This is a genomic window from Modestobacter sp. VKM Ac-2985, from assembly GCF_026967925.1.
Classification (GTDB): Bacteria; Actinomycetota; Actinomycetes; order Mycobacteriales; family Geodermatophilaceae; genus Modestobacter.
In genome coordinates this window covers 1,669,440-1,727,110 of record NZ_JAPVBI010000001.1, presented here as the reverse complement: position 1 = coordinate 1,727,110, position 57,671 = coordinate 1,669,440, and the positions used below count along the sequence as shown (strand labels likewise).

Annotated in this window: 51 protein-coding genes (1 of these 51 only partly in view); 6 read left to right on the top strand and 45 right to left on the bottom strand. The window is 74.7% G+C overall.

What is annotated here, in order from left to right; all coding sequences use genetic code 11:
* The 13 genes from gltB to O2V61_RS08155 all read right to left on the bottom strand — a co-directional run.
* A protein-coding gene (gene gltB / locus O2V61_RS08215) for a glutamate synthase large subunit (RefSeq protein WP_269182808.1) crosses the window boundary here: on the bottom strand, positions 1-26 show its 5' portion. The gene continues 4,651 nt to the left of window position 1, outside the view; 26 of the gene's 4,677 nt are visible here — the first part of the coding sequence; the start codon lies at positions 24-26; its stop codon lies off the left edge, out of view.
* Between the two features lie 397 nt (positions 27-423).
* Complete coding sequence (gene lgt / locus O2V61_RS08210) at positions 424-1,512, bottom strand: prolipoprotein diacylglyceryl transferase (RefSeq protein WP_269182807.1); 1,089 nt, start codon at positions 1,510-1,512, stop codon at positions 424-426.
* A complete protein-coding gene (trpA, locus tag O2V61_RS08205) occupies positions 1,509-2,312 on the bottom strand; it encodes a tryptophan synthase subunit alpha (RefSeq protein WP_269182806.1) in 804 nt (267 codons plus the stop codon). Before trpA ends, lgt begins: the two co-directional genes overlap by 4 nt.
* Positions 2,309-3,703, bottom strand: a complete 1,395-nt coding sequence (gene trpB / locus O2V61_RS08200; RefSeq protein ID WP_269182805.1) for a tryptophan synthase subunit beta — start codon at positions 3,701-3,703, stop codon at positions 2,309-2,311. Before trpB ends, trpA begins: the two co-directional genes overlap by 4 nt.
* A 73-nt stretch (positions 3,704-3,776) precedes the next feature.
* Positions 3,777-4,586, bottom strand: coding sequence for an indole-3-glycerol phosphate synthase TrpC (gene trpC, locus O2V61_RS08195; RefSeq protein WP_269182804.1), 810 nt, complete (start codon positions 4,584-4,586; stop codon positions 3,777-3,779).
* A 133-nt stretch (positions 4,587-4,719) separates the two neighbouring features.
* On the bottom strand, positions 4,720-5,379 hold the full coding sequence (locus O2V61_RS08190) for a TIGR02234 family membrane protein (RefSeq protein WP_269182803.1): 660 nt from the start codon (positions 5,377-5,379) through the stop codon (positions 4,720-4,722).
* Positions 5,376-6,881, bottom strand: a complete 1,506-nt coding sequence (locus O2V61_RS08185) for an anthranilate synthase component I (RefSeq protein ID WP_269182802.1) — start codon at positions 6,879-6,881, stop codon at positions 5,376-5,378. Before O2V61_RS08185 ends, O2V61_RS08190 begins: the two co-directional genes overlap by 4 nt.
* On the bottom strand, positions 6,878-7,252 hold the full coding sequence (hisI, locus tag O2V61_RS08180) for a phosphoribosyl-AMP cyclohydrolase (RefSeq protein WP_269182801.1): 375 nt from the start codon (positions 7,250-7,252) through the stop codon (positions 6,878-6,880). The genes O2V61_RS08185 and hisI overlap by 4 nt, the downstream gene beginning before the upstream one ends.
* 80 nt (positions 7,253-7,332) lie before the next feature.
* On the bottom strand, positions 7,333-7,749 hold the full coding sequence (locus O2V61_RS08175; RefSeq protein WP_269182800.1) for a hypothetical protein: 417 nt from the start codon (positions 7,747-7,749) through the stop codon (positions 7,333-7,335).
* 329 nt (positions 7,750-8,078) lie between these two features.
* Positions 8,079-9,734, bottom strand: coding sequence for an FAD-binding dehydrogenase (locus O2V61_RS08170; protein WP_269182799.1), 1,656 nt, complete (start codon positions 9,732-9,734; stop codon positions 8,079-8,081).
* Between the two features lie 123 nt (positions 9,735-9,857).
* Positions 9,858-10,283, bottom strand: coding sequence for a hypothetical protein (locus O2V61_RS08165; RefSeq protein WP_269182798.1), 426 nt, complete (start codon positions 10,281-10,283; stop codon positions 9,858-9,860).
* Between the two features lie 99 nt (positions 10,284-10,382).
* A complete protein-coding gene (locus tag O2V61_RS08160; RefSeq protein ID WP_269182797.1) occupies positions 10,383-12,191 on the bottom strand; it encodes an ABC transporter ATP-binding protein in 1,809 nt (602 codons plus the stop codon).
* Positions 12,188-13,936, bottom strand: a complete 1,749-nt coding sequence (locus O2V61_RS08155) for an ABC transporter ATP-binding protein (RefSeq protein WP_269182796.1) — start codon at positions 13,934-13,936, stop codon at positions 12,188-12,190. Before O2V61_RS08155 ends, O2V61_RS08160 begins: the two co-directional genes overlap by 4 nt.
* 241 nt (positions 13,937-14,177) lie before the next feature.
* On the opposite strand from O2V61_RS08155, the gene O2V61_RS08150 reads away from it, so the two are divergent.
* Positions 14,178-14,807 carry a TIGR03085 family metal-binding protein gene (locus tag O2V61_RS08150; RefSeq protein ID WP_269182795.1) on the top strand — a complete coding sequence of 210 codons (630 nt, stop codon included), beginning with the start codon at positions 14,178-14,180 and terminating at the stop codon, positions 14,805-14,807.
* A 15-nt stretch (positions 14,808-14,822) separates the two neighbouring features.
* Here the strand turns inward: O2V61_RS08150 and hisF are convergent, their stop codons facing one another.
* From hisF to O2V61_RS08130, 4 genes are all read right to left on the bottom strand, one after another.
* Entirely contained in the window at positions 14,823-15,617 is a 795-nt protein-coding gene (hisF, locus tag O2V61_RS08145; protein ID WP_269182794.1) for an imidazole glycerol phosphate synthase subunit HisF, read from the bottom strand.
* The gene (locus O2V61_RS08140; protein ID WP_269182793.1) at positions 15,614-16,003 is read right to left on the bottom strand and encodes a RidA family protein; all 390 of its coding nucleotides are present in this window, start codon (positions 16,001-16,003) and stop codon (positions 15,614-15,616) included. The genes hisF and O2V61_RS08140 overlap by 4 nt, the downstream gene beginning before the upstream one ends.
* Positions 16,000-16,731: a bifunctional 1-(5-phosphoribosyl)-5-((5-phosphoribosylamino)methylideneamino)imidazole-4-carboxamide isomerase/phosphoribosylanthranilate isomerase PriA gene (gene priA / locus O2V61_RS08135; protein WP_269182792.1), complete on the bottom strand. Its 732-nt coding sequence runs from the start codon at positions 16,729-16,731 to the stop codon at positions 16,000-16,002. Before priA ends, O2V61_RS08140 begins: the two co-directional genes overlap by 4 nt.
* 67 nt (positions 16,732-16,798) lie before the next feature.
* Positions 16,799-17,218, bottom strand: a complete 420-nt coding sequence (locus tag O2V61_RS08130) for a phage holin family protein (protein WP_269182791.1) — start codon at positions 17,216-17,218, stop codon at positions 16,799-16,801.
* Positions 17,219-17,346: 128 nt separating this feature from the next.
* On the opposite strand from O2V61_RS08130, the gene O2V61_RS08125 reads away from it, so the two are divergent.
* Together O2V61_RS08125 and O2V61_RS08120 are read left to right on the top strand one after the other, a co-directional pair.
* Entirely contained in the window at positions 17,347-17,946 is a 600-nt protein-coding gene (locus O2V61_RS08125) for a nitroreductase family protein (protein ID WP_269182790.1), read from the top strand.
* 16 nt (positions 17,947-17,962) lie between these two features.
* On the top strand, positions 17,963-18,730 hold the full coding sequence (locus tag O2V61_RS08120; protein WP_269171706.1) for an SDR family NAD(P)-dependent oxidoreductase: 768 nt from the start codon (positions 17,963-17,965) through the stop codon (positions 18,728-18,730).
* 205 nt (positions 18,731-18,935) lie between these two features.
* Here O2V61_RS08120 and hisH read toward each other — a convergent pair whose 3' ends face one another.
* The 5 genes from hisH to hisD all read right to left on the bottom strand — a co-directional run bounded on the left by hisH (position 18,936) and on the right by hisD (position 22,848).
* Positions 18,936-19,574: an imidazole glycerol phosphate synthase subunit HisH gene (gene hisH, locus O2V61_RS08115; protein ID WP_269182789.1), complete on the bottom strand. Its 639-nt coding sequence runs from the start codon at positions 19,572-19,574 to the stop codon at positions 18,936-18,938.
* Positions 19,575-19,639: 65 nt separating this feature from the next.
* Positions 19,640-19,816 (bottom strand): hypothetical protein, encoded by a 177-nt coding sequence (locus O2V61_RS08110; RefSeq protein ID WP_269182788.1) that lies wholly within the window; start codon positions 19,814-19,816, stop codon positions 19,640-19,642.
* A gap of 4 nt (positions 19,817-19,820) precedes the next feature.
* Entirely contained in the window at positions 19,821-20,417 is a 597-nt protein-coding gene (gene hisB / locus O2V61_RS08105) for an imidazoleglycerol-phosphate dehydratase HisB (RefSeq protein ID WP_269182787.1), read from the bottom strand.
* Positions 20,414-21,526 (bottom strand): histidinol-phosphate transaminase, encoded by a 1,113-nt coding sequence (locus O2V61_RS08100; RefSeq protein ID WP_269183001.1) that lies wholly within the window; start codon positions 21,524-21,526, stop codon positions 20,414-20,416. Before O2V61_RS08100 ends, hisB begins: the two co-directional genes overlap by 4 nt.
* 5 nt (positions 21,527-21,531) lie before the next feature.
* The gene (gene hisD, locus O2V61_RS08095; RefSeq protein ID WP_269182786.1) at positions 21,532-22,848 is read right to left on the bottom strand and encodes a histidinol dehydrogenase; all 1,317 of its coding nucleotides are present in this window, start codon (positions 22,846-22,848) and stop codon (positions 21,532-21,534) included.
* 80 nt (positions 22,849-22,928) lie between these two features.
* Here hisD and O2V61_RS08090 point away from each other — a divergent pair, with 80 nt between their 5' ends.
* A complete protein-coding gene (locus O2V61_RS08090) occupies positions 22,929-23,852 on the top strand; it encodes an LON peptidase substrate-binding domain-containing protein (protein ID WP_269182785.1) in 924 nt (307 codons plus the stop codon).
* A 29-nt stretch (positions 23,853-23,881) separates the two neighbouring features.
* Here the strand turns inward: O2V61_RS08090 and O2V61_RS08085 are convergent, their stop codons facing one another.
* The 5 genes from O2V61_RS08085 to lspA all read right to left on the bottom strand — a co-directional run bounded on the left by O2V61_RS08085 (position 23,882) and on the right by lspA (position 30,924).
* Complete coding sequence (locus O2V61_RS08085) at positions 23,882-24,628, bottom strand: DUF2567 domain-containing protein (RefSeq protein ID WP_269182784.1); 747 nt, start codon at positions 24,626-24,628, stop codon at positions 23,882-23,884.
* A 109-nt stretch (positions 24,629-24,737) separates the two neighbouring features.
* Positions 24,738-28,292 (bottom strand): DNA polymerase III subunit alpha, encoded by a 3,555-nt coding sequence (gene dnaE, locus O2V61_RS08080; protein ID WP_269182783.1) that lies wholly within the window; start codon positions 28,290-28,292, stop codon positions 24,738-24,740.
* A gap of 221 nt (positions 28,293-28,513) precedes the next feature.
* Entirely contained in the window at positions 28,514-29,311 is a 798-nt protein-coding gene (locus tag O2V61_RS08075) for a CPBP family intramembrane glutamic endopeptidase (RefSeq protein WP_269182782.1), read from the bottom strand.
* 12 nt (positions 29,312-29,323) lie between these two features.
* Entirely contained in the window at positions 29,324-30,289 is a 966-nt protein-coding gene (locus tag O2V61_RS08070) for an RluA family pseudouridine synthase (protein WP_269182781.1), read from the bottom strand.
* Positions 30,290-30,345: 56 nt separating this feature from the next.
* On the bottom strand, positions 30,346-30,924 hold the full coding sequence (lspA, locus tag O2V61_RS08065) for a signal peptidase II (protein WP_269182780.1): 579 nt from the start codon (positions 30,922-30,924) through the stop codon (positions 30,346-30,348).
* Between the two features lie 324 nt (positions 30,925-31,248).
* Between lspA and mqo the strand changes: the two genes are divergently transcribed.
* Positions 31,249-32,733: a malate dehydrogenase (quinone) gene (gene mqo, locus O2V61_RS08060; RefSeq protein WP_442929168.1), complete on the top strand. Its 1,485-nt coding sequence runs from the start codon at positions 31,249-31,251 to the stop codon at positions 32,731-32,733.
* Positions 32,734-32,916: 183 nt separating this feature from the next.
* On the opposite strand, the gene O2V61_RS08055 is transcribed toward mqo, so the two are convergent.
* Entirely contained in the window at positions 32,917-34,428 is a 1,512-nt protein-coding gene (locus tag O2V61_RS08055; RefSeq protein WP_269182778.1) for a potassium/proton antiporter, read from the bottom strand.
* A 108-nt stretch (positions 34,429-34,536) separates the two neighbouring features.
* Between O2V61_RS08055 and ileS the strand changes: the two genes are divergently transcribed.
* A complete protein-coding gene (ileS, locus tag O2V61_RS08050; protein WP_269182777.1) occupies positions 34,537-37,680 on the top strand; it encodes an isoleucine--tRNA ligase in 3,144 nt (1,047 codons plus the stop codon).
* Between the two features lie 149 nt (positions 37,681-37,829).
* On the opposite strand, the gene wag31 is transcribed toward ileS, so the two are convergent.
* From wag31 to rsmH, 17 genes are all read right to left on the bottom strand, one after another.
* Positions 37,830-38,567: a DivIVA-like cell division protein Wag31 gene (gene wag31 / locus O2V61_RS08045; protein WP_269182776.1), complete on the bottom strand. Its 738-nt coding sequence runs from the start codon at positions 38,565-38,567 to the stop codon at positions 37,830-37,832.
* Between the two features lie 97 nt (positions 38,568-38,664).
* Complete coding sequence (locus O2V61_RS08040; RefSeq protein WP_269182775.1) at positions 38,665-38,943, bottom strand: YggT family protein; 279 nt, start codon at positions 38,941-38,943, stop codon at positions 38,665-38,667.
* Between the two features lie 72 nt (positions 38,944-39,015).
* A complete protein-coding gene (locus tag O2V61_RS08035) occupies positions 39,016-39,837 on the bottom strand; it encodes a cell division protein SepF (protein WP_269182774.1) in 822 nt (273 codons plus the stop codon).
* A gap of 143 nt (positions 39,838-39,980) precedes the next feature.
* Positions 39,981-40,721 (bottom strand): YggS family pyridoxal phosphate-dependent enzyme, encoded by a 741-nt coding sequence (locus O2V61_RS08030; protein WP_269182773.1) that lies wholly within the window; start codon positions 40,719-40,721, stop codon positions 39,981-39,983.
* Positions 40,722-40,832: 111 nt separating this feature from the next.
* Entirely contained in the window at positions 40,833-41,537 is a 705-nt protein-coding gene (pgeF, locus tag O2V61_RS08025; protein WP_269182772.1) for a peptidoglycan editing factor PgeF, read from the bottom strand.
* Between the two features lie 43 nt (positions 41,538-41,580).
* Positions 41,581-42,882 carry a cell division protein FtsZ gene (ftsZ, locus tag O2V61_RS08020; protein WP_269182771.1) on the bottom strand — a complete coding sequence of 434 codons (1,302 nt, stop codon included), beginning with the start codon at positions 42,880-42,882 and terminating at the stop codon, positions 41,581-41,583.
* Between the two features lie 319 nt (positions 42,883-43,201).
* Complete coding sequence (locus O2V61_RS08015) at positions 43,202-44,017, bottom strand: cell division protein FtsQ/DivIB (RefSeq protein WP_269182770.1); 816 nt, start codon at positions 44,015-44,017, stop codon at positions 43,202-43,204.
* A complete protein-coding gene (gene murC, locus O2V61_RS08010) occupies positions 44,014-45,465 on the bottom strand; it encodes a UDP-N-acetylmuramate--L-alanine ligase (RefSeq protein WP_269182769.1) in 1,452 nt (483 codons plus the stop codon). The genes O2V61_RS08015 and murC overlap by 4 nt, the downstream gene beginning before the upstream one ends.
* Complete coding sequence (gene murG, locus O2V61_RS08005; RefSeq protein WP_269182768.1) at positions 45,462-46,655, bottom strand: undecaprenyldiphospho-muramoylpentapeptide beta-N-acetylglucosaminyltransferase; 1,194 nt, start codon at positions 46,653-46,655, stop codon at positions 45,462-45,464. Before murG ends, murC begins: the two co-directional genes overlap by 4 nt.
* Positions 46,652-48,313, bottom strand: coding sequence for a putative lipid II flippase FtsW (ftsW, locus tag O2V61_RS08000; RefSeq protein ID WP_269182767.1), 1,662 nt, complete (start codon positions 48,311-48,313; stop codon positions 46,652-46,654). Before ftsW ends, murG begins: the two co-directional genes overlap by 4 nt.
* A gap of 7 nt (positions 48,314-48,320) precedes the next feature.
* A complete protein-coding gene (gene murD, locus O2V61_RS07995) occupies positions 48,321-49,748 on the bottom strand; it encodes a UDP-N-acetylmuramoyl-L-alanine--D-glutamate ligase (protein ID WP_269182766.1) in 1,428 nt (475 codons plus the stop codon).
* Positions 49,749-49,750: 2 nt separating this feature from the next.
* Positions 49,751-50,830 (bottom strand): phospho-N-acetylmuramoyl-pentapeptide-transferase, encoded by a 1,080-nt coding sequence (gene mraY, locus O2V61_RS07990; RefSeq protein WP_269182765.1) that lies wholly within the window; start codon positions 50,828-50,830, stop codon positions 49,751-49,753.
* Complete coding sequence (locus O2V61_RS07985) at positions 50,827-52,248, bottom strand: UDP-N-acetylmuramoyl-tripeptide--D-alanyl-D-alanine ligase (RefSeq protein ID WP_269183000.1); 1,422 nt, start codon at positions 52,246-52,248, stop codon at positions 50,827-50,829. The genes mraY and O2V61_RS07985 overlap by 4 nt, the downstream gene beginning before the upstream one ends.
* Positions 52,249-52,330: 82 nt before the next feature.
* Complete coding sequence (locus O2V61_RS07980) at positions 52,331-53,887, bottom strand: UDP-N-acetylmuramoyl-L-alanyl-D-glutamate--2,6-diaminopimelate ligase (RefSeq protein ID WP_269182764.1); 1,557 nt, start codon at positions 53,885-53,887, stop codon at positions 52,331-52,333.
* Positions 53,888-53,981: 94 nt separating this feature from the next.
* Entirely contained in the window at positions 53,982-55,844 is a 1,863-nt protein-coding gene (locus O2V61_RS07975) for a peptidoglycan D,D-transpeptidase FtsI family protein (protein WP_269182763.1), read from the bottom strand.
* Between the two features lie 3 nt (positions 55,845-55,847).
* Entirely contained in the window at positions 55,848-56,666 is an 819-nt protein-coding gene (locus tag O2V61_RS07970) for a hypothetical protein (RefSeq protein ID WP_269182762.1), read from the bottom strand.
* Positions 56,663-57,640, bottom strand: coding sequence for a 16S rRNA (cytosine(1402)-N(4))-methyltransferase RsmH (rsmH, locus tag O2V61_RS07965; RefSeq protein WP_269182761.1), 978 nt, complete (start codon positions 57,638-57,640; stop codon positions 56,663-56,665). Before rsmH ends, O2V61_RS07970 begins: the two co-directional genes overlap by 4 nt.
* Positions 57,641-57,671 lie beyond the last annotated feature (31 nt).

The following is a 57,671-nucleotide window of genomic DNA, read 5'->3' as shown; positions in this document are numbered from 1 at the left end:
GCAGAGGGGGCGGCGAGGTCAGACATGTCACTCCCGTCGTCGGCTGGCCGCGGCGCCGCTCTCCGCCCGGGGTCCGGTCGGCGGGTGGCGCTGGTGCGGGGGGTCGCAGACCCCGCCGGGTGGTCAGAGCGGGTGGGTGGAGCACGGAGGACCGGGGAGGGTCCGACGGGTGGGGCAGCGGAGGCCGGCGGACACGGTACGTCGAGCCGGTATCACGGACCCGCACACCCGCGGGGGCGGGTGGCCGCGGGACGGTCGTGCACGGGGCAGCGCTGGCCCGGTCCGACGTCGCCGACCGGCCCAGGATCACTGGTCGGCCGAGTTCGAGCGTACACAGCGGGGACACCTGCGCGACATGTCGACCAGGTGTCGGGAACATCTCGTCCAGCAGCGCGGACGGCGCCCCGATTCGCCGTCCCGGGGTCAGCCCTCTCCGGGTGCGCCGCCCTCGTCGGTGCGCGCACCGGTCCGGTCCTGACCTGCGCGGTCGGTGACCGTCTCCCCCGCGACCGTGCCGCCTGCCGACGTCCGCCCGGCGGCCGTGCCGCCCGAGGCCGTGGCGCCCGAGGCCGGCGTGCCCGCAGCCGTGGCCGTGGTGTCCGCCGTGGGTGACGACGCCTCGCCCGGGGCTCCCTCGCGGGCCACCTCCGCCCCGCGGGTGATCACCTCGCGCGGCCGGCCGCGGTTGACGATCAGGTAGGCGACGGCCAGCAGGCCGACGACGACCGAGGTGAACACGTTCAGCCGGAGCCCGAGGAACTGCTCGGCGGTGTCGATGCGGAGCATCTCGATCCACACCCGGCCGGCGCAGTAGGCGGCCACGTACAGCGCGAAGGCCCGCCCGTGGGAGAGCTGGAAGCGGCGGTCGGCCCAGATCACCAGCGCGGCGACGCCGACGTTCCACAGCAGCTCGTAGAGGAACGTGGGGTGGAAGGTGCCCAGCACCAGTGGCTCGCCGTCGGGACCGGTGAGCGCCTGACCGGCGGAGGCGTTCCAGCGGTAGATGGTCAGCGCCCACGGCAGGTCGGTGGCGCTGCCGTAGAGCTCGTTGTTGAACCAGTTGCCCAGTCGCCCCACGGCCTGGGCGAGCACGATGCCCGGGGCGATGGCGTCGGCCCAGGCCGGCAGCGGGATGCCCCGCCGGCGACAGCCGATCCACGCACCGACCCCGCCGAGGGCGATGGCGCCCCAGATCCCGAGGCCGCCCTCCCAGATGGCGAAGGCCCGGAGCGGGTCGCCGTCCTCTCCGAAGTAGGGCTGCGGGGTGGTGATCACGTGGTAGATCCGGCCGCCGACGATGCCGAAGGGCACCGCCCAGACGGAGATGTCCAGGACGTCGCCGGGGGCACCACCGCGGGCCACCCAGCGGCGTTCCCCCAGCCAGGCGGCCAGCACGATGCCGGCGATGATGCAGAGCGCGTAGGCGCGCAGCGGGAACGGCCCGATCTCCCAGACCCCCTGGGTGGGGCTGGGGATCGCGGCGAGGACGGCGGCGTCCGCCAGCACGGTCATGCCTGCACCTTCGCACGCCGGACGCCCTCGGCGAGCTCGACGGACAGCGAACGCACGCCGTCGGCGCCGTGGCCGTCGAGCAGCCGCCGCACGTACGCCGAGCCGACGATCACACCGTCGGCGAACCCGGCGACCTCGGCCGCCTGATCGCCGGTGGAGACCCCCAGGCCGACGCAGACCGGCGGCTCGCCGGCGGCGGCGCGGGTGCGGGCCACCAGCCGTTCCGCGGCGTCCCCGACGGAGGCCCGGCTGCCGGTGACGCCCATCGTGGAGGCCGCGTAGACGAAACCGCGGCAGGCGGCGACGGTGGCGGCCAGCCGCGCGTCGGTGGACGACGGGGCGACCAGGAAGACCCGGTCCAGGCCGACCCGGTCGCTGGCGGCGAGCCAGGCACCGGCCTCGTCCGGGATGAGGTCGGGGGTGATGGCACCGGCGCCACCGGCGGCGGCCAGGTCGTCGGCGAACCGGTCGACCCCGTAGCGTTCGATGGGGTTCCAGTAGCTCATCACCACCGGCACCGCACCGGCGTCGGCGACCGCCGTGACGGCGCGGAGCACCTCGGCCATGCCGACCCCGGCCCGGACAGCGACGTCCACGGCCTCCTGGATGACCGGCCCGTCCATCCCGGGGTCGGAGTACGGGACCCCGATCTCCACGACGTCGGCGCCGCCCTCCACCGCCGCGACCATGGCCGCGATCGAGCTGTCGACGTCGGGGTAGCCGACCGGGAGGTAGGCGATGAGCGCTGCTCGTCCCTCGGCACGGGCGGCGCCGATCACCTCGGCGAGGGCGCTGCTCATGCCTGCTCCCCCGCGTCCTGCCCGGCGACGGCCTCGTCGTTGCTCACTGCACCCTGCGTGGTGCGCTGGTCGGTGTCCATGCCGGGCCCGGGCTCGGCGCCCCGGCCGGCCTCGACGGCCCGCTCGTCGGAGTCGGTGGGCGCCGTCTGGTCCGCCAGGTCGAACCAGGCGCTGGCGGTCTCGACGTCCTTGTCCCCGCGGCCGGAGAGGTTCACCAGCAGCAGCGCGTCGGGGCCGAGCTCCCGGCCGACGACCATGGCACCGGCCAGGGCGTGCGCCGACTCGATCGCCGGGATGATCCCCTCGGTGCGGCACAGCAGCGCGAACGCCTCCATCGCCTCGGCGTCGGTGACCGGCCGGTACTCGGCCCGGCCGATGTCGTGCAGGAAGGCGTGCTCGGGGCCGACCCCGGGGTAGTCGAGACCGGCGGAGATGGAGTGCGACTCGACGGTCTGCCCGTTGTCGTCCTGCAGCAGGTAGGAGCGCGCGCCGTGCAGCACCCCGGGGTCGCCGCCGGTGATGGTGGCCGCGTGCCGGCCGGTGTCCACGCCGTCCCCACCGGCCTCCAGGCCGACCAGCCGGACGGCCTCGTCGGGCACGAAGGCGGTGAAGATGCCGATGGCGTTGGACCCGCCGCCGACGCAGGCCAGGACGACGTCGGGCAGCCGCTGCTCGCGCTCGAGCAGCTGGGCCCGCGCCTCGTCGCCGATGACCCGCTGGAAGTCCCGGACCATCATCGGGAACGGGTGCGGGCCGGCGACGGTGCCGAAGACGTAGTTGGTGGTCTCGACGTTCGTCACCCAGTCGCGGAACGCCTCGTTGATCGCGTCCTTCAGCGTGCGCGACCCGGTGGTCACCGGGATCACCTCGGCGCCCAGCAGCCGCATCCGGGCGACGTTGAGCGCCTGGCGGCGGGTGTCCTCCTCGCCCATGTAGACGGTGCAGGACAGCCCCATCAGGGCGGCCGCGGTGGCGGTGGCGACCCCGTGCTGGCCGGCGCCGGTCTCGGCGATGACCCGGGTCTTGCCGATCCGCTTGGTGAGCAGCGCCTGGCCCAGCACGTTGTTGATCTTGTGCGAGCCGGTGTGGTTGAGGTCCTCGCGCTTGAGCAGCACCCGGGCGCCACCGCAGTGCTCGGCGAACTTCGGCACCTCGGTGATCGGGCTGGGCCGGCCGGTGTAGTCGCGCTGCAGGGTGGCGTACTCGTCGAGGAACGCGGGGTCGACCCGCATCGCCTCGTAGGCCGCGGTCAGCTCGTCGAGCGCGGCGATCAGGGCCTCCGGGACGAACCGGCCACCGAAGACGCCGAAGTGGCCCGTGGCGTCCGGCCACTGCGCCGACGCCGTGGCGTCGGGGACGTCAGGGGCCGGGGCATGCGCGGAGAGGGTCATGCCCTCCAGCGTAAGGACCTCGTTGCCCCCGACCGCTCGCAGGCTGGCGTCGGGCCCCTGCACGGAGGCCGTACTAGCGGGTGGTGCGCGGGGTGGCCGGGTGGGAGCCTGCGGTGACCAGGTCGGCGACGGCCTGCCGCGGGTCGCCCGAGGTGACCAGGCCCTCGCCGACCAGCACCGCGTCGGCGCCCGCGCCGGCGTAGCTGATCAGGTCGTGCGGGCCCCGTACGCCGGACTCGGCGATCTTGACGACCTCGCTGGGCAGGCCCGGGGCGATCCGCTCGAAGGTGGAGCGGTCGACCGACAGGGTGGTCAGGTCCCGGGCGTTCACGCCGATCACCGACGCGCCCGCGGCGAGCGCGCGGTCGGCCTCGCCCTCGCTGTGCACCTCGACCAGGGCGGTCATGCCCAGGGACTCGATGCGCTCGAGCAGGCCGATCAGCACCGGCTGCTCGAGCGCGGCCACGATGAGCAGCACGAGGTCCGCGCCGTGCGCCCGGGCCTCGTGCACCTGGTAGCTGCTGACCACGAAGTCCTTGTTCAGCACCGGGACCTCGACGGCGGCGCGGACGGCGGCCAGGTCGGCGTGCGACCCGCCGAACCGGCGCCCCTCGGTGAGCACGCTGATCGCCCGGGCCCCGCCGGCGGCGTACTGCGCGGCGAGCGCAGCCGGGTCGGCGATCGCGGCGAGGTCGCCCTTGCTCGGACTGCGCCGCTTGACCTCGGCGATCACACCGACGCCCGGCGCGCGCAGCGCGGCCAGGGCGTCCAGTGCGGGCCGGGCGTCGCGGGCCGCGGCCTGCACCTCGGTCAGCGGGGTGGTGGCCTGACGGGCGGCGACGTCCTCGCGGACGCCGGCGACGATCTCGTCGAGGACGCTCATGACCCCTCCTCGGACCTCTCAGGATGTGGCACCGGACCGGCCCCCACCACTCGGACCGCGCGGATCACTCTAGAGACGGGTCGGGTCCGGTTCCGTCCGGGGGGCCGGTGCACCGCACCCGGGCGGTCCCTGTTCACACTGTCGGGTCGTCTCCCCGGTCCAGCGCCTTCCAGGCGGCCTGGTGCCGGTCCTCGTCGGTCTCCGGACGGGCGGGACGGGTCGGGCGGGCCGGCGCCGGCGCCGCGTCCGCCGGCCGCCCGGTGCGCTCGTAACGACGCCCCATGCCGGGCCACTCCCGGCCGCGGAGCACCACCAGGGCCCCGGCCAGCACGCCGAGCAGGCCGGCGACGACGGCCACCGCGGGCCAGGTGGCCACGGGGTCGACGGTCACCTGCGCCTGCCCCAGGCCGATCCCCGACGTGGCGACGGAGCTGCCGAGGTCCAGCGAGCCGGTGACCGCCCGCAGGCCGGACCAGCCGAGCACACCCCCGGACACCGCGACGAGCAGGCCGACCACGACGCGGCCGGCGCCGCGGACGGCGATGACCGCGAGCGCGGCGGCGAGCAGCAGCAACCCGCAGGCGGCGACCAGCGGGGCGGCCTGGCTGCCGGTCAGCACCTCCGCCGTCGGCGGCAAGGGCGGTTCGCGCATGATCGTGACGTCGGCCCACGGCTCTCCCGACGCCGACAGCGCCAGCCCCCCGGACAGCGCGCAGAGCAGGACCGCCACGGTGAGCTCCCGCCGGCCCCGGCCGGTGGCCGGGGCCGGCGTCGACGGCGCGGGGTGGCTCACGGCAGCTCCCGCAGCCCCTCCGCGGTGGCGATCGCCGACAGCACGGCGCGGGCCTTGTGCCGGGTCTCGGCCTCCTCGGTGGCCGGGTCGCTGTCGGCCACGACGCCGGCACCCGCCTGCACGTACGCCCGCCCGTCGTGCAGCACCGCGGTGCGGATGGCGATCGCCATGTCCATGTCACCGCTGGCGTCGACGTAGCCGACCGTGCCGGCGTAGAGCGCCCGGCGGGTGGGCTCCAGGGACTCGATGACCTCCATCGCCCGCGGCTTGGGCGCACCGGAGACGGTGCCGGCCGGGAACGTCGCGTCGAACACGTCCAGGGCGTCCCGGTCCGCGGTCACCTGGCCGGCGACGGTGGAGACCAGGTGCATGACGTGGCTGTACCGCTCCACCCGCATGAAGTCGGCGACCTCGACGGTGCCCGGCTCGCACACCCGGCCCAGGTCGTTGCGGGCCAGGTCGACGAGCATGACGTGCTCGGCCCGCTCCTTGGGGTCGGCCAGCAGCTCCTCGGTGAGCCGGACGTCGTCCTCCGGGGTCGCGCCGCGGGGACGGGTGCCGGCCGGGGGGTGCACCACGGCCCTGCTCCCGGTGACGGTGACCAGCGCCTCCGGGGAGGAGCCGACCACGTCGAAGGGCGACTGCCGGCCGGCGAAGCGCAGCAGGTACATGTACGGCGAGGGGTTGGTGGCCCGCAGCACCCGGTAGAGGTCCAGGGCGTCGACGGCGGTGGCCAGCTCGAAGCGCTGGGCCAGCACGGTCTGGAAGACGTCGCCGGCGCGGACGTGCTCGCGCACCCGCTCGACGCCGGCCTCGTACTCCCCCGGCCCCATGTTGCTGGTCACCGGCGGCGCGTCGGCGGTCTCGACCATCGCCACGCCCGGGGGCGCCGCCTCGGCCAGGTCCGCGGCCATCGCGTCCAGCCGGGCGACCGCGTCGTCGTAGCCGCCCGGCGCGCCGCCCAGCACGTTCGCGATGAGCAGCACGGTGCCGTCGGTGTGGTCCAGCACCGCCAGGTCGGTGACGAGCATCAGCGCGAGCTCCGGCATGCCGAGGTCGTCGACCGCGGTCTGCGGCAGCCGCTCGAGCCGCCGGACGACGTCGTAGCCCAGGTAGCCGACCAGACCGCCGGTCAGCGGCGGCAGGCCGGGGGTGCGCGGCGAGCGGAGCCGGCGGGCCAGGGTCCGGGCGGCGGCCAGCGGGTCGGCCGGCAGGTCGTCGGTGAGCCCGGGCAGCGGGTCCCCGAGCCAGGCCGTCGTCCCGTCGACCTCGGTCAGCACCCCGGCGCTGCGCACGCCGACGAAGCTGTACCGGGACCACTGCTTGCCCTGCTCGGCGGACTCCAGGAGCACGGTGCCCGGGCGGTTGCCGGCCAGCTTGCGGTAGATGCCCACCGCGGTCTCGCTGTCGGCCAGCAGCCGGCGGGTGACCGGGACGACGGGGGCGGCCAGGTGGGCGAACTCGGCGCGGGTCGGGCTGGTGCGCCCCAGCTGCAGGCTCATGCCGGCGCCCCGGGCGTGGCCGGCAGCGGGCGGTGGAAGCAGCTGCGCTCGCCGGTGTGGCAGGCCGGGCCCTCCTGGTCGACCAGCAGCAGCAGTGCGTCGCCGTCGCAGTCCAGCCGCACGTCGCGCACCCACTGCCGGTGCCCGGAGGTCTCCCCCTTGACCCAGTACTCGCCCCGGCTGCGGGACCAGTAGGTGGCCCGTCCGGTGGTGAGCGTGCGGTGCAGCGCCTCGTCGTCCATCCAGGCGACCATCAGCACCTCGCCGGTGCCGTGCTGCTGCACGACGGCGGCGACGAGGCCGGCGGGGTCGCGGCGCAGCAGCGCGGCGACGGCGGGGTCCAGGGCGGTGTCGGGGGCAGGGGCGGACATGCAGGGATCGTCCCACCCGGCGGGTCCCGGCCGATCAGGCCCTGGCGGACGGGCCGGTCAGGCCCTGGCGGACCGGCCGGTCAGGCGTCGGGCCAGTGCACCCCTGCGGGCGTCTGCTCCGGGCCCGGAGCAGGTGCCGGCGGGTCGGCCCGCCGGGCCCACGCCCGGGCGTCGGGCAGGAAGGTGAGGCCGACCGCCGTCCCCGCCAGGGCGAGGTAGAGCAGCGGCACGAAGCCGAGGACGTCGCCGACGGTCCGCGAGGAGAGGTCGTCGAGCACGAACACCCAGTACAGGCAGAGCGCGACCTGGACGGCGCCCGCAGCCAGCAGCCACCGCCGGTCGCCGTTCAGCTGCCGCAGCCCCCCGACGACCAGCAGCGCCACCAGGGCCAGCTGGGTCAGCGCCGTCCAGCTGCCGACGCCGGCCGAGGGCCCCCGGGCCAGGCTGAGCAGCGCGCTGAACGCCAGGCCGTAGATCGTGCCGAGGACCACGAGCACCGCGGAGACGAACGCCAGGACCGCGGCGGCGACGACCGACCCCGGCCGGGCCGGGCGCCGGGGCCCGGCCCAGGCCCCCGGCGGACCCCATGCCGGCGGACCCCATGCCGGCGGTCCCCCTGCCTGCGGGCCCCAGCCCGGTGGGCCCCAGCCCTGTGGCGGTGGCCAGCCCTGCGGGGCCGCCCACCCCTGCGACGGCCCCCATCCCGGTGGGAGCCCCGGCTGGGACGGGGAGCCCTGCCCCTGCTGAGGCGGCGGACCTCCGTAGGACGGCGGGCCCGTGTAGGGCACGGCGTCCCAGTCGGGTGCGGCGTCCCAGTCGGGTGTGCTCACAGCGCGGCCGCCAGCGCCCGTCCGGCCACCCGGCCGGAGAACAGGCAGCCGCCGAGGAACGTGCCCTCCAGCGAGCGGTAGCCGTGCATGCCCCCGCCACCGAAGCCGGCGACCTCCCCGGCCGCGTACAGGCCCGGGAACGGCTCACCGCCGGCCCGCAGCACCCGGCCCGACAGGTCGGTCTCCAGCCCGCCGAGGGACTTGCGGGTGAGCACGGAGAGCCGGACGGCGATCAGCGGCCCCGCATCGGGGTCCAGCAGCCGGTGCGGGGCAGCCACCCGGATCAGCTTGTCGCCGAGGAACGTGCGGGCCTGGCGCATCGCGGTCACCTGCAGGTCCTTGGTGAAGGTGTTGGCGATCTCCCGGTCGCGGGAGACGACCTCCCGCTCCACGGTGGCCAGGTCGACGTGCGGGGAGCCGCCGGTGAGCCGGTTCATCCCGGCCACCAGCTCGGGCAGGGTGCGCTCGACGACGAAGTCCTCCCCCTTGTCCAGGAACGCCTGCACCGGCGCCGCCGCACCCGAGCGCACCCGGGTGAGCAGCAGCTTGAGGTCCTTGCCCGTCAGGTCGGGGTTCTGCTCGGAGCCGGAGAGGGTGAACTCCTTCTCCACGATCTTCCGGGTGAGCAGGAACCAGGTGTGCTCGTACCCCGTCGTGCCGATGTGCGCGAGCGTGCCGAGGGTGTCGAACCCGGGGAACAGCGGCACCGGCAGCCGGGACCCGGTCGCGTCCAGCCAGAGAGAGGAGGGGCCGGGGAGGATCCGGATGCCGTGGTGCGCCCAGATCGGTGAGTGGTTGGCGATGCCCTCGGTGTAGTGCCACATCCGGTCGGGGTTGACCACCCGGCCGCCGGCGCCCTGGGCGATCTCCAGCATCCGGCCGTCGACGTGCGCCGGGACGCCGGAGAGCAACCGCTTCGGCACGGGGCCCAGCCGCGCCGGCCAGTTCTTGCGCACCAGCTCGTGGTTGCCGCCGATGCCGCCGGAGGTGACGACGACGGCCTGCGCCGCGTACTCGAACTCGCCGACCTCGGTGCGGGAGCTGGCCACGCCGCGCGCGACGTCACTGGGCTCCAGCACCGCGCCGCGCACGCCGGTGACCGCGCCGCCGGTGACCACCAGGCCGTCGACCCGGTGCCGGTGCCGGACCTCGACCAGCCCGCGGGCAGCGGCGTCGGCGACCCGGCGCAGGAACGGGGCGAGAACACCGGGCCCGGTGCCCCAGGTGATGTGGAACCGGGGGACGGAGTTGCCGTGCCCGGTGGCGGTGTACCCGCCGCGCTCGGCCCAGCCCACGACCGGGAAGAACCGGACGCCCTGCTCGCGCAGCCAGGCGCGCTTCTCCCCCGCGGCGAACTGCAGGTAGGCCTCGGCCCACTCGCGGGGCCAGTGGTCCTCCGCGCGGTCGAAGCCGGCGGTGCCCAGCCAGTCCTGCCGGGCCAGCTCCAGGGAGTCCTTGACCCGCAGCCTCCGCTGCTCGGGGCTGTCGACGAGGAACAGGCCGCCGAAGGACCAGTGCGCCTGCCCGCCGAGGGAGGCGGCCGGTTCCTGGTCCAGGAGCAGCACCCGCTTCCCGGCGTCGGCCAGCTCGGCGGTGGCGACCAGCCCGGCCAGCCCCGCCCCCACCACGATCACGTCAGCGTCGTTGCCCACGCCGGGGACGCTAGCTGGCCCGGGGCGCCGGCCGGGCGGTCCGGCGTGTGCGAGTCGCCCACCGACCGGGGCGGGTGTGCGCTCACCGGGACGCCAGGGGGGTCGGCGCGCCGGTGGGGCCGGTCAGCCGAGGGCTGTGGACGACCGGGCCCCCCGGCGCGCGGTGACCCAGCGGCGCACGCCCGGGAGCGCGGCCAGCACCGCGGTGCCGGCGGGCAGCACCCACAGCAGGACGACGAAGCCGTCGGTGTCCGAGCCGAGCCCGGCCGCGACGGTCCCCCAGACGACCAGGGCGAACACCACGGCGGCCGGCACGAGCAGCGCCAGCCAGGACCGGCCGATCACCAGCAGCAGCGCGCCGGTCAGCAGCCAGGCCGCGAGCAGGACCGGCGTGGCGATCACCAGCCAGCCCCCGTCGCCGAACTGACCGTTGGAGAAGGCCAGGGCGATGACGCTGAAGAAGGCGCTCAGCAGTGCGGTGAGCACCGCTCCCAGCACGGCGAGCAGGGCGGGCAGCGGGGGACGGCGGCGGGCAGGCTCGGAGGGCACGGCCGGACGGTAGGGCCTCCGCGCTCGTCCGGAGCCGCCCGGGCGGTGGGCGGGCGGGACCGTCGGCCCACCCGCCCCAGCAGCCCCGCGGCCCGCAGGTCAGGCGGCGGGTTCGGGCTGCCGCCCGGAGCTCCGCCGCCAGGACGCGTGCAGCCGCGCGTAGGGTCCGTCGGCGTCCACGAGCTGGGCGTGGGTGCCGCGCTGGGCCACCCGGCCGGCGTCGACGACGAGGATCTCGTCGGCCCGCTCCGCGGTGGACAGCCGGTGCGCGATGGTCAGCGTGGTGCGCCCGTCGGTGAGCGCGTCCAGCGCCCGGGTCAGCCGCATCTCGGTGGCCGGGTCGACGGCGCTGGTCGCCTCGTCCAGCACCAGCAGGTCGGGGTCGGCCACGTAGGCACGGGCCACCGCGACCAGCTGCCGCTCCCCCGCCGACAGCGACTCCCCGCGCTGGCCCACCGGGGTGGTGACGCCGTCGGGCAGCCCGTCCAGCCAGTCGCGCAGGCCGAGCTCGTCGAAGGCGGCGACGATCTGCGCGTCGGTCAGGCCCGGCCGGCCGTAGCGCACGTTGTCGGCCACCGAGGCGTCGAACAGGAACCCGTCCTGGGGGACCATGACGACCCGTTCGCGCAGCGAGGCGAAGGCCACCTCGTCCAGCGGCACGCCGCCGACCAGCACCCGGCCCCCGGTGGGGTCCATCAGCCGGGTGACGAGCTTGGCGAACGTCGTCTTGCCCGACCCGGTCTCCCCGACGATCGCGATGCGGGTCCGGGCGGCGATGGTGAGGTCGACACCGTCCAGGGCCTTGGCGCCGCCCGCGGCGTAGGCGAAGGAGACGGCGTCGAAGCGCACGTCCAGCGGCCCGTCGGGCAGCGGCCGGCCGTCGGCGGGGTCCTGGACGTCGGGCTCGGTGTCCAGCACGTCGAGCACCCGGCGGAACCCGGCGACGGCGTTCTGCGCCTCGTTCAGCACCTCGCTGGCGGTCTGCACCGGCGCGACGAACAGCGTGACCAGGAAGAGGAAGGCGACCAGGGTGCCGGCGCTGATGTCCCCGGCGATGCCGAGCAGCACGCCGACCACGACGACCGCTGCGTTGGCGACGGCGGCGATGAACTCGCCGCTGACGTAGACGCCGGCGGTCACCTTCTGCGCGTGCACCGAGGCGCGGTAGTGCCGGTCGATGGCGCCGTCGAGGCGGGCCGCCGTCCGGGCGCGGACGCCGTAGGCCCGCACCGTCGGCGCACCGACGACCGACTCCCCCACCGCGGCCAGCACGTCGCCGACCCGCTCGCGCACGACGCCGTAGACCTCGGCCAGGCGGCGGGCGAAGAACTTGACCGCCACGGCCAGCGGGATGAAGCAGACCAGCACCAGCAGGGTGAGCTGCCAGGAGTAGACCGCCATGACGACGGTGGCCACCACGAGCTGGCCGAGGCTGACCAGCCCCAGCACCCCGCCCCACTGCATGAACACCGACAGCTGGTCGACGTCGCTGGTCACCCGGGAGACCAGCGACCCCCGCCGCTGGCCCTGCTGGTGCAGCACCGACAGGTCGTGCACGTGCCGGAACGCCCGCACCCGGAGCCCGGCCAGCGCCGTCTCGGTCGTGCGGAACAGCCGCACGTTCATCCGGTAGACGGCGAAGCTGGTGATCAGCACGACGACCGCGCAGACCGCTACCAGGTCGCGGACCAGGTCGATGTCCGGGCCGTCGGGTGCGCCGAGCCCCCGGTCCAGGGTCTGCTGCACCGCGATCGGGACGACCACCCGGCCGGCGGTGGCGATCAGGGCCAGCGCGAAGGTGGCGGGCAGCCCCTGGCGGAACTCCGGCATCATCCGCAGGCCCCGGCGCAGGGTCGCGGTGGCGCTCTCCGACCGGCGGTCGGTGGCCAGCACCGGCTCGTCGCTCACGCCGGCACCTCCGCGGGGGCGCGCTCGGCCAGGCCTGGCTCGGGCGGCTGGTAGGCGTGCACCAGGCGGGCGTAGCCGGGCACCTGGGCGAGCAGCTCGGCGTGCGTGCCGCGGGCGACGAGCCGGCCGGCCTCCAGCCAGAGCACCTCGTCGGCCAGCGCGATGGTCGCCTGCCGGTAGGCGACCACGACGACGGTGGCCGGCCGGTCGGTCGCGCGCAGCGCGTCCAGGATCCGGGCCTCCACCGACGGGTCGACCGCACTGGTCGCGTCGTCCAGCACCAGCAGCCGGGGACGGCGGACGATGGCGCGGGCCAGCGCCAGCCGCTGCCGCTGGCCGCCGGAGAGGCTGGCGCCACGCTCGCCGACCCGGGTGTCCAGCCCGTCGGGGAGGCGGCCGACGAAGTCGTCGGCGGCGGCGATCCGCAACGCCTCGTGCACCTCCTCGTCGGTGTACGGCCCGCCCAGGGTCACGTTGTCGCGGACGGTGTCGTCGAAGAGGAAGGTCGTCTGGGCGACGAACGCCACGTGGTCGCTGACCTGGCCCTCGCGGAGGGTGCGCAGGTCGACCCCGTCGAGCAGCACCGCCCCGGAGTCCGGGTCGGTCAGCCGCACCAGCAGGCCGGCGAGGGTGGACTTGCCGGCGCCGGTCGGGCCGACGACGGCGAGCGTGCGCCCGGCGGCGACGTCGAAGGTGACGCCGTCCAGGGTCGGGCGGACGGCACCGCCGTAGCGGAACGACACGTCGTGCAACGCGAGCACGGCGCCCTGGTCGCCGGCAGGGGCCGTGTCGGGCCCGTGCGGGATCTCCCCGGTGGCCTCGAGCACGGGGGTGACCCGGTCGAACCCGGCCATCGCCCGGGGCAGGTCGGCCAGCACCCAGCCGATGGCCCGGATCGGCAGCGCCAGCAGGGTGAACAGGTAGGCGATGGAGACCAGGTCGCCGGCGTCGGCGGCGCCGGCGACGACCCGCTGGGCCCCGATGAACAGCACCGCCAGCGTGCCCAGGTTCGGCAGCGCCTCCATCAGCGGGTCGAACAGGCCCCGGACCCGGCCGACGGAGATCAGCCCGTCGCGCAGCTCGTCGGCCTTCACCGCGAACCGGGTGGTCTCGGTGGTCTCCCGGCCCAGCGTCTTGACGACGAGTGCGGCGTCGAAGCTCTCGTGGGCGATCTCGCTGACCTCGGCGCGCAGCTGCTGGGCGCGGGCCATCCGGGGCGACATGACCTGGCTGTAGACGGCGTTCATCACGAACACCAGGGGGAAGACGACCAGCCCGACCAGCGCGAGCAGGGGGTCGGTGAGCACCAGCGCGACGCTGGTGATGGCCACCATCACCAGCGCACCGCAGGCGAAGGGCAGCGGCTGGACGAAGAACCAGGCCGACTCGACGTCGGAGTTGGCGTTGGACAGCAGCTGCCCGGTGGGGTGCCGCTGGTGCCAGGACAGCGGCAGCCGGAGGTACTGGCCGGTGACCCGGCGGCGGTAGTCGGCCTGCAGCCGGTAGGCCATCATCCCGGCGAACAGCCGCCGACCGATGATGCCGACGATCTTCAGGACGGCGACGACGAGGATCGCCAGGGCGGCCAGGGTCAGCGCGGCCGTGGTGGTGGCCCCCTCGTCGAAGGCCGGCAGCAGCACCCGGGTGGTGATCCCACCGATGACGTAGGCGCTGGCGACCGTCATCCCGCCGTAGAGGCTGCTGCCCAGGAAGGCCAGCGCGAAGATGCCCGGTTGCTCGCGCACGGCGCGGCGCACGTGACGGAGTCCGCGCCGGACGACGGCGTCTCTGCGGCGCGGCACAGGGGTCCTCCAGAGATCGATCGGTCGGTGCCACCAGCCTACGCGCACTCCTTAGGCCCCCTAACGGAATCGGCGGGCGCCCGCGACGGGTCGGGCGGTGCCCGGGACGCCGGGGGCACCGCACGGGTCACGTACCGGTCTCGCCGACGGGCCCCGGACGGCGGAACGGAGATAGCCTCGGCTCGTGCCGACCTCCGCCGTGCCCGTGTCGCAGTCGGAGCGGGCCGCGCTGGCCGACCTGCTGGACCGGTTGGGGCCCGACCAGCCCACCTGCTGCGAGGGCTGGGCCACCCAGGACATGGCCGCCCACCTCGTCGTGCGCGACCGCCGCCCCGACGCCATGCCGGGGTTCGTGCTGGGTGGGCCGTTCGCGCGGTGGACGGACCGGGTGCACGGCCGGGCCCGGGAGCGGCAGGACTTCGCCCGGCTGGTCGCCGATGTCCGGTCGGGGCCGCCGGCCTGGGTGCCCACCGCCTGGCCGGTGCTGGACCGGCTGGTCAACACCGCGGAGATGGTGATCCACCACGAGGACGTCCGGCGGGCGCAGCCCGGCTGGGCGCCGCGCGAGCTGCCGCGCCAGGTGCAGGACCAGCTCTGGAAGAGCGTGCCGTTGCTGGCCCGCGGCGGGGCCGCGCCGCGGCCGACGGCCGGCCTGCTGGTGCAGCGCAGCGACGTGCCCGACGGCTCGGCGGGCAGCGAGCGCCGGCTTCACGACGGCGAGCCGACGACCACGGTGACCGGCGCCCCGCTGGAGGTGCTGCTCTGGGTGAGCGGCCGCCGCGAGGTCGCCTGCGTGGACCTCACCGTCGACTGACCCCGGAGCCGCCGCTCAGCGCAGTGGGTGGTCGGTCTCCTGCCGCACCTGCACGCCGGCGGCGGCCAGCCCCTGCTTGACGTCGCCGACCCGCAGCTGACCGAAGTGGAAGACGCTGGCCGCGAGGACCGCGTCGGCACCGGCGGCCACCGCCGGCGGGAAGTGGTCGACCGCGCCCGCTCCCCCGCTGGCGATCAGCGGCACGGAGACCTCGCGCCGCACCGCGGCGATCAGGTCGGTGTCGAAGCCGGTGCGCGTGCCGTCCGCGTCCATCGAGTTCAGCAGCACCTCGCCGACGCCCAGCCGGGCGGCCTGCACCACCCACTCGACGGCGTCCCGGCCGGTGCCGCGCCGGCCACCGTGGGTGGTGACCTCGAAGCCGGAGTCGGTCTGCACGCCGTCCCGCACCCGGCGCGCGTCCAGGGACAGCACGAGGACCTGGTTGCCGAACCGGTCGGCGATCTCGGCGATCAGCTCCGGCCGGGTCACCGCAGCGGTGTTGACCGCGATCTTGTCCGCTCCGTTGCGCAGCAGCCGGTCGACGTCGGCGACGCTGCGCACCCCTCCCCCGACGGTGAGCGGGATGAACACGCTCTCCGCGGTGCGCCGGACGACGTCGTAGGTCGTCTCCCGGTCACCGGAGCTGGCGGTGATGTCCAGGAAGGTCAGCTCGTCGGCGCCCTCGGCGTCGTAGACCCGGGCCATCTCCACCGGGTCACCGGCGTCGACCAGGTCGACGAAGTTCACGCCCTTGACCACCCGGCCGGCGTCGACGTCCAGGCACGGGATCACCCGGACGGCCAGGCTCACGCCGCACCCCGGACCGCGTCGGCCTCGATCTCCACCAGCATCGCCGGGTCGATCAGGGCGGCCACCTGCACCATCGACGTCGCGGGCCGGGCGTCGCGGAAGAACTCCCCGTGCACCCGCCCGACCTCCTCCCAGCGGCTGATGTCGGTGACGTACATGCGGGTGCGGACCACGTCGCCGAGCGCGAACCCGACCTCGTCCAGCGCCCGCCGGACCCCGGAGAGGGCCACGCGGGTCTGCCCGGCGGCGTCCCCCGGGTGGGCCACCGCGCCGTCGACTGTCGCCGTCGTCCCGCTCACCCAGGCAGTGTCACCGTGCACGACGACCCGGCTGTAGCCGACGACGTCCTCCCAGGGAGCCCCGGAGCCCAGCCGCAGCGCGGTCATGCCAGTTCTTCGGTCAGCGCCAGCGCCTCGGGCAGGGTGAACTGCCCGGCGTACAGCGCCTTGCCGACGATCGAGCCCTCGACGCCCACCTCGGTCAGCGCGGCCAGCGCACGGATGTCGTCCAGCGAACTGACCCCACCGGAGGCGACGACCGGGCGTGAGGTGGCCGCGCAGACCTCGCGGAGCAGCTCCAGGTTCGGGCCGCGCAGCGTGCCGTCCTTGGTGATGTCGGTGACGACGTAGCGAGCGCACCCCTCGGCGTCCAGCCGGGCGAGGGTCTCGTACAGCTCCCCGCCCTCCTTGGTCCACCCGCGGGCGGCCAGCCGGGTGCCCCGGACGTCCAGGCCGACGGCGACCCGGTCGCCGTGCTCGGCGATCGCCCGCGCACACCACTCCGGGGACTCCAGGGCGGCCGTGCCCAGGTTCACCCGGCGGCAGCCGGTGGCCAGCGCGGCCGCCAGGGACTCGTCGTCCCGGATGCCACCGGAGAGCTCGACGTCGACGTCGAGCGAGCCGACCACCCGGGCCAGCAGCGCCCGGTTGGAGCCACGCCCGAAGGCGGCGTCCAGGTCGACCAGGTGCACCCACTCGGCGCCGTCGCGCTGCCAGGCCAGCGCCGCCTCGAGCGGGTCGCCGTAGGAGGTCTCGCTGCCGGCCTCCCCCTGGACCAGGCGGACGGCGAGGCCGTCGGCGACGTCGACGGCGGGGAGCAGCTGGAGCTTCGACACGTGCACAGCCTAGGGAAGCCCGCCGACAGTCGGGTCCGGCCCACCCGGCTGCCGGTGGGCGAACGGATCAGCCGGCCGGCCTCGCGGTGCCCCCGGACGTCCCGGGACGTGCCGCCCGCACGTCGTCCGTCACGCCCTGCACGGTCTCCTCCGGCACGAAGGGCCTCGCCCGGCGCAGCTCGGCGACGCCCAGCGCGGCGAGCACCCCGGCGCCGGCGCCGCAGACGCCGCTGAGCAGCGCGGCGGAGGCGGGGCGGGGCAGCACGGTGTCCAGCGACCGCAGCACCAGGGCGACCGAGGTCCCCACCGTCACCATGCCGAGCAGCCCGGCCCCGCCCAGCAGCGCCGAGGCCCGGCCGGCCTGGCGCGCGCTGTCGCTCAGCTCCTGCCGCAGCCGGTCGAGCTCCAGGCGCACCAGCGACGCCGCGTTCCCCTGCAGGCTCTGCACGAGGCCGCCGGTCGGCGTCCCCCGTCCGCTCGTCGTCATGGCTGCCCCTCGGTCCGGCGGTGGCGACGGCCGGGAGGTCCCCGGCGGCCGCGGTGCGCTCCTACCCGACCGGGGCACCGACAACCTGTCGGGGGCGTGCGGCAGGGTGCTCGGCATGGAGTCGTGCCGTGCAGTTCGCTGACGTCGTCCGCCGCCGCCGCATGGTGCGGGACTACGACCCCGACCGGCCGGTGCCGCCCGAGGTACGGGACCGGCTGCTCGAGCACGCGATCCGCGCGCCCTCGGCCGGGTTCAGCCAGGGCTGGGCGTTCCTGGTGCTGGAGACGCCGGACGAACGGGAGCGCTTCTGGACGGCGACCACCGACGCCGGCCCGGCCGACGGCTGGCTGACCCGGATGCGCCGGGCACCGCTGCTGGTGGTGCCGCTGTCGCACAAGGCCGCCTACCTGGAGCGCTACGCGGAGTCCGACAAGGGCTGGACCGACCGTGACGAGGCCCGCTGGCCGGTGCCCTACTGGGACGTCGACACCGGGATGGCCTCGCTGCTGATGCTGCTCACCGCGGTCGACGAGGGGCTGGGCGCCTGCTTCTTCGGCGTCCCGGCCGAGCGCGTCGACGCCTTCCGCACCGCCTTCGGGGTGCCGGCCGCCTACACGCCGATCGGCTGCGTCTCGGTGGGCTGGCCCGGCACCGAGGACAAGCGGTCGCCGTCGCTCAAGCGCGGCCGGCGGGGCCTGGACGAGGTCGTGCACCGGGGCAGCTGGTGACTGGTTGACTCCGTCCGTGGCCACGCAGACCCCGAGTTCCCGCGCCGTCCTGGTGACCGGCGCCTCCCGCGGCATCGGCCGGGCGATCGCCCTGGCGTTCGCCGGCCAGGGCGACCGGGTCGCCGTGCACTGGGGCGGCTCCCGCGAGCGCGCCGAGCAGGTGCTGGCCGAGCTGCCCGGCACCGGCCACGTGCTGGTGCAGGCCGACCTCACCGACCCCGACGCCGTCGGGCGGATGGTCGACGAGGCCGCTGCGGCGCTGGGCGGGCTGCACGTGCTGGTCAACAACGCCGGCGTCTTCACCGCCCACCCGCCGCTGGAGACCGGCTACGACGAGTGGCAGGCGGCCTGGCAGCACACCCTGGCGGTCAACCTGGTCGGCCCGGCCAACGCGACGTTCCGCGCACTGCCGCACCTGATCGCCGCCGGTGGCGGCGCGGTGGTCAACGTCTCCAGCCGGGGCGCCTTCCGCGGCGAGCCGGCCAACCCCGCATACGGGGCGTCCAAGGCCGGGCTGAACGCCTTCGGCCAGTCGATGGCCCTGGCGCTGGCGCCGCACGGCATCTCCGTCGGCACCGTGGCGCCGGGGTTCGTGCAGACCGAGATGGCCCGCGAGGTGCTCGACGGCCCGGGCGGGGACGCCGTCCGGGCCCAGTCGCCCTACGGCCGGGTCGCCCACCCGGAGGAGGTCGCCTCGGCGGTGCTGTGGCTGGCCTCGCCCGGAGCCCGGTTCTCCACCGGCACGATCATCGACGTGAACGGGGCGTCCTACCTGCGCAGCTGACCACGTCACCGTCCGCCGACGCCGGCCCGGTTGGACCCGGCCCTGCCAGCCAGCGGCGCCGGCCCGGGTCAACCCGGCCCAGCGGGGGTTGAGCCGCGTCAGGACGCGGCTCCGCCCCGGCTCATGCGGCTCAACCCCCAGGCCGGCTGAGCCGAGCACGTCGAGGTCCAGCTGACGGCGGGCCGGCTCGACCTCGGGGGATCGCTCAGTCGAGGGTGTCGAGCCAGTTGGTGAGCAGCTGGGCGCCGGCATCGCCGCTCTTCTCCGGGTGGAACTGGGTCGCCGACAGCGGCCCGTTCTCCACCCCGGCCACGAACCGGTCGCCGTGCTCGGCCCAGGTGACCGCCGGCGGGGTCAGCCGGCCGGTGACGCCCGGCTCGGCGAGCGGGAACTCCCGCACCCCGTAGGAGTGCACGAAGTAGAAGCGCTGCCCCTCGAGGCCGGCGAACAGCGTCGACCCCTCCGGGGAGGAGACGGTGTTCCAGCCCATGTGCGGCAGCACCGGCGCGTGCAGCTGCTCGACGACGCCGGGCCACTCCCCGCAGCCCTCGGTGTCCTGCCCGTGCTCGACGCCGCGCTCGAACAGGATCTGCATGCCCACGCAGATGCCGAGCACCGGACGTCCGCCGGCCAGCCGGCGACCGATGACCTTGGGCCCGTCCACGGCGCGCAGCCCGTCCATGCAGGCGGCGTAGGCGCCCACCCCGGGGACGACGAGCCCGTCGGCCTCCAGCGCGGCCTCCGGGTCGGCGGTCACGGTGACGTCGGCACCCACCCGGGTCAGGGCACGCTCGGCCGAGCGCAGGTTGCCCGACCCGTAGTCGAGGACGACGATCTTCTTCACATCTCCCACGCTACCCACCAGCCGTTCGCGGCCCGCCGGCATTCCCGGGCTGCGGGGCGACCGCCCTAGACCAGCCGCAGGACGCCGGCCACCGTCGCCAGCAGGGCGGCCACCAGCAGGACGACGGCAAAGGCCACCTGCACCCCGGTGCGACCGTCGGTGTCGGAGTCGGCCCTGAAGATGCTGTACGCGCCGCCGAGCAGGAACCCGCCGACGACCATCAGCGCGACGCCGAAGTTCACGAGGTCACAGAGCGCCCTTGGTCGAGGGCACGTCGGTGACCCGCGGGTCCAGGGCGACGGCGGTGCGCAGCGCACGGGCCAGGGCCTTGAACTGGCCCTCGACGATGTGGTGGGCGTCCCGGCCGGCGTAGAGCACCCGCACGTGCAGGCTGATCCGGGCGTTGAACGCGAAGGACTCCAGCACGTGCTTGGTGAGCGAGGTCGGGTAGTCCGGCCCGATCATCGGCGTCATGTTCTCGGGCTCGGCGTGCACGAAGTACGGCCGGCCGGAGAGGTCGACGGCGGCCTGCACCAGCACCTCGTCCATCGGGATCGTCGCGTCACCGTAGCGGGTGATCCCACGCTTGTCCCCGAGCGCCTCGGCGAACGCCTGGCCGAGCGCGATGGCGACGTCCTCGACCGTGTGGTGGGCGTCGATGTGCAGGTCGCCGTCGGCGTGCACCGTCAGGTCGATCCCGCTGTGCTTGGACAGCGCGGTGAGCATGTGGTCGTAGAACCCGACCCCGGTGGCGACGTCGGCCGTCCCGGTGCCGTCGAGGTCGACCTCGACCACGAGCTTGGTCTCCTTGGTCGTTCGCTCGACCCGTGCAGTGCGGTTCATGCCGTCGATCCTCCCAGAGAGCCGCGGTGCGCCGGTGCGACCTCACCCAGCGCGGTGAGGAACGCATCGGTCTCCTCGGTGGTGCCGGCGGTGACCCGCAGCCAGCCGGGCAGGCCGACGTCGCGCACGAGCACCCCCCGGTCCAGCAGCGCCTGCCAGGCCGCGGCGGAGTCGGCGAAGTGGCCGAACAGCACGAAGTTCGCGTCGCTGGGCACGCTGGTCAGCCCCATGCCCGGCAGCGCGGCGACGATCCTGTCCCGCTCGGCCTTGACCAGGTCGACCGTGGCCAGCAACTGCTCGGTGTGCGCCAACGCGGCCCGCGCCGCCGCCTGGGTCAGCGAGCTCAGGTGGTACGGCAGCCGGACGAGCTGCAGCGCGTCGACCACGGTCGGGTCGGCGGCCAGGTAGCCCAGCCGCAGCCCCGCCATCCCGAACGCCTTGCTCATCGTGCGGCTGACGATCAGCCGTGGGCGCCCGGGCAGCAGCGAGAGCGCCGAGACCGTGCCGGTGCGGGCGAACTCGGTGTAGGCCTCGTCCACGACCAGGACGCCGTCGGTGACCTCGTAGAGCGCGGCGATGGTGTCCAGCTCGACCGCGGTGCCCGTCGGGTTGTTCGGGCTGGTCACGAAGACGACGTCCGGCCGCACCTCACGCACCTGGGCGGCGGCGGCCGCCGGGTCGATGGTGAAGTCGGCGCGGCGGTGCCCGTCGACCCAGGCGGTTCCGGTGCCCGCGCTGAGGATCGGGTGCATCGAGTAGGACGGGGTGAAGCCCAGCGCCGTCCGGCCGGCGCCGCCGAAGGTCTGCAGCACCTGCTGCAGCACCTCGTTGGAGCCGTTGGCCGCCCACACCTGCGCCGGGGTGACCTGCTCGCCGCTGGTCCGGGTCAGGTAGGCGGCCAGGTCGGCCCGCAACGCCGTGGCGTCCCGGTCGGGGTAGCGGTTGAGGCCGGTGGCCGCCTCGGCCAGGGCAACCTGGAGGTCGGCCAGCAGCGCCGGGGGCAGCGGGTGCGGGTTCTCGTTGGTGTTGAGCCGGTGCTCGGCAGGTGGCTGCGGCGCGCCGTACGGCGACCGGCCCCGCAGCTCCGGCCGCAGCGGCAACGCCTCCATCGCGGTCACGACCGGGACGGCGACTGCTGCCGGGCCCGGACCGCGGCGGCGTGCGCGGGCAGGTCCTCGGCGTTCGCCAGGGCGTCGATGTGCCCGGCGACCTCGGCGAGGGCCTGCTCGTCGTACTCGACCACGTGGATGCCACGGAGGAACGTCTGGACGCTGAGCCCGCTGGAGTGCCGGGCGCAGCCGCCGGTGGGCAGCACGTGGTTGGAGCCGGCCGCGTAGTCACCGAGGGAGACCGGGGCCCACGGGCCGACGAAGACCGCGCCGGCGTTGCGCACCCGCATCGCCACCGCACGGGCATCGCGGGTCTGGATCTCCAGGTGCTCGGCGGCGTAGGCGTCGACCACGGCCAGCCCGGCGTCCAGGTCGTCGACCAGCACGATGCCCGACTGGGTGCCCCCGAGCGCGGTGGTGATCCGGTCGCTGTGCTTGGTGGCGGCCACCTGAGCAGGCAGCAGCTCACCGACGGCGTCGGCGAGCTCCTCGCTGGTGGTGACCAGCACCGCACCGGCCAGCGGGTCGTGCTCGGCCTGGCTGATCAGGTCGGCGGCGACGTGCACCGGGTCGGCGGTGTCGTCGGCCAGGACGGCGACCTCGGTCGGGCCGGCCTCGGAGTCGATGCCGATCAGGCCGCGCAGCAGTCGCTTGGCCGCGGTGGTGTAGACGTTGCCCGGCCCGGTGACCAGGTCGACCGGTGCGCAGGAGCCCGCGCCGTAGCCGAAGACGGCGATCGCCTGGGCCCCGCCCACCGCGTACACCTCGGTGACGCCCAGCAGCGCGCACGCCGCCAGCACCCCGGGGTCGGGCAGGCCGCCGTTGTCCCGCTGCGGCGGGCTGGCCACCGCGATCGAGGTGACCCCGGCCAGCTGCGCCGGGACGACGTTCATGACCACCGAGCTCAGCAGCGGGGCCAGCCCGCCGGGCACGTACAGGCCGACCCGGCGCACCGGCACCCATCGCTCGGTGACGGTGCCGCCGCGCACCACGTCGGTGGTGACGTCGGTGCGGCGCTGGTCGGAGTGCACGATCCGCACCCGGCGGATCGACTCCTCCAGCGCGGCGCGCACCGCAGGGTCGACGGTGGCCAGCGCCTCGTCGAGGGCGGCCTGCGGCACGGCCATCTCCGGGACGTCCACGCCGTCCAGCCGCGCGGTGACCTCCCGGACCGCGGCGGCGCCGCGCAGCCGCACGTCCTCGCAGATCGGCCGGACGACGTCGAGCACCGAGTCGATGTCGACGCCGGCACGCGGCAGCAGCTGGGCGAGCTCACGCGGCCCGGGCAGAGCAGGACCACGCAGGTCGATGCGGGACAGCACGGAGCACCTCCGGGTACGACGGGAGAACACCCCACGGTAGACGGCGAGTGCACCGGCCCTGCTGCCCGTAGGCTCCCGGCGTGCGCGAGGAGGAGGGAACCGGGGACCGCGAGGTCATCCCGCTGTTCCCCTTGGAGACACCACTGTTCCCCGGCGTCGTCCTGCCGCTGAACATCTTCGAGCCCCGGTACCGCCAGCTCGTCGCCGATCTCTCCGCCCTCCCCGAGGGCGCCCCGCGCCGGTTCGGCGTGGTGGCGATCCGCCAGGGCTGGGAGGTGGAGCGCGTCGCGCCCGCCGAGGCGCTCTTCGACGTCGGCTGCACCGCGGTGCTGCGGGTCGTCGCCCCCCAGTCCGACGGCGGGTACCAGGTGGTGACCGTCGGTGGCGAGCGGTTCCGGCTGCTCGACGTCCTGGCCCCGGCCGACGTGGGCGAGCACGGTGGCGAGGCCGGCGCTGCGCCGACGTACCTGCGCGCGGTCGTCGAGTGGCTGCACGAGGAGGAGGCGGCCGAGGAGGCCGCCGGTGACGCCGAGGGGCTGGTCGGCGTGGACACCGCGCCCGGGCACGAGACCGACGAGGTCGTGACCGACGTGGCCCGCGGGTCCCTGGAGCTGCTCGCCGGGAACGTCCGCGACCTCTTCGCCCGGTACGTGGCCGACGTCGCCGTCCGCCAGGGTGGCGGCGACGGGCTGCCGGACGAGGTGCTGGAGGCCCTGACGTCGGAGGACCTGGTGCCCGAGGACGACGCCGCCCCGGCCGGGATCGCCGACACCGCGGCCCTGCTGCGCGAGGTCAGCGACGACGCCCGCGGCCTGTCCTACCTGGTCGCCTCGGTGGCCCTGCTGACCACCGAGGACCGGCAGGCGCTGCTGGCCGAGTCCGCGACCCGCCGCCGGCTGGCCATGGAGTCCCGGATGCTGCGCCGGGAGCTGACCCTGCTGCGGACGCTCGGCGCGGTGCCGGTGCCGCTGCGCCAGTTCGCCACCCCGATGACCCCGAACTGAGGAAGGACCCCCCCCACCCCCACCGCTCGCTAGCTCGCGGTGGGCCCCTGCGAGGGGGCCTGACGGCGGGGGGCTGACGGTGGGACCGGCGGCAGCGGCGGGCGGGGTGGCAGCTGCTGCTGCGCCCGCGGGGCGTCGTCGGGGCGGCCGAGGTCGTCGTCGGGGGTGAGCGCGGCGGCGACCAGGTAGGTGAGCACGGCGGCGAAGGGCCCGATGGCCAGCGCCGCGGTGGCGGCCAGGTCCACGCCGGTCGTGATCGTCCTGCCCACCTCGGTGAGCTCCGCCTCGGAGGGCCCCGGCCCCAGCAGCTCGCCCAGCTGCCAGGCGACGACCCCGGCGCCGACCATCCCGCCGGCCAGGCCGACCAGCGCAGGCACACCGCGGCGGCGGCGGATCAGCCACACCAGGAGACCGGCCAGCACCCCCAGCCCGGCCAGCACCAGGACGTACACGCCGTCGTCGGCGAAGAGGACCTCAGCGCTCGGTACCCCGACCACCGGCACCACCTGGGTCTCGGTGACCCGGTAGTCGGCCCGCGGGGCCAGCCAGGCCCACAGCGCGCCGGCCCCCAGGCCGGCGACCGTCAGGGCCAGCACGGTGATCAGCCCGGCCCGCACGTCCTCGCGGCTGCCCCGCAGGCCGGTCACCCGACCGGCGCGGGTCGCCGGCTGCTGGGGCACCCAGCCCGGTGGCGGCGTCGCGGGCCGGGACGCCGGCGGCGCGCCGGTGCCGGCCGGTGCGCCCGGCGCCGGCCCAGCGGTACGGGGATCGGTCACCGGTCCAGTGTCGCTGGCCCGGCTGTGTGCCTCGACTCAGGCTGATCCCCGGCCCCCGCCGAGGGTCCGCGGCTCGGGTGCGGGCGGCGGGAGGCGGCGGGGGCCGCCGTCACAGGAGGGCGACGCTGGTGGGGCCCAGCAGCGCCTTGATGTCGCCCATCAGCGCGGTGCTGGGCTGGACCCGCAGCCCCTGGTCCAGGCGCAGCACCGTCTCGCGGCCGCCGTTGAGCAGCTTCAGCTGGACCTCGGTGGTGCCCGGGTGGCTGCCGAGCACCTCGCGCAGCCGCTCCACCACCGGCGGCGTGCAGCGAGCCGCCGGCATGGAGACCAGCACCGGCCCGCGGGGCCCGTCGGTCACCTCGGGGATGTACACCTCGGAGGCGAACAGCGAGGGCGTGTCGTCCCGGCGGCTGATCCGCCCCTTGACCACCACGATCTGGTCCCGGACCACCTTGTCCGAGACCTGCGCCCAGGTCTTGGGGAAGAACAGCACCTCCAGCCCGGCCTCGAGGTCCTCGATGGTGGCGATCGCCCACGGCGCGCCCTGCTTGTTGGTGCGCGGCCCGACGGCGGTCAGGATGCCGGCGATCGTGACGTTGGCGCCGTCCTCGACGCCACCGGCGATGATCTCGGCCAGGGCGGTGTCGGCGTGCGAGGTGAGCACGTGCTCCACCCCGTGCAGCGGGTGGTCGGAGACGTAGAGGCCGAGCATGTCCCGCTCGAACACCAGCTTCTCCGACTTCGACCAGTCGGCGGTGGGGATGGCGATGTCCAGCGACGAGCCGAACGGGTCCTCGGCGGTCTCGCCGAAGCTGCCGAACAGGTCGAACTGGCCCTCGGCCTCCTTGCGCTTGACCCCCATCGCCTGGTCCACGGCGTTGGCGTGGATCGCGGCGATGCCCTGCCGGGAGTGGCCCATCGAGTCGAACGCGCCGGCCTTGGCCAGGGACTCGATGACCTTCTTGTTGCAGGCCACCGTGTCGATCTTGCGCATGAAGTCGGCGAAGTCCTTGAACGCGCCCTTCTCCTCGCGCGCCCGCACGATCGAGTCGACGACGTTGTGCCCGACGTTGCGCACCGAGGCCATGCCGAACCGGATGTCGGTGCCGACGGCGGTGAAGTCCCAGGAGGACTCGTTGACGTCCGGCGGGAGCACCTTGATGCCCATCCGGCGGCACTCGGCCAGGTACACCGGCCGGCGGTCCTTGTCGTCGCCGACGCTGGTGAGCAGCCCGGCCATGTACTCGGCCGGGTAGTTGGCCTTGAGGTAGGCGGTCCAGTAGGAGACCAGCCCGTAGGCCGCCGAGTGCGCCTTGTTGAAGGCGTAGTCGGCGAAGGGGACCAGGATGTCCCAGAGCGTCTTGACCGCCGCGGCGGAGTAGCCGTTGTCCTTCATCCCGGCCTCGAAGCCGACGTACTCGGCGTCCAGGACCGACTTCTTCTTCTTGCCCATCGCGCGGCGCAGCAGGTCGGCCTTGCCGAGGGAGTACCCGGCGACCTTCTGCGCGATCGCCATGACCTGCTCCTGGTACACGATCAGCCCGTAGGTCTGCCCCAGGATCTCCGCGAGCGGCTCCGCCAGCTCCGGGTGGATCGGGGTGATCTCCTGCTGGCCGTTCTTGCGCAGCGCGTAGTTGGTGTGCGAGTTCGCGCCCATCGGACCGGGGCGGTACAGCGCGCCGACGGCGGAGATGTCCTCGAAGTTGTCCGGGCGCATCAGCCGCAGCAGCGACCGCATCGGGCCACCGTCGAACTGGAAGACGCCCAGGGTCTCCCCGCGGGACAGCAGTGCGTACGTGGCCGGGTCGGTGAGGTCCTTGCTGATCTCGTCGAGGTCGACCGGGTCCTTGCCGTTGATGACGATGTTGCGCAGCGCGTCGTCGATCACGGTCAGGTTGCGCAGGCCCAGGAAGTCCATCTTCAGCAGGCCGAGGGTCTCGCAGGTCGGGTAGTCGAACTGCGTGATCACCGCGCCGTCGGCCTCGCGCCGCATGATCGGGATGCTGTCGATCAGCGGGTACCGGCCGATGATGACCCCGGCGGCGTGCACGCCCCACTGCCGCTTCAGCCCCTCGAGCTTGCGGGCCTGGTCGACGACCTCGGCCGCGCCCGGGTCGGACTCGTAGCGGGCCCGGAACTCCCCGGCCTCCTTGTAGCGCTCGTGCTTGGGGTCGAAGATCCCCGACAGCGGGATGTCCTTGCCCATGACGCCGGGGGGCATCAGCTTGGTCAGCTCGTCGCCCACCGAGTACGGCCGGTCGAGCACCCGGGCGGCGTCCTTGATCGCGGCCTTGGCCTTGATCGTGCCGTAGGTGACGATCTGGCTGACCCGCTCCTCGCCGTACTTCTCCGAGACGTAGCGGATCACCTCGCCCCGGCGGCGGTCGTCGAAGTCGATGTCGACGTCGGGCATGGAGACGCGCTCGGGGTTGAGGAACCGCTCGAAGATCAGCCCGTGCTGCAGCGGGTCGAGGTCGGTGATGCCCATCGCGAAGGCGGCCATCGAGCCGGCGGCCGAGCCGCGGCCCGGGCCGACCCGGATGCCGTTGTCCTTGGCCCAGTTGATGAAGTCGGCGACCACGAGGAAGTACCCCGGGAAGCCCATCTGGGTGATGATCCCGACCTCGTAGTCGGCCTGCTTGCGCACGTGGTCGGGGATGCCGGCCGGGTAGCGCTTGTGCAGCCCGACCTCGACCTCCTTGATGAACCAGGAGGTCTCGTCCTCGCCCTCGGGCAGCGGGAACCGGGGCATCAGGTCGGCGCCCTCGGTGAACTGCACCTCGCACTGCTCGGCGATCAGCAGGGTGTTGTCGCAGGCCTCGGGGTGCTCGCGGAACAGCGCGCGCATCTCCGCGGCGGACTTCAGGTAGTAGCCGTCGCCGTTGAACTTGAAGCGGTTGGGCTCGTTGAGCCGGGAGCCGGTCTGGATGCACAGCAGGGCGTCGTGCGCCTGGGCGTCCTCGCGGTGGGTGTAGTGCAGGTCGTTGGTGCCCAGCAGCGGGATGCCGAGCTCCTTGGCGATCTCCAGCAGGGCCGGCTTGGTCTTCTTCTCGATGGACAGCCCGTGGTCCATGATCTCGGCGTAGAAGTTCTCACGCCCGAAGATGTCCTGGAAGTCCGCCGCCGCCTGCCGGGCCCTGTCCACCTTGCCGGCCCGCAGCCACATGTTGACCTCGCCGGAGGGGCACCCGGTGGTGGCGATCAGGCCCGTGCCGTACCGCTCCAGCAGGTCACGGTCGAAGCGCGGCTTGCGGTACTGGCCCTCCAGGCTGGCCAGCGAGGAGATCCGGAAGAGGTTGTGCATCCCCTCGGTGGTCTTCGCCAGCAGGGTCATGTGCGTGTAGGCGGCCTTGCCGCGGTTGTTCCCGCCGTCACCCTCCTCGTCGATCAGCTTGTCGCCGAACTCGAACGGGGCGCGGTCGAACCGGGAGCCGGGCGTGTAGTAGCCCTCCATGCCGATGATCGGCTTCACGCCGGCGGCCTTGGCGGTCTTGTAGAAGTCGTAGGCCCCGAAGACGTTGCCGTGGTCGGTCATCGCCAGCGCCGGCATGCCCTCGTCGGCCGCGGCCTTGGTGACCTCACCGAGCTTGGCCGCCCCGTCGAGCATCGAGTACTCGGTGTGCACGTGCAGGTGCACGAAGTTCTCTGCGGACGGGCTGCTCACGGTGCGTGGTGCTCCTCACGGGTCGTGCTCACCGCCTGACCACCAGCGGTGGACAGGGGCGGCGGGTCGTTCTGGGGTGACCGGCGGGGAAGGCCGTTCAGGGGTGCTGCCGTGCGGGGGTGTCGGTCCACCGATCCTCGCACCTCCGGAGTCCTACGCCGAGGGTCCGACAGAACGTGTCTCGGCGATCCGGACCACTCCGTCACGCCCGCCCCGGCGCCTCACCGGAGGGCGGCCGGCAGCGCGGAGGCCGGCACGAACAGGAACCGCAGGTCGATCGCGGCGTGCAGCAGCACCGGCAGCAGGAGCGACCCGGTGTCCAGGTAGACCCCGGCCAGCACACCCCCGAGGACGCCGGTGGTCACCACCCCCGCCGGCCCCTGGTACGCGTGCGCCAGCCCGAACGCGAGCGCGGCGACCAGCACCAGCCCCAGGGCGGGCAGCCCGGGGGCCAGCGCGGCGACCACGGCGAGGAAGAAGCCGCGGTACAGCCACTCCTCGCAGACCCCTGCGGTGACCCCGACCAGGGCGAACAGCCGGCGCTCGGACCGGCTGCGCGGGAGCAGCGCGAGCGCCGAGTGCCCGGGGGCCTCGGCGTGCCGGGCCTCGCCGGGCCGGGTGCGGCGCAGCGTCTCCGGCGGCGGCCCGGCGACCGCACCACTGCGCAGCGCCCGGGTGGTCAGCACGACCAGCGCCATGAGCACCACGACCGCCAACCAGGTCGCCGGCCCGGGCCAGCCGGTCGGCCAGCGCAGCCCCACCTCGGCCGCGCTCACCCCGGTGGCGGCGAGCCAGACCACGACGGTGACCGCCGCCAGACCCCACTCGAGCACCAGCAACCGGCGGTAGAAGGACCGACGCGCCGCCGGGTCGGTGCGCAGTCGCCCCTCGAAGCGCCGGTGCAGCACGTACCCGACGAACGGCTCCCCCACGACCAGGTAGACGGCGATGATCACCGCCGCCAGCTGCGCAGCGCCGAAGTCGGCGAGGGCAGCGGGGAGGTCGGGGGCTCCGGACACGAGGCGAGCGCCTCAGTTCTCGGCGCGCAGGACAGCCAGGGCGCCGGCCAGGTCGGCCGGGTGGTCGCTGGTGAACTCGACCCAGCGCCCGTCGGCGGGGTGGGCGAACCCGAGCCGCACGGCGTGCAGCCACTGCCGGTCCACCCCGAGCCGGGCGGCCAGCGTCGGGTCGGCCCCGTAGGTCATGTCCCCGACGCACGGGTGGCGCAGCGCGGAGAAGTGCACCCGGATCTGGTGCGTGCGCCCGGTCTCGAGGTGGACGTCGACGAGGCTGGCCGCCGGGAAGGCCTCCACCACCTCGTAGTGGGTGACCGACGGGCGGCCACCGGTCACCACCGCGAACCGCCAGTCGTGCTTGGGGTGCCGGTCGATCGGGGCGTCGATCGTGCCCTTGGACGGGTCGGGGTGCCCCTGCACCAGGGCCTGGTACCCCTTGTCGACGGTGCGCTCCTTGAACGCCGCCTTGAGCAGGGTGTACGCCCGCTCGCTCTTGGCGACGACCATGAGCCCGGTGGTCGCGGCGTCCAGGCGGTGCACGACGCCCTGCCGCTCGGCCGCGCCGCTGGTGGAGATCCGGTAGCCGGCCGCGGCCAGTCCGCCGGTGACCGTGGGCCCGGTCCAGCCGGGGCTGCCGTGCGCGGCCACCCCGACCGGCTTGTCGATGACCACGACGTCGTCGTCGTCGTGCACCACCGTCAGCCCGGAGACCGGGACCGGCGCAGCCGGCTCACCCGGTGGTGGCGGCAGCTCGACCTCCAGCCAGCTGCCGGCGGTCAGCCGGTCGCCCTTGCCCCGGGCGCGGCCGTCCACGACGACGGCACCGCCGTCGGCCAGCTCGGCGGCCATGGCGCGGGAGACCCCGAACAGCCGCACCAGCGCCTGGTCGACCCGCTGCCCCTCGAGCCCGTCGGGCACGGGCAGCGACCGGTGTTCACCGGGTCGCCCGCCGGAGGAGGCCGGTCCGGGACTGCTGATCACCGCACCATTGTGACGGGTGGGGCTCCGTGCCCGGCCGCCGCCGGGCCGTCCCGCGGTCAGTCGGTGACGGTGTCCGGCCGGTCGCTGCTGCGGCTGCCGTCGAACTCGATGCCGCGGAAGGCCAGGATCGCGCCGAGCACGCCGCCGCAGACGATCGCCGAGTCGGCGACGTTGAAGATCGGGAACACCCGCCCGTAGGGGTCGAACACCGAGAGGAAGTCCACGACGCCGCCCTGCAGGAACCCCGGGTCGCGGAACACCCGGTCGATCAGGTTGCCCAGGGCACCGCCGAGCACCAGGCCGAGGGTGACCGCCCAGGCCGCCGAGTACATCCGCCGCGCGCTGCGCACGATCACCACGACCACGGCCAGCGCGATCAGGCTGAACACCACCGTGGCGCCCTCGGCGAAGGAGAAGGCCGCACCGGTGTTGCGGGCCTCGGTGAGGTACAGCGCGCCGCCCAGCAGCCGCAACGGCTCCCGGTCGGACAGCGTGGCGACGACGACCAGCTTGGTGACCAGGTCCAGGGCCAGCACCACGGCCGCCAGGCCCAGCAGCAGCCGGGCCCGGGAGCGGCCGCGCGGTCCGGCCGCAGCAGCCGAGGAACCCGCCGGTGGATCGGGCTGCTCGGACATCGCCGTCCTCTCCGCTGGCGGCCCCGGTGACCACGCCGGTCCCGACGATAGCCGCCGGCTGCGGCCGGTTCGGTGCACTGCCGGGAGGCCCCCTCGGCGGCGCCGCCGGGTGGCGGGGCACGATCGCAGGCCGTCGTCTGCGGGGGCGGCCGGACCCGCCGTCCGGACCCGCGCTGCGGGCGGAGGTGGCTCAGGGGACCCTCAGGAGGCGGCCCTGTGATGCATCTCATCACCTCAGATCGAGGGGACTCCCGGGTTCGGGACGTGTCGCCCGCCGGCGCGGACGACGATGGGCCGGTACGCACTCAGTCACGGAGGCAGATCTTGACCACGGATGGTTCCTCGAACCCCGACGTAGTCCTCGTCGGCGGCGGCATCATGAGCGCGACGCTCTCCGCGCTGCTGGGCGTCGTGGCGCCGGACTGGACCGTCGCGGTCTTCGAGTCCGCCGACCAGGTCGCCGGCGAGAGCTCCGACGCGTGGAACAACGCGGGCACCGGCCACTCGGCCCTGTGCGAGCTGAACTACACCCCCGCGGCACCGGACGGTCACGTCGAGACCGCCAAGGCCGTCGGCATCAACGAGCAGTTCCAGGTGTCCCGGCAGTTCTGGTCGCACCTGGTGCGGTCCGGGCTCACCGACTCCCCCAAACGGTTCATCACCTCCGTGCCGCACGTCAGCTTCGTGACCGGCGAGGCCGGGCGGCGCTACATGCGCACCCGGCACGAGGCGCTGGCCGCCGAGCCGCTGTTCGCGGAGATGGAGTACACCGAGGACCGCGACGTCCTGGCCTCGTGGGTGCCGCTGATGATGGCCGGCCGCCCGGCCGACGAGGTCGCCGCCGCGACCCGGTCGCTGGCCGGCACCGACGTGAACTTCGGGGCGCTGACCCGGCTGCTGCTGGACGCCGCGGTCAGCCGCGGCGTCCAGTTGCACACCTCCACCCGGGTCCGCACGGTGCGGCGGGAGTCCGACGGGCGCTGGGCGGTCACCGTCCGCTCCGGCTCCGGCCGCAGCCGCACCGTGCGCACCCGCTTCCTCTTCGTCGGGGCCGGCGGCGGCGCGCTCCCGCTGCTGCAGGGCTCCGGCATCCCGGAGATCCGTGGCTTCGGCGGGTTCCCGGTCAGTGGCCAGTTCCTGCGCACCCGCTCCCCGGAGCTGGTCGGCCAGCACCAGGCCAAGGTCTACGGCCAGGCGAAGGTCGGGGCGCCGCCGATGTCGGTGCCGCACCTGGACCTGCGGCTGATCGACGGCGAGCAGGCCCTGCTGTTCGGGCCCTACGCCGGCTTCTCCCCCAAGTTCCTCAAGGCCGGGTCGATGTGGGACCTGCCGAAGTCGGTGCGCAGCGGCAACCTGGGCTCCATGCTCGGCGCCGGGATCGCCAACATCCCGCTGACCAAGTACCTGATCGGCCAGGTCCTGCAGTCGACCAGCGCCCGGTTCCGCGCACTCGAGGAGTTCGTGCCGACCGCCGAGCAGGACGACTGGGAGCTGATCACCGCCGGCCAGCGGGTGCAGGTCATCAAGCAGGACCCGACGACCGGCCGCGGCGTGCTGCAGTTCGGCACCGAGCTGATCGTGGGGGCCGAGGGCTCGATCGCCGGCCTGCTGGGCGCCTCACCGGGGGCCTCCACCGCCACCTCGGCGATGCTCACGCTGCTGGAGCGCTGCTTCCCGGAGCGGATGGACACCTGGCGCCCGCTGCTGCAGGAGGCCATCCCCTCCTACGGCCACAAGCTGTCCCAGGAGCCGGCCCTGATGGCCGAGGTCCGCGCCGACACGACGAAGACCCTGGAACTCCAGGGCTGAGCGCGCCCGTCCTCCACTGGCCCCGGGGGTTGAGCCGCCTGAGCCGGGGTTGAGCCGCGTCCTGACGCGGCTCAACCCCCGCCCGTCCGGGTCAACCCGGACGTCAGCAGCGATCGTGGAGCCTGGAGGCCTCCCGACCGGGGCGCGGCTCCTGGCCGCGGTGTCGGCCCGGAGGCCGACAGGTCAATCAGTCTCGCTGGGCTGGCCGCTCTCGCCGCGCCAGGTGGCGAGCCGGCCGGCGCGGCTGACCGCGCGCAGCCGCCGCTCGGCCTCCTGGCGGGACCCGCGCGCGGACACCAGCAGCGCCTGGTCGCCGTGCATCAGCCGGGTGGACCGGTCGGGGACGAACGGCTTGCCGTCGCGGACGACGAGGACCACCGCGGCGTCCTCGGGCAGTCGGAGCTCGGGCAGGTAGACGCCGTGCAGGCGGGAGTTGTCCGGTACCCGCAGCTGCATCAGCTCGGCGTCGAACTCCTCCAGCGGCGCGGAGTCGACGTCGACGTCCCGCGGGGTGGTCGGGGCACTGATCCGCAGCAGCCGGGCGACCGCGGGCAGGCCCCAGCCCTGGATGACGGTGAAGATGACGACGAGCACGAAGACGGTGTCGAACACCCCGTCCGCCCCGGGGACGCCGGCGGCGACCGGGAAGGTCGCCAGCACGATGGGGACGGCGCCGCGCAGCCCCGCCCAGGAGATGAACGCCTGCTGCCGCAGCGGCATCCGGAACCAGGTCAGGCTCAGCAGCACCGACAGCGGCCGGGCGATCAGCAGCAGCGCCCCGCCCACGGCCAGCGCGGGGAGCACGGCATCCGGCAGCCGGGACGGGGAGACCAGCAGCCCGAGCAGCACGAACAACCCGATCTGGGCGAGGGAGGCCATGCCCTCGGCGAACCCGATGCTCGCCGCCCGGTACGGCAGCGCCGAGTTGCCCAGCACCAGCCCGCACAGGTACACCGCGACGATCCCGGAGGTCAGGACCAGGGTGGCACTGGAGTAGGCCAGCACGCACAGGGCGAGGGTGGCCAGCGGGTAGAAGCCGACCAGCGGCAGTGCCACCCGCCGCAGCAACCAGGCACCGCCGAAGCCGATGGCCAGGCCGATGGCGGCACCGCCGACCAGCTGCCCGACCACCTCCGCCAGCACCAGGTACCACGGGGCGACGTACCCGCCGGTCAGCCCCTCGGACAGGGCCAGCACCAGGAGGATGACCGGCGCGTCGTTGAGCCCGCTCTCGGACTCCAACGAGGCGGCCAGCCGCCGGGGCAGCGGGATCCGGCGGAGCGTGGCGAACACCGCGGCCGCGTCGGTGGAGCTGATCACCGCGGCCAGCAGCAGCGCGAAGCCCCACGAGTAGCCGAGCAGCCACACCGTGATGGCGGCGGTCACCGACACGCTCACCGCGACACCGACCGTGGCGAGGGTGAGCCCGGGACCGATCGCCCGCCGGACGTCGGTCCAGCGGGTCGTCAGCCCGCCCTCGGCGAGGATGACCACCAGCGCGGCTACCCCCAGGGTCTGGGTCAGCTGGACGTCCTCGAACTCGATGCCGACGCCGCTCTCCCCCAGCGCCACCCCGAACGCCAGGTAGAGCAGCAGCGACGGGAGCCCGATCCGGTCGGCGAGCCGCAGCGCGACCGCGGCGAGGAGGACGACGAGGGCGCCGACGGCCAGCGCGACGGTGACCGTCGTGTTCATCGGCGATCCCCCATGGGGGCAGTCTCCCGTACCGGTCTCCCCGGCCGGTGGCGGCTGCGGACCGACGGCTGCGCGGAGGTGCTGGCGGGGTCGGGGATGATGGGCGGCGTGAGTGCTCCCTCCGGGCCGTTCCAGGCCCTTCCCCCGCAGGTCGACCTGCCGGCCCTCGAACACGAGGTCCTCGAGCAGTGGGAGGCCGACAAGGTCTTCGCCCGATCGCTGGAAGGCTCTGCCGACCGGCCGCAGTGGGTCTTCTACGAGGGCCCGCCGACGGCCAACGGCCGCCCGGGCACCCACCACATCGAGGCGCGGGCGTTCAAGGACGTCTTCCCCCGGTTCAAGACGATGCAGGGCTTCTCCGTCCCCCGTCGCGCCGGCTGGGACTGCCACGGGCTGCCGGTGGAGATCGCCGTGGAGCAGGAGCTCGGCTTCGCCGGCAAGCCCGACATCGAGCGGTACGGGATCGCGGAGTTCAACGCCCGCTGCCGGGAGTCGGTGGAGCGGCACGTCGGCGCGTTCGCCGAGCTGACCCAGCGGATGGGCTACTGGGTCGACATGTCGACGGCCTACCGGACCATGGACGCCAGCTACATCGAGAGCGTCTGGTGGTCGCTGCAGCAGGTGTTCGACAAGGGCCTGCTCGTGGAGGACCACCGGGTCGCCCCGTACTGCCCGCGCTGCGGCACCGGCCTGAGCGACCACGAGGTCGCCCAGGGCTACGAGACGCTGACCGACCCCTCGGTCTACGTCCGGCTCCCGGTGACCAGCGGCGACTGGGCGGGCCAGGCGGACCTGCTCATCTGGACGACGACGCCGTGGACGCTGCCGTCCAACACCGCGGTCGCCGTCCACCCTGACGTCACCTACGTGGTGGCCCGCACCGACGACGGGACGTTCGTCGTCGCCGAGCCGCTGCTGACCGCCGTGCTCGGTGAGAACGTGAAGGTGCTGGCCCGCACCACCGGCCGGGACTGGGAGCGGGTGCACTACCAGCGGCCGTTCGAGCTGGTCGACTTCCCGGAGGGGGACGCGCACTACGTCGTCCTGGCCGAGTACGTCACCACCGAGGACGGCACCGGGCTGGTGCACCAGTCCCCTGCCTTCGGCGCCGACGACTTCACCGTCTGCCGGTCCTACGGCCTGCCGGTGGTCAACCCGATCGACTCGACCGGCCACTTCGTCGCCGACGTGCCGTTGGTCGGCGGGCACTTCTTCAAGGCCGCCGACCCGGCCCTGGTCCAGGACCTGCAGGACCGCGGCGTGCTGTACCGGGAGCTGCGGTACGAGCACAGCTACCCGCACTGCTGGCGCTGCCACACGCCGCTGATGTACTACGCGCAGCCGTCCTGGTACATCCGCACCAGCCAGGTCAAGGACCAGCTGCTGGCGCAGAACGAGCGCACCAACTGGTACCCGGAGAACATCAAGGAAGGCCGCTTCGGCGACTGGCTGAACAACAACGTCGACTGGGCACTCTCCCGCGACCGGTACTGGGGCACCCCGCTGCCGATCTGGCGCAACGACGCCGACCCGAGCCGGATGGTCGTCATCGGCTCGCTCGCCGAGCTGTCCGAGCGCACCGGCCGGGACCTGTCCGACCTCGACCCGCACCGGCCGTTCATCGACGAGGTGACCTTCACCGTGCCCGGTGAGGAGGGCACCTACCGCCGGGTCCGGCAGGTGATCGACGCCTGGTACGACTCCGGGTCGATGCCGTTCGCCCAGTGGGGCGCGCCGCACCGCAACGAGGCGGAGTTCAAGGCGGCGTACCCGGCGCAGTTCATCGCCGAGGCGATCGACCAGACCCGCGGCTGGTTCTACACGCTCATGGCGGTCGGCACCCTGGTGTTCGAGCAGAGCTCCTACGAGAACGTGCTGTGCCTGGGGCACATCCTGGCCGAGGACGGCCGGAAGATGAGCAAGCACCTGGGCAACATCCTGGAGCCGATGCCGCTGATGGACCGGCACGGCGCCGACGCCGTCCGCTGGTTCATGCTGGCCGGCGGCTCCCCCTGGTCCGCCCGCCGGGTCGGCCACGAGACGCTGTCCGAGGTGGTCCGCAAGGTCCTGCTGACCTACTGGAACACCGCCAGCTTCTTCACCCTCTACGCCGAGACCAACGGCTGGGACCCGGCCCTCACCCCCGCTCCCCCGCGCGCCGAGCGTCCACTGCTGGACCGCTGGGCGCTCGCGGAGCTGGCGTCGGTCACCGCCGGCGTCACCGAGGCGCTGGAGCAGTTCGACACCCAGACCGCCGGTCGGCTGATCGCCGAGTTCGTCGACGACCTGTCCAACTGGTACGTGCGGCGCAGCCGGCGACGCTTCTGGGACGGCGACCCGGCGGCGCTGGGCACCCTGCACGAGGTGCTCGACACGCTGACCCGCCTGATGGCGCCGTTCACCCCGTTCGTGACCGAGCGGGTGTGGCGCGGCGTCGTGGTGCCCGGGCAGGTGGCGTCGGTCGACTCGGTGCACCTGGCGAGCTGGCCGTCCGTCGACACCGACGCCCGGGACGACGCGCTGGTCGACCAGGTCGCCCTGGTCCGGCGCCTGGTCGAGCTGGGCCGGTCCGCCCGTACCGCCGGCAAGGCCCGCACCCGCCAGCCGCTGGCCCGGGCGCTCGTGGCCGCCCCCGGGTGGGCGCAGTTGCCGCGTGAGCTGGTCGCCGAGGTGGCCGAGGAGCTGAACGTCGCCGAGCTGACGGAGCTCGCCGGGGTCGACGGCTCGCTGGTCGACGTCTCGGTGAAGGTCGACTTCCGGGCGGTGGGGCGCCGGATGGGCAAGCAGGTGCAGGCGGTCGCCGCCGCGGTCGCCGCCGCCGACGCGGTCGAGCTGGTGGCCGCCTACCGGGCCGGGACGGCGACGGTGCCGGTCGACGGTGCGCCGGTGCCGCTCGTCGAGGGCGACCTGGTGGTCACCGAGACGCCGCGCGAGGGCTGGACGGTGGCCTCGGCCGGTGGGCTCACCGTCGCCCTCGACCTGACCCTCACCCCGGAGCTGGAGCGGGCCGGGCTGGTGCGCGAGGTCGTGCGGCTGGTGCAGGACGCCCGCAAGTCCAGCGGCCTGGCGGTCAGCGACCGGATCGAGGTCTGGTGGACCGGCGAGGGGGCCGTGGCCCAGGCGCTCACCGAGCACGCCGCCCCGCTGGCCGCGGAGGTGCTCGCCACCGCCGTGCACGCCCAGGAGGCCGGCTCCGGCGACGGGCTCGAGGGCCCCGCGGGCGCCCGGGTCTGGATCACCCCGGCGCGCTGACGTCCGACGGGCCCCCGGTGACCAACCGGGGGCCCGGTCTGGTTCGGCCGAGTCAGCACCCGGGGCTCGGCAGCCGGCCCGGACCCCGAGCAGCACAGAGCCCCGCCGGACCAGGTCCGGCGGGGCTCTGTGCTGCTGTGCCTGGTGGGTCAGGCGCTGACGTGCTGGCTCTGCCGGCTGGTGGACGCCGGCTCGGCCGAGCCGCGGCTGTCCAGGTCGCGCAGGTGCGACTCCAGGTAGGAGCGCAGCCGGGTGCGGTACTCCCGCTCGAAGGTGCGCAGCTCGTCGACCTTGCGCTCGAGGCTGGCCCGCTTCTCCTCCAGGGAGCCCATCGCCTCCACCTGCTTGCGCTCGGCGTCCTGGGCGAGAGCGGTGGCCTTGGCGCGGGCCTCGCGCTCCATCGTGTCCGCGCGGGTGCGGGCGTCGCCGAGCATGGCGTCGGCGCGGCTCTTGGCCTCACCGACCATCTGCTCGCTCTTGGCCCGCGCCTCGGACATCATCCGGTCGCTGCTGCTCTTGGCGGTGCCCACCATCTGGTCGGCCTGGGCCTTGGCCTCGTTGACGTGCCGCTCGGCCGTCTCGGTGGCCAGCGCCAGCATCCGCGAGGCCCGGATCGCGTCGTCCTCACGCACCTGGGCCGCCGGCGTCTGCGCCGGCGGGGGCGGCGGGGCCGCGACGGTCATCGGCGCGGACTCGGGCCGCTCCTCCCGCACACCGGACCCGGTGCCACCGGAGCCGCGCAGGTCGTTGTTCTCCTCGATGAGCCGGGCCAGCTCGGCCTCGACCACGTCGAGGAAGGCGTCCACCTCGTCCTCGTCGTAGCCGCGCTTGCCGATCGGCGGCTTCTTGAAGACGACGTTGTGCACGTCGGCGGGAGTCAGTGGCATGCGGCTCACCTCAGGTCGGACGGGAGGAACGGGGACGGATCCAGATCGGCGGCGAACCGGTTCGGGTCCACACCCCGTTCGGGCACGGTACGACGGATCATGCGATGGAGTAGGCCAGGCTGCTCAGGATGCTGCGCAGGAGGATCACGCCGATCAGCAGCACCATAAACCCCAGATCGAGGCGGATGGACCCGAGGTTCAGCGGCGGGATGACCTTGCGCACCGCTTTGAGCGGCGGGTCGGTCGCTGCGTAGACGACCTCGAGCCCCGCCGCGACCAGACCCTGGGGGCGCCAGCTGCGGGCGAGCACCATCACCCAGTCCACGACGAACCGGGCGAAGAGGAGGATCAGGAAGACGAGCAGGATCGACGACACGATCTGCAGAAGGAGAGGCACGGTCCTCGCTCGTTCGGGAGCACCTCACGCCGGGGCGCGGGGTGCAGGGGGTCAGGACTGGCTGAAGAAGCCACCCTCACGGATGCGGGCCTTGTCCTCAGCCGTCACGTCGACGTCCTGCGGACTGAGCAGGAAGACCTTGGCCGTGACTCGCTCGATACTACCGTGCAGCCCGAACGTCAGACCGATGGCGAAGTCGACGAGCCGCTTCGCGTCGGCGTGCTCCATGTCGGTCAGGTTCATGATCACCGGCATGCCGTCCCGGAAGCGCTCGCCGATGGTGCGGGCCTCGTTGTAGGAGGCCGGGTGGACCGTGGTGATCCGGTAGCCCTGCGGAGCCGGAGCCGGAGTCGGAGCCGGCGCGGGGGCCGGGACCGGATCGGGCGCGACGGCCACGGGCTCGCTCATGGCCAGGCCGGCTGCGGCGCCGGAGCCACCGGAGGTGATCCGGCTGCGGCCCGACGAGCCGGACCCGGCGCTCCCGGCGGCGGACAGCCCGCTGCCGGCCAGGCGCGCGGCGGTGCTCCCGCTCGACGGCGTGCCCGCCAGGCCGATCGTCCGCGGCGTGGCCGGCCGCCGGCCGAGGGAGACCTCGGGCTCGGGAGCGCGCTCCTCGACCGGCTCGTCGACCGGGCGCACGCCGGCGTACTCGGTGTCGTAGCCACCGCCGTAGCCGCTGCCGTAGCCGTAGCGGGACTCCTCGGCCACGGGGTCGGCGTCGTCAGCGGCGTACCGGTCGTAGCCGCGGTCGTAGCCCCGGTCGTCGCGGTCGTAGTCGCCCTGCCGTGCGGCGTAGCGGTCGTACCCGCCTCGGGTGTCGTCGTCCTCCACGAGGCCGAGGTAGACCCCCATCCTCCGCATCGCTCCCGCCATCGGACGTCTCCCTCTGGTCTCGTCGGCGCTGGACGCCCCGCGCTGCACTCAGGTGCCTGGGTGGTTCGAGTGGTTCAGGTGGTGCTGGTGTGACTCGGGAGAGCGCAGTCGTGCCGCCTCACTCCCCGTGCCACAGCCCGGTGTCACTGCTCTGCACCGGAGGTTAGGGGGCGCGTCCCGAACAACGCAGTACCGACACGCACCACGGTGGCCCCAGCCGTCACAGCAGCCTCCAGGTCGCCGCTCATGCCTGCCGATGTCTCCGTGGCACCAGGATGGTCGGCGCGCAGCCGGGCGGCCAGCCCGGCGAGCCGCTCGAACGCCGGGGCGGGCTCCTCGCCCCGCGGGGCCACCGCCATCAGGCCACGCAGGCGCAGCTCCGGCGCGCCGGCGATGACGTCCGCGAGGCCGGGGACGTCGACCGGTGCTGTCCCGCCCCGGCTGCCCAGCTCGCCCTCCGGGCCACCCAGGTCGACCTGGACGTAGACGTCCAGGACCCGCTGCTCACGCTCGGCGGCGCGGGCCAGCGCCGTCACCAGGGAGGCGCGGTCCACGGAGTGCACCGCGGCACCCAGTCGGGCCACGGGGGCCACCTTGTTCCGTTGCAGCTGCCCGACCAGGTGCCAGTGCAGTTCGGGGACTGCGGGGTCCTCGGCCAGGGCCGCCGCCTTGCCGGCCAGCTCCTGCACGCGGTTCTCGGCGAAGTGCCGCTGCCCGAGCGCCGCGAGGGCCCGGACGGCGTCGGCCGACCAGGTCTTGCTCACCGCCAGCAGCCGCACCTCGGCCGGGTCACGTCCGGCGGCCCGGGCAGCGTCGTCGATCCGGGCGCGGACGGCCCGCAGGTTCTCGGCGAGGGACGGCCTGTTCTCGGCGACGGGCGACATGGCCTCATCCTCCCCGCAGGGAACGCATCGCTCCCCCGGCGGGTGGACAGCCTGATCCCGTCCCGGAGCCCACCGCGAGCGTGCGTGCGGCGGGCCCCCGGAGGGGATCGGTCAGGAGCCGAGCCAGACGACGCCGGCCTGGCGACCGGTCACGCCGTCGCGGCGGTGGCTGAACAGCCGGGGGTCCTCGACGGTGCAGCGCGGGTCGTGCACGACCTGCCCGACCCCCGCTCCGCGCAGCACATCGGCGATCCCGGCCCGCAGGTCCAGCCCCGGGGTGCCGCGCCGGGTGCGGACCGCGCTGGCCGGGGCGACCCGGGCGACGTCGGCCTGCATCTGCGCGGGCACCTCGTAGTCCAGCCCGCAGACGGCCGGGCCGAGCAGCGCCTCCACGTCGCCCGGCCGGGAGCCCAGCCGGGTCATCGCCGCCAGCGTGGCCGGGACGACCCCGGCCCGCACCCCCTCGCGGCCGGCGTGCACGGCGGCGACCACCCCGGCGACGGGGTCGGCCAGCAGCACCGGCACGCAGTCGGCGACCAGCACGCAGAGCACCAGGCCGGGGGTGGCGGTGACGAGTGCGTCGACGTCGGCGACCGGGTTCTCCTCGGCGTCGGAGACGATCGCGACGCCGGTGCCGTGCACCTGGGTCATCCAGAGCAGCCGGTCGGTCGGCACGCCGAGCTCGCCGGCCAGCCGTGCCCGGTTGGCCGCGACGGCGTCCGGGTCGTCGCCGACGTGCGCCCCCAGGTTGAAGGAGTCGTACGGCGGGACAGAACGGCCGCCCCGCCGGTCGGTGACGACCCGGCGGGGTCGCACCGCCGACGGAGCGGCCGGTCCTGCACTCACAGCTGAGCGGGCGTCACTGGCTGCGGAGGAACTCAGGGATGTCGAGCTCCTCCTCGAAGTCGTCCGAGGCCAGCGGACGACGGGTGGTGCCACCCTGGCCGCCGCCCTGACCGGCGATCGGCGGCAGCGGCGGCACGGTGATCCCACCGCCCTGCGGCGCGCTGCCGGGCTGGCCCGGTCGCGGCGCCGACGGGGAGGCGGCCGCCGGGGCGGCCGACGGCGCAGCCGGAGCCGGACCGGCCGGCCGCTCCCCGGTCTGCACCGGAGCCGACGGACGCGCCGCCGGTGGGGCGCTGACCGGTGCAGCCGGTGCCGTGGGTGCCGACGTCGCCAGCGGGGTGCTGCCGGCGTCCTTGCGGGTGCCGGGCTTGCCACCGTCGAAACCGGCCGCGATCACGGTGACCCGGACCTCGTCACCGAGGGCGTCGTCGATGACGGCGCCGAAGATGATGTTGGCGTCCGGGTGCGCGGCATCGGAGACCAACGAGGCAGCCTCGTTGATCTCGAACAGCCCCAGGTCCGACCCACCCGAGATCGACAGCAGGACGCCGTGGGCGCCCTCCATCGAGGCCTCCAGCAGGGGCGAGGCGATCGCCTGCTCAGCCGCCAGCAGGGCACGGTTGTCCCCGCGGGCACTGCCGATGCCCATCAGCGCCGAGCCGGCCCCGGACATGACCGACTTGACGTCGGCGAAGTCCAGGTTGATCAGGCCGGGCGTGGTGATCAGGTCGGTGATGCCCTGCACACCGGAGAGCAGCACCTGGTCGGCGGTGCGGAAGGCGTCCATCACGCTGACGTTCCGGTCGCCCAGCTGCAGCAGCCGGTCGTTCGGGATGACGATGAGCGTGTCGCACTCGTTGCGCAGCTCCTCGATGCCCGTCTCGGCCTGGACCGCCCGCCGCTTCCCCTCGAAGGAGAACGGACGGGTGACCACGCCGATCGTGAGCGCACCGAGCTTGCGGGAGATGGAGGCGACGACGGGCGCACCACCGGTGCCCGTGCCACCACCCTCGCCGGCCGTCACGAAGACCATGTCGGCGCCCTTGAGCACCTCTTCGATCTCCTCGCGGTGGTCCTCGGCGGCCTGCCGGCCGACGTCGGGCTGCGCACCGGCGCCCAGGCCGCGGGTGAGCTCACGACCGACGTCGAGCTTGACGTCGGCGTCGCTCATCAGCAGCGCCTGTGCATCGGTGTTGATCGCGATGAACTCGACCCCCTTGAGGCCGACCTCGATCATGCGGTTGACCGCGTTCACCCCGCCGCCGCCGATGCCGACGACCTTGATGACCGCTAGGTAGTTGTGCGGAGGTGTCATGCCGCGCTCCCCAACTGGACCCTCATCCTTAGGTTAAGCCTTATAGTTATGTCAACTGAGTCGTTGTGAGGACGAAGTTAGGTGTGCCCATCCAGGGCAGCAAGCACCCCCCTCGGTTCGGCGTGTCCATCCGGCGGATCCCCACGAGGATCGGGCGACACATCCGTCACTTCCCGCTCACGGGACGTGACGACCCGCCTGGTCGGCGTCTCCAGTTGGACTGCAGACATCGCCGGCCCCCTTCGGCACGCCCGAGACGGACGACGCGCGCACCTTTTTCTGGCCGGGCGTGTCGGGAGCCCGACCGGGCTGCACGTGTTCAGCGCAGGACGACCGCGTCGGGGGTGCTGACGTCGAGGGTGCTGGCCGGGTCGAGGGTCCCCTCGTCGATCTGGTCGAGCAGCGCGTCCAGCACCTCGGCCTTGCGGTCGGTCCGTTCGGCGCTCCCCCAGCGCACGGTCCGGCCGTCGGTCAGGGTCAGCGTGACGTCGTCGGCGGAGCGCGCGGACACCTGCGTCACCTGGTTGCGCACGGCGTCCGGCAGTGCGGTGAGCGCACCCAGCCCGGCGGTGGTGGCCGCGTCGTCCGGGCCGGGTTCGCGCACGTCGAGCGGGACCACCCCGCTGGGAGGGTCGCCGGTGATGGTGTCGAACACCACGCCCCCGGCGTCGAGCAGCTGCCGGGTGCCCGCCTGCTCCACGACGGCCACCGGGACGCGTTCCGCCAGCGTGACCACGACCGTCCCCGGCCAGCCGCGGGTCACCTCCACCGAGGCGACCTGAGGCAGCTGAGCCACCCGCCCGGCCGCCGCCCCGGTGTCCACCCGCACCAGCGGGGTGCCCTGCTCGATCCCGGCGACGGAGACGACCTGGGCGTCGGACAGCGCGACGGCGCCGTCGACCCGCACGGTGCGCACCTCGAGCAACGGGCTGGCCAGCAGGACCCACGCCGCGAGCGCCACCACGAGGGACAGTCCGACCGCCACCACGACCAACCGGCGGCGAGGGCTGCGCGCGCGGCTGGGGCGGCCGCGCCGGGAGCCCAGCGAGGTGACCGGTGCAGCCGCTCCCGCCGGGGCGGCGCCGCGCCGTGGTCTGCGGGACCGGTCGCGGGTCGTCGACCCCGTGCGGCTCACCGTGGTGGCTCCGGCCCGTCCTCCACCGCGTCCGTCGGCGCCAGCGCCACCAGCACCTCGGGTCCGACCATCGACACGTCGCCGGCGCCCATGGTCACCACCAGGTCGCCCGGGCGCGCCCGGTCGGCCATCGCCCCGGCGGCCGCCGACCACGAGGGTTCGAAGGCGACCCGCCCGGCGGGCAGCGGCACCGCGTCGGCCACCAGCGCGCCGGTGACCCCGGGGACCGGGTCCTCTCGAGCGCCGTAGACCTCCATCACCACGACCTCGTCGGCCAGGCCCAGGGCGGCACCGAAGCCGGTGGCGAACTGCGCCGTCCGGCTGTAGAGGTGCGGCTGGAAGAGCACCAGCAGGCGGCCCTCCCCCACCACCGCGCGGGCGGCCCGCAGCTGCGCGGCGACCTCGGTGGGGTGGTGGGCGTAGTCGTCGTACACCCGGACCCCGGCGACGGTGCCCTTCAGCTCGAAGCGACGGTGCACGCCGCCGAACCGGCCCAGCCCGGTGACCAGGCCGGCGGCGGGCAGGCCCAGCTCCAGGCCGGCCAGCAGCGCCGCAGCGCTGTTGAGCGCCATGTGCACACCCGGCAGCCGGATGTGCACCGCGCCGAGCTCCTGGCCGTCGAGGACGGCGGTGTACCGCGTGCCGTCCGGGCCGACCTCCAGGTCGACCAGGCGGAGGTCCGCACCGGCCGACTGGCCGTAGGTGCGCACCCGGGCAGTGGCGCCCACGCCCGCCAGCCGGGCGGCACCCGGGTCGTCGGCGCAGAGCACCAGGAAGCCCTCGGCGGGGACGGTGCGCACGAACGTGTCGAACGCCGCCTCCACCGCGGCCAGGTCGCCGTAGTTGTCCAGGTGGTCGGCCTCGACGTTGGTGACGATGCCCCCGCGCGGGGCCAGCAACAGGAAGGACCGGTCGCTCTCGTCGGCCTCGGCGAGGAAGACGTCGCCCTGGCCGGCGTGGGCGTTCGAACCGGACTCGTTGAGCGTGCCGCCGATGGCGAAGGAGGGGTCGACGCCACAGGCCTGGACGGCGACGGTCAGCATCGAGGTCGTCGAGGTCTTCCCGTGGGTGCCCGCCACCGCGACGCTGCGCCGCCCGGCCATCACCGCCGCCAGCGCCACCGCCCGCGGCAGCACCCGCAGCCCGCGCTCGCGGGCGGCCGCGAGCTCGGCGTTCTCGTCGCGGATGGCGGTGGAGACGACCACGGTCGCGGCCTCGCCCAGGTGCTCGGCGGCGTGACCGACCTCGACCCGGGCACCGAGCGCGTCCAGCGCGCGCAGCGCCGGGGAGTCCCGCCGGTCACTGCCGGAGACCGGGACCCCGCGGGCCAGCATGATCCGGGCGATGCCGCTCATCCCGGCCCCGCCGATCCCGATGAAGTGCACCGGCCCCAGCTCGTCGAGCGACGGGATCGGCCCCCGCCAGGCGGCGACGTCGTCGGCGCTCATCGGGTGCGCACCCCCTCGGCGGCGACCTGCAGCACGAGGTCGGCGAGTCGCTCGTCGGCGTCCGGGGTGCCGGCTGCGGCCGCGGCGGCGGCCAGCGCCGACAGCGCGGCCGGGTCGGTGAGCAGCGGCACGAGCTCGCCCCGGATCCAGGCCGGGGACAGGTCCGCGTCGGCGACCAGCAGCCCCCCACCGGCCTCCACCACGGGCAGCGCGTTGAGCCGCTGCTCACCGTTGCCGATCGGCAGCGGGACGAACACGGCCGGGAGCCCGACCGCGGAGAGCTCGGCGACGGTCACCGCGCCGGAGCGGCACAGCGCCAGGTCCGCCGCGGCGTAGGCCAGGTCCATCCGCTCCAGGTAGTCCACGACGACGTAGGGCGCTCCCCCGGCCGGCCGGGCGGGCACCGAGACGTCGGTGTTCTTCGGCCCCCGGGCGTGCAGCACCTGCACCCCGGCGGCGGTCAGCGCATCGGCCGCGCCGACCGCGGCCCGGTTCAGCGACGCGGCGCCCTGCGAGCCGCCGAACACCAGCAGGGTCGGGCGGTCGGGGTCCAGCCCGAACTCCGCGCGCGCCTCGGCCCGCCGGGCGGCCCGGTCCAGCCCGCTGATCGCCGTCCGCAGCGGCATCCCGACGTGCTCGGCGCGGTGCAGCGGCGTGCTCGGGACGGTGACCGCGACGCGGGCAGCGAGCCGGGCGCCGATCCGGTTGGCCAGCCCCGGCAGCGCGTTCTGCTCGTGCACCACGATCGGGACGCCGCCCCGCCCCCGCCCGGCCCGGCGGGCGGCCAGGTAGGCCGGCAGGGCCACGTACCCGCCGAAGCCGACGACGACGTCAGCCTCGAGCTCGGTGAGCAACGCCCGGGTCTCGGCGACGGCCCGGCGGACGCGGCCCGGGACGCGCAGCAGGTCCGGCGTCGGCTTGCGCGGCAGCGGGACGGGCGGGATGAGCCGCAGGTCGTAGCCCCGGGCCGGCACCAGCCGGGTCTCCATGCCCCGAGCGGTGCCCAGGCAGGTGACCCGGGGGGCACCGCCGGCGGCGCCGGTGCGGCGGGTGAGGGCGTCGGCGAGGGCGAGCATCGGCTCGATGTGGCCGCCGGTGCCGCCACCGGCGAGCACGACGTGCACCGGGGTGGGGTCGGAGGAGGGCACGACCGGGCCGTTCTCGCCGGGGTCGTGCTGGGGGGAGGTCACTGCGGGCGTCCTGGCCGTTCTGTTCTCGAGGGGCGGGACCGCGGGACGGGCCGGCCCTGGGCAGCGGGCGGCTCCCCGGACCGGGGACGGTCGCGGAGCCCCTCGCGCAGGGCAGGCCCCGCCGCGGACGAGGGCCGGCTGCGGACGGTCGGGCGGTCACCGGGGTTCTGCCGGCGGTCGACAGTCTGCCGTTCCTGGCCACCGCGGCGCGCGTCCGGGGCGGGCGCCGGACCCCCGGCCCCACGCCCCCGGCCTCCAGGGGACGACGTCGGGTGCCCGGTCACCCGGGCGACCGTCCGGCCGTTCCCGGAGCGGGGTGCCGGGGGCGGCGGTCCGGGGCGGGCGGTGGACCGGCTCTCCCGGCGCCGGCGGGAGGGCACCGGGTCGACGGCCGCGGCGGGGACCGGCGCGAACAGCCGGGCGAGCCGGCCGCGGTGCTGGCCGCGCTGGACGGCGATCGCGGCGGGCTCGGCCCGGGCGAAGCGGACCAGCAGCCCGACGACGAAGAGGGTGAGGACCAGCGAGGTGCCGCCGGCGGAGATCAGCGGCAGCGTCACGCCGGTGACCGGCAGCAGGCCCACCACGTAGCCCATGTTGATCACGGCCTGCCCGACCAGCCACACGGTGATGGCCACGCTGGACAACTGGACGAAGCGGTCGGTGGACCGGCGGGCGATCCGGAAGCCCGCCCAGGCCAGGATCCCGTAGAGGGTCACCACCACCAGGCAGCCGAGGAAGCCCAGCTCCTCGCCGATGATCGCGAAGATGTAGTCGGACTCCGCGTGCGGCAGGAGGTTCCACTTCATCGCGCTGTTGCCCAGCCCGACGCCCCACACCCCGCCGGTGGCGAGCGCGTACAGCCCGCGGATGGCCTGGTAGCCGCCGTTCTCCGGGTCGGCGAAGGGGTCCAGGAACGAGGTGATCCGGGCCATCCGGTAGCTCGCGAACGACACCATCAGGACGACGGCCACGGCGGCGAGCGCCACGGCGCCGACGATGTAGCGGCGGGACAGCCCGCCGGCCCACATCAGCCCGGCCAGCACCAGCCCCAGGCTGACCACCGCGCCCATGTCCGGCTCGAGCAGCAACAGCAGCGACAGCACGCCGAACACCGGCAGCACCGGGACGAGCAGCGACTGGACGGTCAGGTACTTCTCGCGCAGGGCGATGACGTGCGCGCCCCAGAGGGCGAAGACCAGCTTGCCCAGCTCGGAGGGCTGGAAGTTGGTGAAGCCCAGGTCGAACCAGGCGCGCGAGCCGTTCAGCTTCAGCCCGATCCCCGGCACCAGGACCAGCAGCAGCAGCCCGACGACGCCCAGCAGCGCCCAGCCGGAGAACTGGCGGATGCGGCCGACCGGCAGGTGCATCGCGACCAGCATGGCGAGCAGCCCGATGGCGGCGAAGGCGATCTGCCGGACGCCGGGGAGCCAGGCCGGCTGGCCGGCCTTGGCCGCCTCGATCGAGGAGGCGGAGAAGACCATCACCAGTCCGATGGCCAACAGCATGCCGGCCGCCCCGAGCACCAGGTGGGAGCTGGTCATCGGGCCGTCGACCCAGGCCGGGGCGCGGAAGCGCGGTCCCCCGGCCCGGGCTGCGCTGGGCTGCTGCTCCGCGCGGCCGGCGCGGCGGGACGAGCGCTGCCCGGTGGTCGCCGTCACCGGTCGGTCAGCCCAGCGCGCGGACCGCGTCGGCGAAGGCCCGGCCGCGGTGCGCGTAGTCGGTGAACACGTCCATCGAGGCGGCCGCCGGGGCGAGCAGCACGGTGTCCCCGGGGCGGGCCAGCCGGACGGCGGCCGCGACCACCTCACGCATCACACTGTCCCCGTCCGTCACAGCGCCATCGTCGCCGCTGGGGACCACCGTGCGTGGGACCGACGGGGCGTGTCGCGCCAGCGAGCGGGCCAGCACCTCCCGATCCCGGCCCAGCAGCACCACCCCGGCCAGCCGCGGGGCGACCGCGGCGACCAGCGGCTCGACGTCGGCGCCCTTGAGCAGGCCCCCGGCGATCCACACCACCCGCGGGTAGGCGGCCAGCGAGGCGCCGGCCGCGTGCGGGTTCGTGGCCTTGCTGTCGTCGACGAAGTCGATGCCGTCGACACTGCCGACCAGCACGTTCCGGTGGGCGCCGCCGCGGAAGCCGGCCAGGCCGCGGCCGACCGCCGCCGCGTCGACGCCGGCGACCCGGGCCAGGGCCGCGGCGGCCAGCGCGTTGACCGTGTTGTGCGGTCCCCGCACCTGGAGGGCCTCGAGCTCGACGAGCACCTCACCGGCCGGGTCCGGGCTGAACGCGCGGTCGACGAGGGCACCGGACCGGACGCCCAGTTGGCCGCGGGCGGGCTCGCCGAGGGTCACGGTGACCGGGTGCCGGTGGGCCGCGACGAGCGCGGACGCGACCGGGTCCCCGGCGTCGGCGACCGCGACCGGCGCCAGCCGCAGCAGCCGGGCCTTGGCGTCGCGGTAGGCGTCGAAGGAGCCGTGCCAGTCGACGTGGTCGTCGGCGACGTTGAGCACGCAGGCCCCGGCCGGGGCGATCGAGGAGGACCAGTGCAGCTGGAAGCTGGAGAGCTCCACGGCGATCGCGTCGTGGACGGGGACGCCGTCGGCGTCGCGGGCGGTGACCACCTCGACGAGCGGCCGGCCGACGTTGCCCGCCGCGACCGCCCGCCGCCCGCCGGCCAGCAGCACCGCCTCGAGCATCGTGACCGTCGTCGTCTTCCCGTTGGTGCCGGTGACCGCGAACCAGGGGGCGGGCTCCGCGCCCGGCGCCGCGGTCCGCAGCCGCCAGGCCAGCTCCGGCTCGCCGATGACCTCCACGCTGCGGGCGGCGGCGGTCCGCAGCAGCGGGGAGTCCGGCCGCCAGCCCGGGGAGGTGACGACCAGGTCGATGCCCTCCGGCGGCTCGCTGAGCGCGCCCAGCCAGCGGGCGCCCGCCCCGACCAGCTCGGTCAGCACGGCGGGCTCGGTGGCATCGGTGAGCCAGACGTCGTCCCCGCGGGACAGCAGCACCCGCGCCGCCGCGGCGCCGGAGACGCCGAGCCCGGCGACCAGCACGGTGCCCAGCGGCCGGTCCGCCGTCCCGTTCGCGTGGGTCATCTCTACAGCCCCGTGACGGAGAGCCAGTCGGCGTAGAACAGCCCCAGCCCGAAGGCGACCGCCATCCCGGTGACCAGCCAGAACCGGACGATCACGGTGTTCTCCGCCCAGCCGGCGAGCTCGAAGTGGTGGTGCAGCGGGGCCATCCGGAAGACCCGGCGACGGGTGGCCCGGAAGAAGCCGACCTGGATCACCACCGACAGGGTGACCGCCACGAACAGCCCGCCGAGGACGACGAGGAGCAGCTCGGTGCGGGTGACGATGGCCAGCCCGGCCATCAGCCCACCCAGGGCCAGCGAACCGGTGTCGCCCATGAAGATCCGGGCCGGTGAGGTGTTCCACCACAGGAAGCCCAGGCAGGCGCCCATCGCCGCGGCGGCCACCAGGGTGACGTCGAGCGGGTCACGGACCGTGTAGCAGCCGTCGACGAGGCCGCCGGCGCAGTCGTTGCCGAACTGCCAGAACGAGATGACCACGTAGGAGCCGAACACCATCGCCGAGGCGCCGGCGGCCAGCCCGTCGAGGCCGTCGGTGAGGTTGACCGCGTTGGAGAAGCCGGCGATGAAGAGGTAGGCCAGCGCGACGAACGCGACCGTCGGCAGGGTGAGCGGGGCGATGTCCCGGACGAAGGAGACCGTCGTGGTGGCCACTGCGGTCCCGTCCTCACCGTCGGCCATCAGCGCGAGGACGGCGAAGGTGACCCCGATGACCAGCTGGCCGACCAGCTTGGCGGTCTTGTTCAGGCCGAGGCTGCGCCGGTACCGGATCTTGAGGTAGTCGTCGAGGAACCCGACCGTGCCCAGGCCGATGAGCAGGAACAGCAGCAGCAGACCGGTGGCGGTGACGCCACGGCCCTCCTGGTTGATCACGAACAGGTGCGCCACCAGGTAGCCGACCACCGTGGCCAGCACCATCACGGTGCCGCCCATGGTGGGCGTGCCCTTCTTCGACAGGTGGCTCTCCGGGCCGTCGTCCCGGATCTCCTGGCCGAAGCCGTGCTTCCGGAAGGCCTTGATCGCCAACGGGGTCAGCAGGATCGAGACGATCAGCCCGACGGCGGCGGCGACGAGGACGGACCTCACGCGGTCACCTCCGGGCCGCCGTCGGCGATCAGATCGGCGGCGAGCTCCTCGAGGCCGTAGCTGCGCGAGGCCTTCACCAGGACGACGTCACCCGGTCCGACCACCTCGCTCAGCAACCGCCGGGCTGCTGCCCGGTCCGGCAGGTGCACGGACTCCTCCTGCTCTCCCCCGCGGTCGCCTGCGCGACCACGGACGTCCAGTTCCGCGCGGGCACCTGCGTGCACACCGGCCGCGTCGGGCCCGACGGAGACGACGAGGTCGACCCCGGCGCGCACGGCGTCCCGGCCCAGCTCCTCGTGCGCAGCCCCGGCGGTGGGGCCGAGCTCCCCCATCGCGCCGAGCACGGCGATCCGGCGGCGGCCCCGCAGCCGGCGGAGCGCGGCCAGCGCGGCCCGCATCGACTCGGGGTTGGCGTTGTAGGCGTCGTTGACGACGGTCACGCCGTCGGCGCGGGTGGTGACCTCCATCCGCCAGCGGCTGCGCGGCGCGGCGGCCGACAGCGCCTGCGCGACCGCGGCGGGCGTCATCCCGGCAGCCAGCGCCGCGCCGGCGGCGGACAGGGCGTTGGCGACCTGGTGCACGCCGACGACCTGCAGGGCGACCGGGTGCTCCTCGCCGCGCGCGTGGAGGGTGAACCGGGCGCGGGCGGCGTCGTCGAGCTCGACGTCGGTGGCCCGCACGTCGGCGTGCCCGGCCAGCCCGGTGGTCAGCACCGCGGCCTGGGTGCGGGGGGCCATGCCGGCCACCCGGGCGTCGTCGGCGTTGAGCACGGCGGTGCCGGTGGCCGGCAGGGCCGCCACCAGCTCGCCCTTGCTGGTGGCGATCACCTCGGCGCTGCCGAACTCCCCGAGGTGGGCGGACCCGACGTTGAGCACCACGCCGATGGCCGGCCGGGCGATGTGGCACAGCCGGGCGATGTGGCCGGGGCCCCGCGAGCCCATCTCCAGGACCAGGAAGCGGGTGTCCGCATCGGCGGACAGCACGGTCAGCGGCAGGCCGATGTCGTTGTTGAAGGACCCCTGGGGGCTGACGGTCGGGCCGGCGGCGGCCAGCACCTGGCCGAGCAGGTCCTTGGTCGAGGTCTTGCCGGAGGACCCGGTGACGCCGATGGTCACCAGACCCGCCTGCACCAGTCGGCCGTGCACGGCCGCGGCCAGGCGACCGAGGGCCGCCACCGGGTCGGCGACGACGACGCAGGGCAGGGCGGGGTCGGCGCGGGTGGTCAGTGCCCCGGCCGCCCCGGCTGCGGCAGCGGCCGGGAGGAAGTCGGCGCCGTCCACCCGTTCCCCGGGGAGGGCGACGAAGAGGTCACCGGGGGCCACGGCGCGGGAGTCGACCAGCACCGCGCCGGTCACCGTGGCGGAGGGGTCGCCGACCAGGTCGCCGTCGACGGCCGCGGCCACCTCGGCCACGGTCATTGCGATCACGCGTCCTCCTCGCTGGCGCTCGTCGGCCGCATGCTCGACGATGCTGCGCTCATGCGTGACCTCGCGAGCTCGGTCACGTGCCCACCTCGCTCGCGGCCAGCAGCTCGCGCAGCACCACGCGGTCGTCGAAGGGCAGCACCTGACCGCCCACCTCCTGACCCGTCTCGTGGCCCTTGCCGGCCACGAGCAGCGTGTCACCCGCCCGTGCGAGCCCGACGGCGGCCGCGAGGGCGGCCCGCCGGTCACCGACCTCCAGCACCTCGGCCCGCTGGTCGGCCGGGACCTCACCGGCACCGGCGCGCATCGCCGCACGGATGGCCGCCGGGTCCTCCGACCGCGGGTTGTCGTCGGTGACCACCAGCACGTCGCTGGCGGCCGACGCCGCGGCGCCCATCCCCGGCCGCTTGCCCGGGTCGCGGTCACCGCCGCAGCCCAGCACGGTGATCAGCCGGCCCGGGGTCGCCGGGCGCAGCGCGGCAAGCGCGGTCTGCACCGCGTCGGGGGTGTGCGCGTAGTCGACGACGGCGACGAACGGCTGGCCGGCGTCCACCGGCTCCATCCGCCCGGGGACGACGGTCTCCGCGATCCCCGGCAGCGCCGTCTCCGGCGACACGCCTACGGCGTCCAGCAACGCCACGGCGAGCACCGCGTTGGCCACGTTGAAGCTGCCCGGCAACCGCAGCCGTGCGGGCCAGCTGCGCCCGCCGGGGCCGTGCAGCGTGAACGTCGAGCCGCCGGTGGGGACGGCGGCCACGTCGGTGGCCGACCAGTCCGCACCCCCGGCACCGGAGCCGGAGACGGTGACCGTGCCCGGGCGGACCAGCCGCCGCCCGGCGGGGTCGTCGACGTCGACCACCTCGACGGCGGCCCGCCCGTCGAACAGCAGCGCCTTGGCCTGGAAGTAGCTCTCCGGGTCGCCGTGGAAGTCCAGGTGGTCGCGGGAGAGGTTGGTGAACCCGGCCGCGGCGAAGCGCACCCCACCGACCCGGCCCTGCACCAGCGCGTGGCTGGAGACCTCCATGACGACCGCGCGCACGCCGGAGTCGACCATCGTGCCGAGCAGGGCGTGCAGGTCGGCCGCCTCCGGCGTGGTGCGGACGCTGGGCAGCTCGGTGGTCACCGGCGTCCCGTCGGCGTCCTGGCCGCGGGTGCGGGTCTGCACCGTGCCGATCAGGCCGCTGGCCCACCCGGCGGCGGCCAGGCCGGCCTCGACCAGGTAGCTCGTCGTCGTCTTGCCGTTGGTGCCGGTGATGCCCAGCACGGTGAGCCGCTCGCTGGGGAGCCCGTAGACCCGGGAGGCGACCGCACCGAGCACGGACCGCGGGTCGCGGACCACGCAGACCGGCAGGCCGGTGGCCCGGGCCTGCTCCTCCCCCGCCGGGTCGGTCAGCACCGCCCGGGCACCGCGCGCGGCGGCGTCGGCGGTGTAGCGGGCGCCGTGGGTGCGGGCGCCGGGCAGGGCGGCGTAGAGGTCACCGGGGCGGACGTCGCCGGAGGCGTGGGTGACACCGGTGACCTCCACGGCGGTCGCACCGGTCACGGGTGCGCCGACGAGGTCGGCGAGGTCACCGAGGGAGAGCGGGCGGTTCCCGGCCGGCCGGGACGCCGCCCCGGGCGCAGTCGGGGTCACGACGGTCCAATCTACCGGCGTGGAGGAGCGCGACCCGATCACCTGGCGGCTCCGTGTCGCACCGGCGGGTGGGCGGCTCCTGCGCCGGTGGGGTTCAGGGGACGGTGAGGGTGAAGTCCGGGCGCGGCGCGCCGGAGGGGACGACGCCCCCGGAGATCAGCGCATACCGCATGACGTCGGCGAAGACCGGGGCCGCCACCTGGCCGCCCTCGGCGTCGCTGGTGGGCCGCTCGAGGTCGACGGCCACGACGTACTGCGGGTCGTCGGCCGGGGCGTAGCCGACGAAGGTGGTGAAGTAGCCGCCACCGGCGTAGCTGCCCGTCTCGGGGTTGGCCCGCTGGGCCGTGCCGGTCTTGCCGGCCACCCGGAAGCCGTCGATCTCGCCCAGGGGTGCGGTGCCCCCGGGGCCGACCACCGCCTCGAGCATGTAGGTCAGCTGGTCGGCGGTGTCCTCGCTGACCACCCGCACGCCCTCGGGCCGGGGCACCTCGGTGACCGTGCCGTCCTCGGCGGTCAGCGAGGACACCACCCGCGGGGCGATCCGCACGCCGTCGTTCGCGAGGGCCTGGTACGCCGACGCCATCTGCAGGGTGGTCACCGAGACGCCCTGTCCGATCGGCACGTTGGCCGCGCGGCTGGCGGTCCAGTCCGCCGAGTCCTCCAGGATGCCGGCGCTCTCGCCGGGGAGCTCGATGCCGGTGGTCGAGCCGAAGCCGAAGTCCTGCAGGTACTGCTCGAAGGTGCTGTCGCCGACCTCGCGGGCCAGCATGATCGACCCGACGTTGCTGGACTTGGCGAGGATCCCGGTCACGGTGAAGTCGATCGGCTCGTGGTCGTGGGCGTCGGTGACCACGACGTCGCCGGCCTGGATGTGCCCGTCGACGTTGAGCACCGTGTCCTTGGTGGCCTTGCCCTCCTCGATGGCGGCGGCCAGCGTCACCGCCTTCATCACCGAGCCCGGCTCGTAGACCTCGGAGACGACCGGGTTGCCGAGCAGGGCCGGGTCCGTCGTGTTGTAGCTGCCCGGGTCGTAGCCCGGGCAGGAGGCCATCGCCACCACCTCGCCGGTCTGCACGTCCTGGACCACGGCCGACGCCGTGGCCGTCGCCTCGTCGGCGCAGGCCGCGTCCAGCGTCTGCTGGACGACGAACTGCAGGTCCTGGTCCAGCGTCAGCTGCACGGTGCTGCCGTCGGTCGCCGGCTGGGTGTCGTCGATGCCCGAGGGGATCGGGTTGCCGACGCCGTCCACCTCGATCCGCTCCTCGCCGTCGACCCCGGCCAGGTGCTCCTCGAAGGTCTGCTCGATCCCGGCGAGGCCGTCGCCCTCCTTGCCGACGAAGCCGACCAGCTGGCCGCCGACCGTGCCCGCCGGGTAGAGCCGCACCGGGTCGTCCTGGAAGACCAGGCCGGCCTGGGTGGAGGCCGGGAGCTCGCGGATCTGGTCGGTGACGTCGGTGCTGACCTCGTCGGCCAGGACGACGTAGCGCCCGTCCCGGGAGAGCTTCTCGACCAGCTCGTCGACCGGGATGCCGAGCAGCGTGGTCAACGCCAGCGCCGTGCGGGTGGGGTCGGAGACCAGCATCGGGTCCGCCGTCACCCGCTTGGCGTCCACCGACCAGGCGAGCACCTTCCCGTTGCGGTCGACGATCTGCCCCCGGACGGCCTCGATCGGGTACGTGCGCATCCGGTCGTTCTCGGCCGCCTGCGCGTAGGCGGCCCCGTCGACCCCCTGGAGCACGACCAGCTTGCCGACCACCACGACCAGCAGGGTGATCAGGAAGGCCAGCCCCCAGCGGTTGCGCTGGTCCCGCTGCGTCAGCCCCAGCGGCTGGAGGCGCCGCGCGCCGGGCTCGCGACGCGCGCGCGGCGCACCGCGACCGGCCGGCCCGGTGGGCCGCTGCGGGGTGCGGCGACCCCCGACCGGACGATGCGGCGGGAGAGGGCCTGCAGGGGGCACGGATCAGTTCCCGGGGGTCGGCGACACGGGGTCGGTGGGCGTGGGTCCGGGAGCCGGGGCGGACTCCGGCGGGGCGGACTCGGTGGAGGTGTCGGCGGGGGCTGGTCGGGGTGCGGTGGCCCCGTCGGCCGCCGGGTCGGTGGCCCCCGGCTCGACGGGTGCCGTCGCCGGGGTCGCGCTGCCCAGCAGGACGGAGCTGCCGTCGGGCTGCAGCACCAGGTGGGCTGCGTCCCCCGGCGGGACCAGCCCGACCGCGGCTGCGGCGCGGGCCAGTTCGGCAGCAGTGTCGGCAGCGATCACCTGCTGCTCCAGTCGAGCCACCTCCTTGGCCTGCTCGGCCATCGCGACCCGCTGCTCGGTGGCACGCAGGGAGTCCACGGCGATGGCGGTGTTGAGCAGCAGGAGGCCCAGCGTCGTCCCGACCAGCAGGGCGACGAGCACGGCGACGAACGGCGCCCGCCGACCGCGCAGCACCGTCCGGCGGCTGCCACGGGGTGCGCGGGCCGGGGTCGGCCGGCTGGGCGGCACCAGCCGCAGCTGCGGGCCACTCGGGACCGGCCCGCTGCGCCGGGGCGGGGCGACCCGGGGCACGTGCACCGGGCCGGTGGTCGCCCGACCGGTGGTCCGGGCCGTCGTCGTCCGGGCCGTCGTCGTCCGGGCCGTCGTCGTCCGTGCCGTCGTCCGGGCCGTGCCCGTGCGGCCGGTGCCCGCCCGGGTCGCACCGGTGCGCGCGCCGGCGCCCTGGGACTGGCTGCGGGACTGGCCGGTGCGCGGGGTCGGGGCACTGCTGGTCCGGGGGGCGGACCGCGCGGGCTGGCTCATGCCGCCCGCCGGACCCGCTCGGCGGCCCGCACCCGGGCCGAGGCGGACCGGGGGTTGACGGCGAGCTCGGCCTCGCCGGGTGCCTCACCGCCACGGGTGACGAGCTTCAGCACCGGCGCGTGCTCGGGCATCGGGACCGGCATGCCGGGCGGGGTGCGGTCCACCGCTTCTGCGGCGAGCGTCTGCTTCACGATGCGGTCCTCGAGGGAGTGGAAGCTGATCACGACCAGTCGGCCACCGATCGCGAGCGCGTCGATGGCGGCGGGCAGTGCCCGGGAGAGCACTCCCAGTTCGTCGTTGACCTCGATCCGGAGGGCCTGGAAGGTCCGCTTGGCCGGGTGTCCCCCGGTGCGGCGGGTGGCCGCGGGGATCGCCGAGCGCACCAGCTCGGCCAGCCGGGCGGTGCCGGTGAACGGCTCCCGGGCGCGCTCCCGCTCGATGGCGGAGGCGATCCGGCCGGCGAAGCGCTCCTCGCCGTAGACCTTCAGCACCCGGGTGAGCTCGCCCCGGGAGTAGGTGTTGACCACGTCGGCGGCGGTGCGGGGCCCGGTGGGGTCCATCCGCATGTCCAGCGGTGCGTCGGTGGAGTAGCTGAACCCGCGGGTGGGGCGGTCCAGCTGCAGGGAGGAGACGCCGAGGTCGAACAGGACGCCCTGCACCTCGTCGACCCCCAGGTCGGCCAGCACGTCGGGCAGCTCGTCGAAGACGGCCGGGACCAGCGTGGTGCGCTGCGTGTGGCCGGCCGCGGCGATCCGGGCGGCGGCCTCGGCGCGGGCGTCGGGGTCGCGGTCCAGGCCGATCAACCGGAGCTCGGGGTGGGCCCTCAGCAGGGCCAGGGAGTGGCCGGCCAGCCCGAGCGTGCAGTCGACCAGGACGGCGCCGGGTGCCTGCAGGGCGGGGTGGAGCAGCTCGGTGACCCGGTCGAGGAGGACGGGGACGTGCAGCGCGGGCCCGGAGGCCTCGGGGCTGCTCATCGACGGCTCCTCTCGCTGCGCAGGGGCGGAC

Excerpts from the sequence above, each read along its gene's own strand:
- O2V61_RS08100 (WP_269183001.1), bottom strand. The coding sequence starts at position 21,526 with ATGGAGGCGTTGCCGCTGCGGCCGGAGCTGCGGGGCCGGTCGCCGTAC.
- rsmH (WP_269182761.1), bottom strand. The coding sequence starts at position 57,640 with ATGAGCAGCCCCGAGGCCTCCGGGCCCGCGCTGCACGTCCCCGTCCTC.
- murD (WP_269182766.1), bottom strand. The coding sequence starts at position 49,748 with ATGACCCACGCGAACGGGACGGCGGACCGGCCGCTGGGCACCGTGCTG.
- O2V61_RS08130 (WP_269182791.1), bottom strand. The coding sequence starts at position 17,218 with ATGACGACGAGCGGACGGGGGACGCCGACCGGCGGCCTCGTGCAGAGC.
- wag31 (WP_269182776.1), bottom strand. The coding sequence starts at position 38,567 with ATGCCACTGACTCCCGCCGACGTGCACAACGTCGTCTTCAAGAAGCCG.
- O2V61_RS08030 (WP_269182773.1), bottom strand. The coding sequence starts at position 40,721 with ATGTCGCCCGTCGCCGAGAACAGGCCGTCCCTCGCCGAGAACCTGCGG.
- trpC (WP_269182804.1), bottom strand. The coding sequence starts at position 4,586 with ATGAGCGTCCTCGACGAGATCGTCGCCGGCGTCCGCGAGGACGTCGCC.
- trpA (WP_269182806.1), bottom strand. The coding sequence starts at position 2,312 with ATGAGCAGCGCCCTCGCCGAGGTGATCGGCGCCGCCCGTGCCGAGGGA.
- O2V61_RS08055 (WP_269182778.1), bottom strand. The coding sequence starts at position 34,428 with ATGAACACGACGGTCACCGTCGCGCTGGCCGTCGGCGCCCTCGTCGTC.
- lspA (WP_269182780.1), bottom strand. The coding sequence starts at position 30,924 with ATGTCCGAGCAGCCCGATCCACCGGCGGGTTCCTCGGCTGCTGCGGCC.
- O2V61_RS08140 (WP_269182793.1), bottom strand. The coding sequence starts at position 16,003 with ATGACCGCGCTGCGGCTGGGCTCCGGGGCTCCCTGGGAGGACGTCGTC.
- O2V61_RS07985 (WP_269183000.1), bottom strand. The coding sequence starts at position 52,248 with ATGACCGTGGCCGAGGTGGCCGCGGCCGTCGACGGCGACCTGGTCGGC.
- ftsZ (WP_269182771.1), bottom strand. The coding sequence starts at position 42,882 with ATGACACCTCCGCACAACTACCTAGCGGTCATCAAGGTCGTCGGCATC.
- O2V61_RS07970 (WP_269182762.1), bottom strand. The coding sequence starts at position 56,666 with ATGAGCCAGCCCGCGCGGTCCGCCCCCCGGACCAGCAGTGCCCCGACC.
- trpB (WP_269182805.1), bottom strand. The coding sequence starts at position 3,703 with ATGACCCTCTCCGCGCATGCCCCGGCCCCTGACGTCCCCGACGCCACG.
- hisI (WP_269182801.1), bottom strand. The coding sequence starts at position 7,252 with ATGTCCGCCCCTGCCCCCGACACCGCCCTGGACCCCGCCGTCGCCGCG.
- O2V61_RS08185 (WP_269182802.1), bottom strand. The coding sequence starts at position 6,881 with ATGAGCCTGCAGCTGGGGCGCACCAGCCCGACCCGCGCCGAGTTCGCC.
- O2V61_RS08035 (WP_269182774.1), bottom strand. The coding sequence starts at position 39,837 with ATGGCGGGAGCGATGCGGAGGATGGGGGTCTACCTCGGCCTCGTGGAG.
- murC (WP_269182769.1), bottom strand. The coding sequence starts at position 45,465 with ATGAGCGCCGACGACGTCGCCGCCTGGCGGGGGCCGATCCCGTCGCTC.
- lgt (WP_269182807.1), bottom strand. The coding sequence starts at position 1,512 with ATGACCGTGCTGGCGGACGCCGCCGTCCTCGCCGCGATCCCCAGCCCC.
- hisB (WP_269182787.1), bottom strand. The coding sequence starts at position 20,417 with ATGAACCGCACTGCACGGGTCGAGCGAACGACCAAGGAGACCAAGCTC.